The organism is Vibrio sp. MED222 (genome assembly GCF_000153005.1).
GTDB lineage: Bacteria > Pseudomonadota > Gammaproteobacteria > Enterobacterales > Vibrionaceae > Vibrio > Vibrio tasmaniensis_A.
In genome coordinates this window covers 600107-655918 of record NZ_CH902607.1, presented here as the reverse complement: position 1 = coordinate 655918, position 55812 = coordinate 600107, and the positions used below count along the sequence as shown (strand labels likewise).

The 55812-nt window shown below is 43.5% G+C and carries 67 protein-coding genes; 53 read left to right on the top strand and 14 right to left on the bottom strand.

Translation table 11 applies throughout. The annotated features are described in order from the left end of the window. Positions 1 to 272 precede the first annotated feature (272 nt). From MED222_RS11960 to MED222_RS11975, 5 genes are all read left to right on the top strand, one after another. A complete protein-coding gene (locus MED222_RS11960; protein WP_009846863.1) occupies positions 273 to 929 on the top strand; it encodes a glutathione S-transferase family protein in 657 nt (218 codons plus the stop codon). 218 nt (positions 930 to 1147) lie between these two features. Continuing rightward, positions 1148 to 2401, top strand: a complete 1254-nt coding sequence (sbcD, locus tag MED222_RS11965) for an exonuclease subunit SbcD (RefSeq protein WP_009846862.1) — start codon at positions 1148 to 1150, stop codon at positions 2399 to 2401. A 5-nt stretch (positions 2402 to 2406) separates the two neighbouring features. Then, positions 2407 to 6123 (top strand): AAA family ATPase, encoded by a 3717-nt coding sequence (locus MED222_RS11970; RefSeq protein ID WP_009846861.1) that lies wholly within the window; start codon positions 2407 to 2409, stop codon positions 6121 to 6123. A gap of 368 nt (positions 6124 to 6491) precedes the next feature. Beyond that, complete coding sequence (locus tag MED222_RS21930; RefSeq protein WP_009846860.1) at positions 6492 to 6635, top strand: DUF2256 domain-containing protein; 144 nt, start codon at positions 6492 to 6494, stop codon at positions 6633 to 6635. Between the two features lie 93 nt (positions 6636 to 6728). Then, entirely contained in the window at positions 6729 to 7613 is an 885-nt protein-coding gene (locus MED222_RS11975; protein ID WP_083784082.1) for a PA4780 family RIO1-like protein kinase, read from the top strand. Between the two features lie 147 nt (positions 7614 to 7760). On the opposite strand, the gene MED222_RS11980 is transcribed toward MED222_RS11975, so the two are convergent. The 4 genes from MED222_RS11980 to MED222_RS11995 all read right to left on the bottom strand — a co-directional run bounded on the left by MED222_RS11980 (position 7761) and on the right by MED222_RS11995 (position 12078). Beyond that, positions 7761 to 8501 (bottom strand): SDR family oxidoreductase, encoded by a 741-nt coding sequence (locus MED222_RS11980; RefSeq protein ID WP_009846858.1) that lies wholly within the window; start codon positions 8499 to 8501, stop codon positions 7761 to 7763. After that, entirely contained in the window at positions 8501 to 10060 is a 1560-nt protein-coding gene (locus MED222_RS11985) for a cryptochrome/photolyase family protein (protein ID WP_009846857.1), read from the bottom strand. The genes MED222_RS11980 and MED222_RS11985 overlap by 1 nt, the downstream gene beginning before the upstream one ends. Further along, on the bottom strand, positions 10057 to 11457 hold the full coding sequence (locus tag MED222_RS11990) for a DASH family cryptochrome (protein ID WP_009846856.1): 1401 nt from the start codon (positions 11455 to 11457) through the stop codon (positions 10057 to 10059). The genes MED222_RS11985 and MED222_RS11990 overlap by 4 nt, the downstream gene beginning before the upstream one ends. Positions 11458 to 11655: 198 nt before the next feature. After that, on the bottom strand, positions 11656 to 12078 hold the full coding sequence (locus MED222_RS11995) for a universal stress protein (RefSeq protein WP_009846855.1): 423 nt from the start codon (positions 12076 to 12078) through the stop codon (positions 11656 to 11658). A gap of 243 nt (positions 12079 to 12321) precedes the next feature. On the opposite strand from MED222_RS11995, the gene MED222_RS12000 reads away from it, so the two are divergent. The 4 genes from MED222_RS12000 to MED222_RS12010 all read left to right on the top strand — a co-directional run bounded on the left by MED222_RS12000 (position 12322) and on the right by MED222_RS12010 (position 14607). Then, on the top strand, positions 12322 to 13452 hold the full coding sequence (locus MED222_RS12000; protein WP_009846854.1) for a PcfJ domain-containing protein: 1131 nt from the start codon (positions 12322 to 12324) through the stop codon (positions 13450 to 13452). 24 nt (positions 13453 to 13476) lie between these two features. Then, entirely contained in the window at positions 13477 to 13611 is a 135-nt protein-coding gene (locus MED222_RS22725) for a hypothetical protein (RefSeq protein WP_009846853.1), read from the top strand. A gap of 66 nt (positions 13612 to 13677) precedes the next feature. After that, complete coding sequence (locus MED222_RS12005) at positions 13678 to 14112, top strand: GNAT family N-acetyltransferase (protein WP_009846852.1); 435 nt, start codon at positions 13678 to 13680, stop codon at positions 14110 to 14112. A 240-nt stretch (positions 14113 to 14352) separates the two neighbouring features. After that, a complete protein-coding gene (locus tag MED222_RS12010) occupies positions 14353 to 14607 on the top strand; it encodes a DUF3297 family protein (RefSeq protein ID WP_004733911.1) in 255 nt (84 codons plus the stop codon). A gap of 147 nt (positions 14608 to 14754) precedes the next feature. On the opposite strand, the gene MED222_RS12015 is transcribed toward MED222_RS12010, so the two are convergent. Together MED222_RS12015 and MED222_RS12020 are read right to left on the bottom strand one after the other, a co-directional pair. After that, positions 14755 to 15255 (bottom strand): hypothetical protein, encoded by a 501-nt coding sequence (locus tag MED222_RS12015; RefSeq protein ID WP_009846851.1) that lies wholly within the window; start codon positions 15253 to 15255, stop codon positions 14755 to 14757. 178 nt (positions 15256 to 15433) lie between these two features. After that, entirely contained in the window at positions 15434 to 16147 is a 714-nt protein-coding gene (locus MED222_RS12020) for a membrane lipoprotein lipid attachment site-containing protein (protein WP_009846850.1), read from the bottom strand. A 559-nt stretch (positions 16148 to 16706) separates the two neighbouring features. Here MED222_RS12020 and glpT point away from each other — a divergent pair. From glpT to MED222_RS12065, 9 genes are all read left to right on the top strand, one after another. Further along, complete coding sequence (glpT, locus tag MED222_RS12025) at positions 16707 to 18080, top strand: glycerol-3-phosphate transporter (RefSeq protein WP_032555211.1); 1374 nt, start codon at positions 16707 to 16709, stop codon at positions 18078 to 18080. A 78-nt stretch (positions 18081 to 18158) separates the two neighbouring features. Beyond that, positions 18159 to 19214 carry a glycerophosphodiester phosphodiesterase gene (gene glpQ / locus MED222_RS12030; protein WP_009846848.1) on the top strand — a complete coding sequence of 352 codons (1056 nt, stop codon included), beginning with the start codon at positions 18159 to 18161 and terminating at the stop codon, positions 19212 to 19214. A gap of 262 nt (positions 19215 to 19476) precedes the next feature. After that, positions 19477 to 19944, top strand: a complete 468-nt coding sequence (locus MED222_RS12035) for an ASCH domain-containing protein (RefSeq protein ID WP_009846847.1) — start codon at positions 19477 to 19479, stop codon at positions 19942 to 19944. Positions 19945 to 20037: 93 nt separating this feature from the next. Next, a complete protein-coding gene (locus MED222_RS12040; protein ID WP_009846846.1) occupies positions 20038 to 20982 on the top strand; it encodes a D-2-hydroxyacid dehydrogenase family protein in 945 nt (314 codons plus the stop codon). A 39-nt stretch (positions 20983 to 21021) separates the two neighbouring features. Then, positions 21022 to 21522, top strand: coding sequence for a GNAT family N-acetyltransferase (locus tag MED222_RS12045; protein WP_009846845.1), 501 nt, complete (start codon positions 21022 to 21024; stop codon positions 21520 to 21522). Positions 21523 to 21565: 43 nt separating this feature from the next. After that, entirely contained in the window at positions 21566 to 22072 is a 507-nt protein-coding gene (locus MED222_RS12050) for an HAD family hydrolase (RefSeq protein ID WP_009846844.1), read from the top strand. After that, a complete protein-coding gene (locus MED222_RS12055; protein ID WP_009846843.1) occupies positions 22065 to 22661 on the top strand; it encodes a class I SAM-dependent methyltransferase in 597 nt (198 codons plus the stop codon). The genes MED222_RS12050 and MED222_RS12055 overlap by 8 nt, the downstream gene beginning before the upstream one ends. A 113-nt stretch (positions 22662 to 22774) precedes the next feature. Further along, positions 22775 to 23155 carry an STAS/SEC14 domain-containing protein gene (locus MED222_RS12060; protein WP_009846842.1) on the top strand — a complete coding sequence of 127 codons (381 nt, stop codon included), beginning with the start codon at positions 22775 to 22777 and terminating at the stop codon, positions 23153 to 23155. 228 nt (positions 23156 to 23383) lie between these two features. Continuing rightward, complete coding sequence (locus tag MED222_RS12065; RefSeq protein ID WP_009846841.1) at positions 23384 to 23785, top strand: NUDIX hydrolase; 402 nt, start codon at positions 23384 to 23386, stop codon at positions 23783 to 23785. A 53-nt stretch (positions 23786 to 23838) separates the two neighbouring features. On the opposite strand, the gene MED222_RS12070 is transcribed toward MED222_RS12065, so the two are convergent. Next, positions 23839 to 24240: a YkgJ family cysteine cluster protein gene (locus MED222_RS12070; protein WP_009846840.1), complete on the bottom strand. Its 402-nt coding sequence runs from the start codon at positions 24238 to 24240 to the stop codon at positions 23839 to 23841. A 209-nt stretch (positions 24241 to 24449) separates the two neighbouring features. Between MED222_RS12070 and MED222_RS22490 the strand changes: the two genes are divergently transcribed. The 22 genes from MED222_RS22490 (at position 24450) to MED222_RS12180 (ending at position 37645) form a co-directional block, all read left to right on the top strand. Continuing rightward, positions 24450 to 24611, top strand: coding sequence for a hypothetical protein (locus MED222_RS22490; protein ID WP_009846839.1), 162 nt, complete (start codon positions 24450 to 24452; stop codon positions 24609 to 24611). After that, entirely contained in the window at positions 24611 to 25309 is a 699-nt protein-coding gene (locus tag MED222_RS12080; protein WP_009846838.1) for a pseudouridine synthase, read from the top strand. The genes MED222_RS22490 and MED222_RS12080 overlap by 1 nt, the downstream gene beginning before the upstream one ends. A 78-nt stretch (positions 25310 to 25387) precedes the next feature. Continuing rightward, a complete protein-coding gene (locus tag MED222_RS12085; protein ID WP_009846837.1) occupies positions 25388 to 25762 on the top strand; it encodes a VOC family protein in 375 nt (124 codons plus the stop codon). Positions 25763 to 26069: 307 nt separating this feature from the next. Then, complete coding sequence (locus tag MED222_RS12090) at positions 26070 to 26483, top strand: GFA family protein (RefSeq protein WP_009846835.1); 414 nt, start codon at positions 26070 to 26072, stop codon at positions 26481 to 26483. Positions 26484 to 26711: 228 nt separating this feature from the next. Further along, positions 26712 to 26963, top strand: a complete 252-nt coding sequence (locus tag MED222_RS12095; protein ID WP_009846834.1) for a hypothetical protein — start codon at positions 26712 to 26714, stop codon at positions 26961 to 26963. Positions 26964 to 27285: 322 nt separating this feature from the next. Next, a complete protein-coding gene (locus MED222_RS12100; protein ID WP_050395126.1) occupies positions 27286 to 28032 on the top strand; it encodes a hypothetical protein in 747 nt (248 codons plus the stop codon). 118 nt (positions 28033 to 28150) lie between these two features. Further along, a complete protein-coding gene (locus MED222_RS12105) occupies positions 28151 to 29011 on the top strand; it encodes an NAD-dependent epimerase/dehydratase family protein (protein WP_009846832.1) in 861 nt (286 codons plus the stop codon). Between the two features lie 263 nt (positions 29012 to 29274). Beyond that, positions 29275 to 29907 (top strand): RraA family protein, encoded by a 633-nt coding sequence (locus tag MED222_RS12110; RefSeq protein ID WP_009846831.1) that lies wholly within the window; start codon positions 29275 to 29277, stop codon positions 29905 to 29907. 62 nt (positions 29908 to 29969) lie between these two features. Next, positions 29970 to 30458, top strand: a complete 489-nt coding sequence (locus tag MED222_RS12115) for a GNAT family N-acetyltransferase (RefSeq protein WP_009846830.1) — start codon at positions 29970 to 29972, stop codon at positions 30456 to 30458. A gap of 18 nt (positions 30459 to 30476) precedes the next feature. Next, the gene (locus MED222_RS12120) at positions 30477 to 31322 is read left to right on the top strand and encodes an MBL fold metallo-hydrolase (protein ID WP_009846829.1); all 846 of its coding nucleotides are present in this window, start codon (positions 30477 to 30479) and stop codon (positions 31320 to 31322) included. 56 nt (positions 31323 to 31378) lie between these two features. After that, a complete protein-coding gene (locus tag MED222_RS12125; protein WP_009846828.1) occupies positions 31379 to 31795 on the top strand; it encodes a nucleotide triphosphate diphosphatase NUDT15 in 417 nt (138 codons plus the stop codon). A gap of 25 nt (positions 31796 to 31820) precedes the next feature. Beyond that, complete coding sequence (locus MED222_RS12130; RefSeq protein WP_009846827.1) at positions 31821 to 32258, top strand: NUDIX hydrolase; 438 nt, start codon at positions 31821 to 31823, stop codon at positions 32256 to 32258. An 87-nt stretch (positions 32259 to 32345) separates the two neighbouring features. After that, positions 32346 to 32753, top strand: coding sequence for a bleomycin resistance protein (locus tag MED222_RS12135; RefSeq protein ID WP_009846826.1), 408 nt, complete (start codon positions 32346 to 32348; stop codon positions 32751 to 32753). A 77-nt stretch (positions 32754 to 32830) separates the two neighbouring features. Continuing rightward, positions 32831 to 33265, top strand: a complete 435-nt coding sequence (locus MED222_RS12140; RefSeq protein ID WP_017078753.1) for a GNAT family N-acetyltransferase — start codon at positions 32831 to 32833, stop codon at positions 33263 to 33265. 89 nt (positions 33266 to 33354) lie between these two features. Next, on the top strand, positions 33355 to 33711 hold the full coding sequence (locus MED222_RS12145) for a hypothetical protein (RefSeq protein ID WP_009846824.1): 357 nt from the start codon (positions 33355 to 33357) through the stop codon (positions 33709 to 33711). A gap of 36 nt (positions 33712 to 33747) precedes the next feature. Then, on the top strand, positions 33748 to 34218 hold the full coding sequence (locus tag MED222_RS12150) for a GNAT family N-acetyltransferase (RefSeq protein ID WP_009846823.1): 471 nt from the start codon (positions 33748 to 33750) through the stop codon (positions 34216 to 34218). A gap of 50 nt (positions 34219 to 34268) precedes the next feature. Next, complete coding sequence (locus MED222_RS12155) at positions 34269 to 34883, top strand: LysE family translocator (RefSeq protein WP_009846822.1); 615 nt, start codon at positions 34269 to 34271, stop codon at positions 34881 to 34883. A 110-nt stretch (positions 34884 to 34993) separates the two neighbouring features. Next, positions 34994 to 35410, top strand: a complete 417-nt coding sequence (locus MED222_RS12160) for a VOC family protein (RefSeq protein ID WP_009846821.1) — start codon at positions 34994 to 34996, stop codon at positions 35408 to 35410. Between the two features lie 53 nt (positions 35411 to 35463). Continuing rightward, entirely contained in the window at positions 35464 to 36045 is a 582-nt protein-coding gene (locus tag MED222_RS12165; RefSeq protein ID WP_009846820.1) for an HD domain-containing protein, read from the top strand. 121 nt (positions 36046 to 36166) lie between these two features. Beyond that, positions 36167 to 36559 carry a hypothetical protein gene (locus MED222_RS12170; protein ID WP_009846819.1) on the top strand — a complete coding sequence of 131 codons (393 nt, stop codon included), beginning with the start codon at positions 36167 to 36169 and terminating at the stop codon, positions 36557 to 36559. 188 nt (positions 36560 to 36747) lie between these two features. Further along, the gene (locus MED222_RS12175) at positions 36748 to 37005 is read left to right on the top strand and encodes a hypothetical protein (protein ID WP_009846818.1); all 258 of its coding nucleotides are present in this window, start codon (positions 36748 to 36750) and stop codon (positions 37003 to 37005) included. 181 nt (positions 37006 to 37186) lie between these two features. Further along, on the top strand, positions 37187 to 37645 hold the full coding sequence (locus tag MED222_RS12180) for a DUF302 domain-containing protein (protein ID WP_009846817.1): 459 nt from the start codon (positions 37187 to 37189) through the stop codon (positions 37643 to 37645). A gap of 199 nt (positions 37646 to 37844) precedes the next feature. Here the strand turns inward: MED222_RS12180 and MED222_RS12185 are convergent, their stop codons facing one another. Beyond that, positions 37845 to 38177, bottom strand: a complete 333-nt coding sequence (locus MED222_RS12185) for a PBPRA1643 family SWIM/SEC-C metal-binding motif protein (RefSeq protein ID WP_009846816.1) — start codon at positions 38175 to 38177, stop codon at positions 37845 to 37847. Between the two features lie 253 nt (positions 38178 to 38430). On the opposite strand from MED222_RS12185, the gene MED222_RS12190 reads away from it, so the two are divergent. The 4 genes from MED222_RS12190 to catB all read left to right on the top strand — a co-directional run bounded on the left by MED222_RS12190 (position 38431) and on the right by catB (position 41113). Then, entirely contained in the window at positions 38431 to 39147 is a 717-nt protein-coding gene (locus tag MED222_RS12190) for an HAD family hydrolase (RefSeq protein ID WP_009846815.1), read from the top strand. Positions 39148 to 39189: 42 nt separating this feature from the next. Beyond that, positions 39190 to 39573 carry a nuclear transport factor 2 family protein gene (locus MED222_RS12195; RefSeq protein WP_009846814.1) on the top strand — a complete coding sequence of 128 codons (384 nt, stop codon included), beginning with the start codon at positions 39190 to 39192 and terminating at the stop codon, positions 39571 to 39573. A gap of 88 nt (positions 39574 to 39661) precedes the next feature. Next, on the top strand, positions 39662 to 40393 hold the full coding sequence (locus MED222_RS12200; RefSeq protein ID WP_009846813.1) for a glucose 1-dehydrogenase: 732 nt from the start codon (positions 39662 to 39664) through the stop codon (positions 40391 to 40393). Between the two features lie 93 nt (positions 40394 to 40486). After that, positions 40487 to 41113, top strand: coding sequence for a type B chloramphenicol O-acetyltransferase (gene catB, locus MED222_RS12205; RefSeq protein WP_009846812.1), 627 nt, complete (start codon positions 40487 to 40489; stop codon positions 41111 to 41113). Positions 41114 to 41193: 80 nt separating this feature from the next. On the opposite strand, the gene MED222_RS12210 is transcribed toward catB, so the two are convergent. After that, entirely contained in the window at positions 41194 to 41559 is a 366-nt protein-coding gene (locus MED222_RS12210; protein ID WP_009846811.1) for a c-type cytochrome, read from the bottom strand. A gap of 220 nt (positions 41560 to 41779) precedes the next feature. Between MED222_RS12210 and MED222_RS12215 the strand changes: the two genes are divergently transcribed. From MED222_RS12215 to MED222_RS12225, 3 genes are read left to right on the top strand one after another with little or no spacing between them, the layout of a single operon-like run. Further along, positions 41780 to 42031, top strand: coding sequence for a Rho-binding antiterminator (locus MED222_RS12215; protein ID WP_004733849.1), 252 nt, complete (start codon positions 41780 to 41782; stop codon positions 42029 to 42031). Between the two features lie 8 nt (positions 42032 to 42039). Continuing rightward, positions 42040 to 42273 (top strand): hypothetical protein, encoded by a 234-nt coding sequence (locus MED222_RS12220; protein WP_004733848.1) that lies wholly within the window; start codon positions 42040 to 42042, stop codon positions 42271 to 42273. A 48-nt stretch (positions 42274 to 42321) separates the two neighbouring features. Beyond that, positions 42322 to 42771: a GyrI-like domain-containing protein gene (locus MED222_RS12225; protein ID WP_009846810.1), complete on the top strand. Its 450-nt coding sequence runs from the start codon at positions 42322 to 42324 to the stop codon at positions 42769 to 42771. A 150-nt stretch (positions 42772 to 42921) separates the two neighbouring features. On the opposite strand, the gene gltS is transcribed toward MED222_RS12225, so the two are convergent. The 3 genes from gltS to MED222_RS12240 all read right to left on the bottom strand — a co-directional run bounded on the left by gltS (position 42922) and on the right by MED222_RS12240 (position 46391). Beyond that, positions 42922 to 44145 carry a sodium/glutamate symporter gene (gene gltS, locus MED222_RS12230; protein ID WP_009846809.1) on the bottom strand — a complete coding sequence of 408 codons (1224 nt, stop codon included), beginning with the start codon at positions 44143 to 44145 and terminating at the stop codon, positions 42922 to 42924. A gap of 76 nt (positions 44146 to 44221) precedes the next feature. Further along, a complete protein-coding gene (locus MED222_RS12235; protein WP_009846808.1) occupies positions 44222 to 45595 on the bottom strand; it encodes a patatin-like phospholipase family protein in 1374 nt (457 codons plus the stop codon). 205 nt (positions 45596 to 45800) lie between these two features. After that, complete coding sequence (locus tag MED222_RS12240) at positions 45801 to 46391, bottom strand: glutathione S-transferase (protein WP_009846807.1); 591 nt, start codon at positions 46389 to 46391, stop codon at positions 45801 to 45803. A gap of 173 nt (positions 46392 to 46564) precedes the next feature. Between MED222_RS12240 and MED222_RS12245 the strand changes: the two genes are divergently transcribed. Then, positions 46565 to 48820, top strand: coding sequence for a peptidase U32 family protein (locus MED222_RS12245; protein WP_009846806.1), 2256 nt, complete (start codon positions 46565 to 46567; stop codon positions 48818 to 48820). A gap of 171 nt (positions 48821 to 48991) precedes the next feature. Here the strand turns inward: MED222_RS12245 and MED222_RS12250 are convergent, their stop codons facing one another. Both MED222_RS12250 and MED222_RS12255 read right to left on the bottom strand, forming a co-directional pair. After that, positions 48992 to 49456 carry an acyl-CoA thioesterase gene (locus MED222_RS12250; protein ID WP_009846805.1) on the bottom strand — a complete coding sequence of 155 codons (465 nt, stop codon included), beginning with the start codon at positions 49454 to 49456 and terminating at the stop codon, positions 48992 to 48994. Between the two features lie 242 nt (positions 49457 to 49698). Then, entirely contained in the window at positions 49699 to 51534 is a 1836-nt protein-coding gene (locus MED222_RS12255; protein ID WP_009846804.1) for an ABC transporter ATP-binding protein/permease, read from the bottom strand. A 541-nt stretch (positions 51535 to 52075) separates the two neighbouring features. Here MED222_RS12255 and artP point away from each other — a divergent pair. From artP to MED222_RS12280, 5 genes are all read left to right on the top strand, one after another. Next, positions 52076 to 52804, top strand: a complete 729-nt coding sequence (gene artP, locus MED222_RS12260) for an arginine ABC transporter ATP-binding protein ArtP (protein ID WP_009846803.1) — start codon at positions 52076 to 52078, stop codon at positions 52802 to 52804. 103 nt (positions 52805 to 52907) lie between these two features. After that, positions 52908 to 53651 carry a lysine/arginine/ornithine ABC transporter substrate-binding protein gene (locus MED222_RS12265; protein WP_009846802.1) on the top strand — a complete coding sequence of 248 codons (744 nt, stop codon included), beginning with the start codon at positions 52908 to 52910 and terminating at the stop codon, positions 53649 to 53651. A 3-nt stretch (positions 53652 to 53654) separates the two neighbouring features. Further along, entirely contained in the window at positions 53655 to 54341 is a 687-nt protein-coding gene (gene artQ / locus MED222_RS12270; RefSeq protein WP_009846801.1) for an arginine ABC transporter permease ArtQ, read from the top strand. After that, positions 54338 to 55006, top strand: coding sequence for an arginine ABC transporter permease ArtM (artM, locus tag MED222_RS12275; protein WP_009846800.1), 669 nt, complete (start codon positions 54338 to 54340; stop codon positions 55004 to 55006). Before artQ ends, artM begins: the two co-directional genes overlap by 4 nt. 377 nt (positions 55007 to 55383) lie before the next feature. Beyond that, positions 55384 to 55812 (top strand): tyrosine-type recombinase/integrase (locus tag MED222_RS12280; RefSeq protein ID WP_009846799.1); only part of this gene is annotated, 429 nt, incomplete at its 3' end.

Genomic DNA, 55812 nt, shown 5'->3' with positions numbered 1-55812 from the left:
ACTTCTCCTCATCAGTTGAACGCTGGTGGGGAAAGTACGGCTTGTTAGCTTGCTAGCTCGTTAATTAGTAATTAGTACTGTATCCCTCTGTCTTGCCTCCCTAGCTATTAATTATTCTTTGCAAAGATTTCGCATTTCTCTGTTGGTTTTAAACGTCTTGATAACAACAAATTAAATTATTTCGTGAAATAACGAATTATTCTTCGTCTTTTGGATTTTGGGTTCGTCTTAGGGGTGTAACAAGAAATTATTAACCCGATTCGGAGGCAAAAATGATTAAATTGATTAGCTTTAAAAACTGCCCATTTGTTCAACGTGTAATGGGTTCACTAGTAATGAAAAACGTCCCGTTTGAAATTGAGTACATTGAGCTGAATAACAAACCACAGTGGTTTTTGGATATCTCACCGAACGGGCAGGTTCCTGTATTGATTACAGAAAATGACACGGTTCTTTTTGAGTCTGATGCGATTGTTGAATACCTAGACGATAAATATGCCCCTATTGAAGAGGTTTCACCCGAGCAGAAAGCACTCGACCGTGCTTGGTCTTATCAAGCGAGCAAACATTACATGCCACAGTGCGGCACCATGGCGAGTAAAGACAAAGAGACTTTTGAAACACGCTTAGCCAATTTACAAAAGGCGTTCCTAAAGGCAGAGAAAAAACTGGGTGATACTGAGTTCTTTAAAGGGGACTACATCTCTAACGTCGACATCGCTTGGTTACCACTGTTACACCGAGCATTTGTAATTAAAGGGCGTTCAGGCTTCGATATGCTAGAAAGCTTCCCGAAAGTACAGAGGTGGCAAGCGGCTCTGATTGAATCTGGGTTGACCGGTAAAACCGTTCCAGCGGACTTTATTGACAAGTTCAGCGGCTTTTATTTAACGAATAACTACCTGGCAAGCCTAGCAGAAGCTCGCTAAATAAAGATTAAGTAATTTATGGCGTATAGTTTAGGCCACAGACAATTAAAACCGCTCTAACGTTGAGCGGTTTTTTTATGTCAAAAATAATGATTGGTTACGCTATGGGCATAGTTGATCCAAAGCCTGAAATTAGTTGGTTTTCACAAGCTTATAAAAGGGAATTATCTCTACTATTTTGGTAGATTAAAGGTATTACCGACTTCCAGTGAGCAGCAATGAAGATTCTTCACACGTCCGATTGGCACCTTGGCCAAAACTTCTACAATAAAAGCCGTAAGAATGAACATGAACGGTTTTTACAATGGTTACTTGAGCAAGTTACAGAGCACGACATCGACGCGATCATTGTTGCTGGCGACATTTTCGATACCAGTACACCGCCGAGTTACGCTCGTGAGATGTATAACAAGTTTGTGGTCGATTCGAACAAGCTCGGTTGCCAATTGGTGTTATTAGGTGGAAATCACGATTCAGTCTCTGTGCTTAAAGAGACACAACAGCTGCTCAAATACATGGGCGCAGACGTGATTCCTAATACCAATGAAGATCATGCGACTCAGGTTGTTGAACTAAAAGGCAAGAATGGCGATGTAGAAGCGCTGGTTTGTGCCATTCCTTTTATTCGCCCTCGCGATGTGTTGACCAGCCAGGCGGGTGTCACAGGCGTTGAGCGTCAGAAGCAACTCGGCGATGCAATCAAACAGCACTACCAAAGTGTTTATGATGCCGCTGTAGAAAAACGTGCGACGTTTGAAAACAGCGAGCACATGCCGATTATCGCTACTGGTCATTTAACGGCGATGGGTGTTCAACAATCGGATTCGGTACGCGACATCTATGTCGGCAACCTTGATGGTTTTGCCGCTGATGGCTTCCCAGACGCAGACTATATTGCACTTGGTCATATCCACCGTCCACAAGTGGTGGCAAAGCGTGAATACATTCGTTACTGCGGCTCACCTATACCATTAAGCTTTGATGAACTTAAATCTCAAAAGCAGGTATGTGTGGTTGAGTTTGTTGAGGGCGAGCGCACCATTTCTCAATTGCCAGTTCCAACGTTCCAACCCCTAGCTGAAATCAAAGGCGACTTGAGCGAGATCGAATCTCAGCTTAATCAATATGTAGGCTTAGATAGCGAACAAAGCGTGTGGTTATCGATAGAAGTGCAAGCGCAAGATTACTTGTCGGATCTTCAAGAACGTATGCGCACACTAACCGAAGGATTGAACGTTGAAGTGCTGCAACTGCGCCGAGCAAGAGAACGCCGTAACCAAGCTTTGGAGCAAGAGTCGGCAGAAACCTTATCTGAATTGAGCCCGATGGACGTGTTTACGAAGCGTATTGCCTTAGAAGAATTTGAAACCGATTCTGAAAAAGCACGTTTAGAGCGAATGACGGTGAAGTTTAAACAAGTGATGGTTGAAGTGTCTGAAAGCGCTCAAACACCAAACAAAGTAGAAGAGTAACCAGTATGAAGATTTTAAGCCTAGAATTTGAAAACCTGAACTCTTTGAAAGGACGTTGGAAGCTCGATTTTACCCAATCACCGTTTGCAGAAAATGGTCTGTTCGCGATTACTGGCCCGACAGGGGCAGGTAAAACCACCATTCTTGATGCGATTTGTTTGGCACTGTTCCACCGCACGCCACGTTTGAAAAGTATCGCTAAAGGCAACAATGAATTAATGACACGTGGTACAGGTGAGTGTTTCGCTGAGCTTGAATTTGAAGTGCAGGGCAAAACGTATCGCTCTAACTTCCACCAAAAGCGAGCGCGTGGAAAGCACGATGGCGCATTACAAACGCCAACGTGTGAATTTGCGGATGCGGACACCGATAAAGTCTTAGAGACTATGTTGACCAAGAAGACCAAGTTGGTGGAGCAGGTAACCGGTCTCGATTTCTCACGCTTCACTAAATCGATCATGTTGTCTCAGGGTGAGTTTGCGGCGTTCTTAAATGCCAATGCTAACGACCGTGCAGAGCTACTTGAAGAGCTGACGGGAACAGAAGTCTATAGCCTGATTTCAGAGCGTATCTACGATCATTTTAAGTCGAGTGAAGAGTCGCTTAATCACCTTAAAGCGAAAGCAGAAGGTGTGAGCTTACTGTCTGAAGAGCAAATCCAAGCGCTGACCGCAGAGCGTGAAACGCTAGAAGCCGAGCAGAAGCGTTTAGCCGAGCAATTAAAAGAGTGGCAAGCGCATCTAAGCTGGTGGAAAGACGTGACCAAAGCTGAGCAAACTATTGCGACCAGTGAGCATGATCTTAAAACAGCTCAAGATGAACTAGACCGTAATCAACCATCACTAGAGCGTTTGGCATACAGTGAACCGGCTGAAAAGCTGCGCCCAATGCACAAAGATTTAAAGCGTTGCGAACAAGAGGTGAACACTACTCAAGCTCACTTAGATAACAGCACCAAGTTACTTGCCGTTCGTGATGCAGAAAAGCAAGACGCGCAAACTAAACTGACTCAAAGCAGTGCGATAGTCGAACAGGTAAAAACCGAGCAACAAGATCAAGAGAAGATCATCGATCTCGTACGTCCGCTAGACAACCAAATTACCGTACTCAAAGATAAGCAAACTGCGGCCGTTAATGCAGCAAATACGCTAAACGAGCAACATACGCAGCAGCGCAATCAACAGATTGGTTTAATCGAAAAAATAGATGCACTGAGGCAACAAGAACAACTCAGCACTGCGTACCTAAATACGCATCAAGCTGACCAATATCTGGAAAAATACCTAGGTCAGTGGCAAGCAAAGGTAGAGCAAGTTCGTACTCTAGAGCGTCAGCATGCAGAACAACTAAACTCAGCGAAGCAAGCTTTGTGTGCGGTTGATGCACAGCAAACGATCATCAAATCTGCGCAAGACGCTAAAGCAATGCAAGATAAGGCCTTAGCTGAATTGGTTGTGCTAGAGAGTAGTGCAAAGCAACAGTGGGAAGCCTTGCAAAGCAACACTAGCGAGCAAGTGTTGAATTCGCAAAAAGATCTGTTGGAGTTTTGGAATCGCAATACGCACTCATTACTCGAGATCAATCGTGGTTTCCTAAATGCCCAACAACAGCTGCACGCAAAAACACAGGCACATCAAACCAACACCCAGTTGGTCGACAAGCTTTCGAAAGAGCGTGAAGTGTTGCTTCTGCGATACCAAGAAAAAAAGACCTCACTTGAACGTTTAATTCGCTTAATTGATCAAGGAGGTGATCTTGCGAAATACCGAGCGTCATTGAAGCCAGGTATGGATTGTCCATTGTGTGGTTCAACAGACCATGCGATCGAACAATCACAAAGTTCGAAGGATTTGAATGCCCAGAAAGAGCTTGAGGAACAACAATTAGCAGCGATTCAGAAAGAAGGCCAAGAGCATCGTCAGCAATTAGATTCTCTTGCCCCTATGGTTGCAGCGCTTAACGATGACATTCAACGTGCGCAAGCGGATATTCAACAAGCTCAACTGAATTGGCAAGGCGTTGTCGGCAAGCTTCAACAGAGCTTATCGGATTTCGTTGGCACGGCTCCTGAATTGGCACTGCTAACGATTAACGATCTCGGCAATGAAGCTTCTGTCGCGACCTTTGCTCAGCAGTGTGAACTTCAACTAAGTCAGAGCTCGCAGCAACTCAAAGCGTTGGCTGATGCGAAAGCACACTATGCTGAAGCTGAGAAACAACGCCTGTCTGTGAGTGTTATGGCTGACAAAGCGCAGTCTAATCTCGAGTTGGCCGAGCAACGCTTAGCGGATCTGAATAAGCAAAATCACAGCACGAGCGAACAAGTGGCTCAGATTGCTCTAGCAAAAGAACAGCAATGGAACGCTCTGAAAGAGAGCATTGTTCAAACGGCTATCGAAGCGCCTGAACTTGAACATATTGATGATTGGTTTACTGCTAAATCACAAGCATCAAGCACATGGCAGCAAACCAAACAGCAACAGGCCGATATTGAGAAGCAACTGATCACTCAAAATGCCGAATTGAAAACCTTAGATGACAAGCTAACCAGTGTTGAGAAAGAGCTCGCGACACTGAAGCAAGAGAGTGAGTCTCTAGTGTTAGAGCTGACTCGTGTAACGGCTGAAAGAACAGAATTGTTTGGTGATAAAGACATTCAAGCCACCAGCAATGCGATGAAGCAAAAAGTCACTGAAGCGGTAAATGCATTTGATGCTGCGCAGTTAGTGCTTAACCGTTGCGAGCTGGAACATCGAACCGAGCAAACCAAACACACTGGTTTCTCGGACGAGTTAGTCAGTAAGCAATCGAGCTACATACAAGCGTCGAATGCTTGGTCAGAAGCGTTGAAAACTAGCCCATTCGAAGGTGAGGCTGATTTTAAAGTAGCGTTGTTGGATGAAGAGGTTAGAACTCAACTTCAAAGACTGAAGAAGTCTTTAGACGAAGCGATTGTCAGTGCGCAAGCAAGGTTGAACACCGCCAAAACGACGAAAGTGGAGCTACAAAACCACGAAAATGCGAAAGCATGGCAAGAGCAAAACCAGCAGCAAGTTGAAGAAGCGACAACTGAATGTCAAAACGCACAGCAAAGCCATGCGACAAAGATCGGTGCAATTTCTGCCAATCTTGAAACGGATAGCCAGAACCGCAGTAATCAGCAAGATCTGTTCAAGCAGATCGACGAGCAGCAGGTCGAGTTTGATGATATTTCACGTCTGAATTCACTTATTGGTTCTAAGAACGGCGACAAGTTCCGTAAGTTTGCTCAAGGTCTAACACTGGAAAACTTGGTGTACTTGGCGAACAAGCAGCTACAGCGTTTGCATGGTCGTTACGAGCTAAAACGTAAAGCCGATGATGGCTTAGAACTGCAAGTGCTTGATACATGGCAGGGCGATGTGATGCGTGATACTAAGACCTTGTCAGGTGGTGAAAGCTTCTTGGTTAGCTTGGCGTTGGCATTAGCGCTTTCTGATCTTGTGAGTTACAAAACCAGTATTGATTCTTTGTTCTTGGATGAAGGTTTCGGCACGCTGGATAGCGACACATTGGACATTGCCCTAAACGCGCTCGATAACCTGAATGCGTCAGGCAAGATGATTGGCGTCATCAGTCACGTTGAAGCATTGAAAGAGCGAGTGCCTGTTCAGCTTAAAGTGACAAAACACTCTGGCTTAGGTGTGAGTGAGATGGAGAAACAGTACAAGGTTGTCGCTTAGGTTCTTGCTGTATTCCATCAGTGCAGAAATAGAAGCAGAGCTAGATGAAGCAGATCCCCGACTCAGTCGTTCCTCCTTCTCGAGGATGACGGAGTTTTGGGGCTGTTATCAATCACTCCGCCGTCACGTTCTGCAGTAAAGAATGATTAGAGTAACTGCCGCTATTCCCTAAAGTGAGTTACGAAAGTAGTAGGGACTCTAGATTTGTTCTTTTTGTCTTCGTCATTCCCTAGAGTGAGTGACGAACGAACGTAATAGGGAATCTGGGGTTGGTCGTATTACCCTCGCCATTCCCTGAAGCGAGAATCGAGCGTAATAAGGATTCTCTGGCAAACGCGGGAAGTGGACTCATCAAAAAGGAAACGGCCATGCACAAGAAGCCCCATTTACCAACTAAGACATGTCCTATTTGCAAAAAGCCTTTCTCATGGCGTAAAAAGTGGCATCGTTGTTGGGATGACGTGATCTACTGTTCTGAACGTTGCCGTCGTCATAAGACAACTTTGTCGTAATTTCTGTTCGTTTTTAGAACACGTTAATAGTTTCGTCATTCATTTCTTAAGTTAATATTTCTATCTGTAAGACAACTAATGTATAAAGGCGGCATGAAGATACCTAAAAGAATACAGCCCTTAGTTGACGATGGTTTAGTCGACGAGGTGACAAGCCAATTAATGAGTGGCAAAGAAGCATCAGTGTACATAGTACGCTGCGGCGATACGATCCGTTGTGCCAAGGTATATAAGGAAATAAGCCAGCGCAGCTTTAAAAAAGCAACGGCGTATCGTGAAGGCCGAAAAGTCCGAAATAGCCGCCGTGCCAGAGCAATGGAAAAAGGCTCAGGCTTTGGTCGAGAACAGCAAGAGAAAGTGTGGCAAAGCGCTGAAGTGGATGCCTTGTATAAACTGGCAGAAGCGGGCGTACGTGTGCCTGTGCCTTATGGCTGTTTTGATGGCGTGCTGCTTATGGAGCTAGTCACTGATAATGACGGTTATGTGGCGCCAAGATTGAACGATGTTGTAATGCCACCAGAACAAGCGATTGAAGATCATGCGGTGATGATGACTTACGTGGTTAAAATGCTTTGCGTTGGTTTGATCCATGGTGACTTGTCTGAGTTTAACGTATTGGTTGATGAATACGGCCCTGTGATTATCGATCTACCACAAGCTGTCGACGCTTCGGCTAATAACAACGCTGAGTGGATGTTGGCTCGTGACATCAATAATATCCGTGACTACTACGCTCAGTTTGCTCCTGAATTGGCGAAAACCGAGTATGCCAAGGAAATGTGGGCGCTTTACGAGAAAGGCGACTTAAAGCCAGACAGCAAACTGACGGGCGAGTTTACGGAAACTGACGATTTGGCTGATATCGAAGCTATTATGCAAGAGATAGACGCTGCGCGAATTGAAGAACAACACCGACGCGAGCGTGTTAAAGAAGAAAAAGAAGGTGTAGACGACAGCAAGTTCAATTGGGCTGAGTAGTCGTGATCATCGTTTTTGATCTTTCGTTAAATGTCAGTCATAACGCCTTAAAAAACTAAGACGTTCTTTCAAAAAATAACCCAATAGAGCCTCAACTCTGTTGGGTTTTCTTTTTTAGCACTCATGGAAGACGGCCACTGGTATTAATTACCAACTTAACTGCTCACCATCGTAAGCGTAGAAGTGCCCACTGTTATCCGGTGTAGCAGTGCGAATGATGTCCACCAATTGATGGGCGACATAGCTCGACTCAAACAACTTACCTTCAGGGACATTGGTCTGAAAAGGTTTCGATAAAGCCGTGTCTGTTGTGCCCGGGTGTAGCGCTAATACTGTGCCTTTCTTCAATGTGCGTTGCCATTCAATCGACATGGTTTTGATGAACATGTTGAGTGCGGCTTTGGATGAGCGATAGCTATACCATCCACCCAATCGGTTGTCTGAAATGCTGCCGACTTTGGCTGATACCACAGCAAATTTTGGATTGTCACTGGATTTGAGGATCGGCGTGAAGTGCTTGGCCAGTAATAAGCTAGGTAGTGTGTTTACCGAGATGTTTTTCAGAAAGAATTCTGGGTCGATAGAAGATAGGTTCTTTTCCGGCCCCAGATCTGGTGTATGAAGCATACCCACGCAATTTATTAACCAATCCAATCGCTCGAATTGAGTGCTTAGTCGTTCAATATCAGCTTCGCTGGTGGCATCGACTTGGTGCCAATTTAGACGGCTATCTTCTAATTCCGGTCGTTGTGAATGATAAGTCGCGTCGACATGGACATCGAGAAAATCAAAGCGAGACAGCTCAGACAATAGGTGCTTAACCACGGCGAACCCAATACCGCCGCTGCCACCAATGACCAATATGTGTAATCTGAGTTGTTCCACCATTATAAGTTCTCCAAGTTAGTCAGTCGTTGTTCTGCGGTATCGAGTATCGCTTGTTGGTCTTGCTCATCCATATTGTCCCAAGAGCGATAAAGCATGCCCATTCGAGGGTTGCGATTTAAGGCCTCGCGATGTTTGTTCATGAAGCGCCAGTACAAGCTGTTGAATGGACAAGAACTCTCGCCACTGCGCTCTTTAATTTGGTAATGACAGCCTTTGCAGCAATCACTCATGCGATTAATGTAAGAACCGCTGGCAGAGTATGGTTTGGTTCCGACGATCCCGCCATCAGCAAAAAGTGCCATACCTCGCGTATTCGGCATTTCGACCCATTCAATCGCATCGACGTATATACCAAGGTACCAACTATCAACTTGATCCGGAGCAATGCCCGTAATTAAACAGAAGTTACCGGTGATCATAAGCCTTTGAATGTGGTGCGCATAAGCAAACTCGAGGGATTGATCAATCGCGTGCTTCATACAGTTCATCTTGGTTTGCCCATCCCAAAAATAATGAGGCAACTGACGGTCTGCTGCGTAGTGGTTTTTGTTGGCGTAAGCAGGCATGTTCGCCCAATAAACGCCGCGTATGTATTCTCTCCAACCTAGAATTTGACGTACGAACCCTTCGATTTGTGCAATATCGATAGTGGGTGCGTTTAGCTTTGAAGAAGCCTGATAAGCCGACAGCGCTGCATCGATCACTTCTTGGGGGCTTAGCAGTTTACTGTTCAGCGAAAAGGAGAGGCGGCTATGATACAAGCTCCATTTTGAATCGTGTTCTGTCGTCATCGCATCTTGAAACTGCCCGAAAAGCGGTAAACAGACTTGGCAGAAGTGCGCGAGTAAAGACAAGCTTTGTGCGCGGTTAACTGGCCATAATAATTGGTCGCCAACTTCACCAATGGTTTGAACTTGATGACGCTCGATGCGTTCTAAAATCGCGGAAATGTCGTTGGCAAACATCAGAGGTTGAGGCAGGCTTTCAATGTCTTGTTTCTTGAGTTTCTTTCGATTGCTCGCATCGTAATTCCATTTGCCGCCAACTGGCTTTCCGTCTTCTAGCAAAATGTCGAAGTGCTTTCTCATTCGGCGATAGAAGTGTTCCATCATGATGTGTTTGTCTTTCGGAAACTGTTGTTCGATCTCTTCGAATGGAAAGAGGAAGTGTTCGGAATCACAACAACCTTTGGTCGCATTAGTGAGCTTTAGCTTGTTCATCTGCTCTAAAAGGCGATATTCATCTGGCCTTTGATATTCGAATTTCTCAGCGCCGAATTCGTGTACGTAGTGTTGCAATAGCGCATCGAGATTTTCAAATTGCGTGGTGTAATCAAGAGTGAGGTGGAGTACCTGATGACCTTGTTGTTTGAGTTCGTCGGCAAAATAGCCCATCGCAGAGAAAAAAGCGGCCACCTTTTGGATGTGCGATGCAACGTAGTCAGTCTCTTGCTTAAGTTCAGCGATGATGTAAATGACCTCGTCATCAACCTGTTGATACCAAGAGTGCTGGATATTGAGTTGGTCGCCTAAGACAAGGCGCACGGTTTTGAAATTCATAACACATCCTGATTGTTGGTTAAGACAAGTTCTTTGCTTCTGACATTCCACTTGTTGATGAACGCATGGTCTGGGTCGTACATATCCGTTTGCTTACCCAAATCAAAATGACGTGATTTGGGTTGTGCTTGGTTGGCATTCTTTTGCTTGTTGGTTTGAGTGCTTACCTGAGGTCTCAGCGCTCCGGCTATATACGCCCAATTGCCCCAGTTTGATGCCACGTCATAGTCGATAAGTTGGCTCTCAAAATAGGCTGCGCCGTGTCGCCAATCGATCCCTAGTTCGTAGATCAAACAGCTGGCTGCCAGTTGTCTTCCTCTGTTCGACATATAGCCAGTTGTATTGAGCTGACGCATACACGCATCGACAATCGGATAGTTGGTATTGCCACTTTTCCATTTGGCTAAATTCAGGTTCAACGTCGCTGAGGAGTTTGAAGAGTCGAGTTTATGGTTTGAGGTTTCACCGAACAACGACGAACCCAATGACAAACACTTCCAATAGAAATATTCGCGCCACAACAACTCAAAGTAGATCCAATAGGTTGAATCGTTACTGCCATGATCGGCTTCGAACTGTTTTAAATGGCAATAAATCGTTTTAGGCGAAACGCAGCCGAGCGCTAACCACGGTGAGAACTTGGTTGAGTTTTCGATGCCGTCAAATGCGTTTCGAGTCTGCTTGTAATTAAAAGCGTAGTCATGTGAAAAGTAGTTTTCTAAATGCGCTAGTCCTGCGTCTTCTCCACCCCAATAATCGCTTATTACTGCGCTTTCATCATTTGGTGAACTGAATAATGAGATTGTCGATGTCGATGTCGATGTCGATGTTAATGCTAGTCTCACTGCTGGTGGTAGAGCTGAAATAACCGTCTCATTGCGATTAACATCCAAGTGTTCGACTAGCTTTCTAAATTTGGTAAACGAGCTCGGGACTTTTGATAATTCAAACGACAGCTCATGTTGATCAAACAAGGTGGAGTGATGTGGCAAGCATGTTATTAAGTTAGGGTGACGACTTTGTAGTGAATGAATCAATTGTCGCTCGTCGTAACCGCAGTGTGCATTGGCGAAAAAGTGGGTGACGTGTTGTGTAGCAATGATTTGGCTGAGTGTTTGCTCGGCTGCGTCTGGTTCTAAATGATTACTGTGAATTACGACAAGTTGCTGACCAAACTTAACTAAATTCGATTCTAGGTTAGTTATCGATTGTGAAACAAAAGTCTGGCGATGTGCGCCATAACTTTGCTCTTGCGCTAAATCAGCAGAGAAACGAACCAAAGTGGGTTCGACAATCACGCAAATGAGTTTACCGACGCTCTGCACAGCGTAATGGAGCAATTGATTGTCGTTGATTCTTAAGTCGTTCGTAAAAAGATAGAGACCAATCTTTTTCATTGCTTGCACTCGTGATTTGTTAGTTATTAGACGGTTACGAGTGGATGAACAAACAAGATCACAAATGATTACGTCAAATGGGTATTGGTTGAATTTGGGGAAAGAAGAGGGTTGAGGAGGGGACAGAAGCCAACCAATAATACCGATAGAGGTTGGCTAATGAAGCCTGGCTTTATAAGCCGCGAGTCTCTAGGAGCTCTAGTCCATAGGAACGACGAGTATGTCGACGGGAGAAGAGTCTATCAATTGCTTCGAGTGCGAGATGATCTTATGCCAAAAATCATGATGATGACCACAGAGCATTAGATCAATGTTGTGTGTTTTCACAGCATCTTTGAGTTTGTCATTCAAATCACCCGTACCTACAAAAATATGCTGAACCGGCTGTTTAGCGTAAGCCTCAAACTCTCTTAAGTGTTTTATCGCATCATCATTGACAGGTAAGTCACTATTATTTTGTTGAATATCAACGAGTTCTGGGTAGATTTCTCCGTGAGTACCGTCGATATAAACAAACGAAAGTTCCGTTTCTAGTTTGTTCGCGAAGAAGGTTGCTCTATCAATGAGTATTTTCGAGTCATCAGACATTTCAAGTGCGACCAGAATATGTCGGTATTCCATAATTAAAGCCTCTTGTTATTAGTGATGTTACAAGCATAGTTTCTCTCTAAGTAAATGATATCGAAGAGGTCTCATATTGCGTAAAATCATCATTCAAAGATCTTCTAAGTACTCTCGTATTTATATCGCTTTGATTGATAAGAAATTTACAAAAGGTTGTTATAGTGAAGTGAGTTCGATCTTTACGCTTTTTGCTATTAGATAAGCTCGCTAGTCCAACTCGTCAATAACCAAGAGGCATTAATGACAGCATTACTCACCATCCCAACTCGAACATTAGGCTTTGACTACAATATTGAGATCCGCGATTGGTCTCAAAAACTTGTCGGTTTTCACGTATTTGAAGATGGTAGACGACCGCTCGATGGTGGTATTGGCTTGAGCTTAAACCTCGTTGAGCAGTTTGATGTGAATGGTCGTTGGTTAGATTCATTGCCAGCTCGTTATCGTGAGATCACCGATGATTTTCCAGAGTATCAATACCAGATGCTTTGGCTCGCGGCGAATACTTATGAAGCAGCTCAACTGCTTGAATTGAGGCCGGTTATCTTGGCGTTAATCTGCATGAAACACAGTGTCGATAACAAGAAAGCATTGGAACTGAGTCGCCTAGGGCAGAAGAGAATCTTAGCCAAATTGGGCTTAGATGGCAGTAAAGCCACACTCAAATTTATCGATAAGCTAGAGCTTCATTACAACGTCGGTGATGAGCTTGACCACATTGTCCGAATTCTCGAACCCCTGCAAAGACGTGTTCTTAAATTCAAGCATTACTCCAAAGTTGGTTACACAGCGCTTCGTTTGGATCAGGTTCATCCGTTTCTAACCGGCAGTCGATTGGGCATTGCGATGGTGGAAGAGGGCAGGCTTAATGCGCCTTCAAAAATGGCCATGTTCCAAGATGCGATATTGTTAGGACTAGATTTGGAGATTGATTATCCATTACGCGCCATTACCAGCCAAAATTCCTTTGCGATGTTCGAACAACTTCACGATAGATGGACAGAGCAACGTCAACTGCGTCGTTTAGAAGGTAACCGCCCAATGGATAAAGACATTCCTTATCCGGTTCCTTTGCTAGGTAACGACAATATTCATCCGCTTACTGATTACTACGACCTTGAAAAAGAAGGCATGGAGCAAAAACACTGCATTGGTGTTTATCACAATCGAATCATGAGCGACCGCTATGTGGTATTCCGCATGGTCAAACCTCAGCGTTTAACCATAGGTTTACGTCGTGTCCCGAGCAAAGCGTTTCCGTTTGAGATTGACCAAATTTGCGGAAAACGAAATGCACCGCCATCGGAGTCCGCTCGCCAAGTTATTCATGACTGGTTAGAAGCGAGTAAACAAAAGTATCCTAAGCAATAGCCATGAAGTAGAAAGAGTAGCAGGATGTTTCAACAAGGCGATTTATGTCCGCATTGTGGTTTGATTATTGTCATGCCAACAGATTTGCAAGCCGAATGCTTAGGGTGTGGCGAAGAAATCAATCAAGACCCTGCAGACGATTACGACGAAGAAGAGTAACTTTACCTACACTGATATAAACCAAGGCTAGGATGGCCAAATTACTCCCTTTCAAAGGACGGAAACATGCAGAAAGTAATCTTTAGAAATTGCGATGAAAGTTCGCCATATTGGAGTGAATTAGAGCGCTTGCTTCAAAGTGAATGGTCGGATTTTAAGTTTAAAGATACCTATAAAGACTGCGTACAACTCCCTCCAGTAATAGTAGTGCTTCGCGATAATGTGGTCATTGGTGGCTTGGCGTATTCCCATTTTCAGGAACCTCATCAAGTGCGGGATGTTGTTTGGGTTAATGCTGTTTATGTTGATGCTCAATGGCGTGGCCAAGGTATTACAAGTGAATTGATTAATCGTGGTGTTGAACAGGTTTCTTCTACAGTACAAACTCAACTGTACGTGTACACCAATGTAATGGAACTCTACCAAGGGTTAGGTTGGTCAGTTGTCGATATCGACTCAGAAGCAAACCATAAAGTGATGAGTATAGAGCTTATTCGATAAGCTCAGAGCAAAGCCGACTATTAGGTTATCTACCTATCGAGTATTGAACCTATCTCTTTATCAACAACGTATAATCCTGTTAAATTTTCGTTTGAAATGATACCTATATCGCCTTTAAATTAAACAACTAGACGCTGATTAAAACGATCACTACGATTTATTGCAGCAGTGGTTGAGCACAAAGCCTATATTGACTAGAATGGCGCACTTTTTTTATTTACGTACATACAGGTAATGAACATGAGCGATACTAATTCAAAACCAGCTTTACCAGATCATCTAGCAGGTAACCCACGCAGCCCACACCACGTGGCTGAGTGTTTCGAATACCCAATCGGCATTCGTCTAAATGGTAAAGAGCGTACTGATGTTGAAGAATACTGCATCAGCGAAGGTTGGGTTAAGATCCCTTCTCCAAAAGCGCTAGACCGCCGTGGTCAGCCAATGCTTATTACTCTAAAAGGCTCTGTAGAAGCTTTTTACATCGAAGAATAATCGCTTTGTGTGACGCGCTAATGCTTCGTGTAGTTAGCAAATGTTTTGTCTAATTAGCCAACATAAAGTCACTAAGAGTTATTACTTGAAAGGGTCTAGAGAAATCTAGGCCCTTTTTGTTTGCTAAATCTATTGGGCTTATTACCTTTACCAGGCGATACCAGCACCAATTGAGAATTCCAAGTCTTCACCTTCTGCTTTATCGAACCCTGCTGTCACTACAAAGCCACTGTCCATAATATAGGTGGCATCTAAGCCTCCGACTTGTTTGGTTGAGCTGTTAGAGAACTCGCGGCTATCCAAAGTTACGTCTGTATGTGTTCGCTTAATCCCGTAACCGGGAGTGATGTACAAGTTTTCGGTGATTCCAATAGGGGCGTGAAACTGATATTCGTTGTCACGTTGTTTGTATTCGTACGATTCTTCGTCTTCGTTATAAGCCGAACGAGTAAACTCAATACCATAACCTATGCTACCCGGGCCGCGATATTTTATGTAAGAAGCAGACCAATCTCTCCATCCACGCTCAGCCGAGAGACCAAATGTAACCGCAGTTTCCTCTTGGTTTTGTTCATAGGCTTGTGCGTTAGACATAGTGAATAGCAAGACAGCAGCTAATGTCAGAAGGGGAAGCTTTTTGATGGTCATTGGATCTCTCGCTTATGTATACAAAATATCGGCGAATTCAAAGTATTGAACGCCAGTAGATTAGTAACCTAGTCCGGATCTTCCTTGAGCTTTTTGTTAATGTTTTCTTCGTAGATGTTTTGAACGGCATCCTCTTAGATTTGAGGATGCCTATTTGATATGGGAATGGGGGTAATTGTTATTTTAAAGTACGCAGCTTATTGACCTGTATCTTTGCACGAACTTTGGTAACTTCTGCCTGAGAAGGCAAGTTGTCTTTAACCTTATTTTTAATATCCGCAACTGGGATAAAGTTCCACTGACCATCGTGATACTTAACCACAAATGTTTCACGGTTCATCTCTTCACGGAACACCCAAACACCATCGTCGAGTCGCTTAAAGTCACCAACTACATTGCCGTTAGTGTCTTTTACTGTCCAAAAGGTATGTTCAGTATCAAGATAAGACTTCTGCTCACCTGAGATCATCTTGTCACCAGAGCTAACCGTGACATAGTTGTCACGAATGATGATTTCACCAACACGCTTATCATCCACGTAGATGCTGTAGAGAGTATGCTCGTCGCTAACCTGCTCTCGAACGGCTGAGACATGGGCATCGCTGTCATCTCGGTTAAAGAAAGGAATGTCTCCCAATTCAGGGATATGAACAAAACCTAAATCAGCTTGATCAATTCTGTCGGCAATACTTTTTGGGTTGCCGTACGTTGGGTCTGCGTTGTCATAACCATTATCACCGTCAAAAGATGGGTCGCCGTTACCAAAACCTGGGTCAATGTTTTCGAAACCATAATCACCATCAAATTGAGGTTGTGCTGGTTCAGAACCACCGCTAGATGAACAACCTGCTAAAACTGCAGTAAGAACGAGTGCGATAAGTGATTTGTTCATGATATTTCCTATCGTTTATTGAATTCGTAAGATGCTCACTGACTAACTTCACTACTAGGTGACGGGTACACGCCTTGTGTATAGACATTGCTGCATCGCTTGAGACATACAATAAACAATCGGGTCAGGTCGATAAATAAACGAAAAGAAATACAATACATCACGATCTGCTATGTGTTATTTGTGCTATGCATTGCGCAAGCTTATATCCTGACTCATTCACTATGCATGCTCTATGTGTGCCAATCTATTGATCTGATAACTACCACACTGAAGTTCCGGACATTCTGTTAAGTGAAATTGATAATAAATTGCTCACTCGAAAGTGTGATTTATATACAAATGCCTTCCTCGAATAAGAAATCAACAAACAAAAATATGAAGCGTAGTCTAATTAAATGAAACTAAAGTGCTGTATTTAAGGTTATTTTTTGTTAATGGCTATCTCTATCACAGAAAATAATCCTGAAGCACATACAATTCCCAGGCTTTCGAATGAGCGCTAAACTTTTTTCGTTCGAGCATTTTATTTCTATCGCCCAATACACATGAGGTTCCTATGTTTGGAATATTCAAACCTATGGCGCATATCGATCGCTTATCTACCGATAAGATCGATAGCACCTACACACGATTACGATGGCAGCTTTTTCTCGGCATCTTTGTTGGCTATGCGGGTTATTACTTAGTTCGCAAAAACTTCAGTTTGGCGATGCCATACCTGATTGAGCAAGGGTACAGTCGAGGAGAGCTAGGGGTTGCTTTGGCCGCAGTATCCATCGCTTACGGTTTATCTAAGTTTTTAATGGGAAGCGTTTCTGATCGCTCTAATCCTCGTTATTTTCTCAGTGGCGGCTTGTTAATGTCGGCATTGGTCATGTTCTGCTTCGGCTTCATGCCATGGGCGACAGGCAGCATCACTGCGATGTTTATCCTGCTGTTCTTGAATGGTTGGTTTCAGGGCATGGGCTGGCCAGCCTGTGGGCGAACCATGGTTCACTGGTGGTCACGCAAAGAGCGTGGCGAGATCGTATCGGTCTGGAACGTTGCTCACAACGTGGGCGGCGGCTTGATTGGCCCGATGTTCTTATTGGGACTGTGGGCTTTTAACGACGATTGGCGAACCGCTTTTTATGTTCCTGCATTTTTTGCCACTCTCGTTGCTATTTTTGTTTGGTTCACGGTAAGAGATACACCTCAATCTTGTGGCTTACCACCGATTGAAGAACACAAAGACGATTACCCAGACGACTACGATACGTCTCACGAGAAAGAAATGACGGCGAAAGAGATCTTCTTTAAGTACGTTTTCTCTAACAAGTTACTGTGGTCAATCGCGATTGCTAATGCGTTTGTTTATCTTATCCGCTATGGCGTACTCGATTGGGCTCCAGTTTACTTAAAAGAAGCAAAAGACTTCTCGGTAGATAAATCCTCTTGGGCTTACTTCCTGTATGAGTGGGCAGGTATTCCTGGCACGTTATTGTGTGGTTGGATTTCAGACAAGTTGTTCAAAGGTCGACGCGCTCCAGCAGGGATCCTGTTTATGGTTCTCGTAACTGTCGCAGTGTTGGTGTACTGGTTGAACCCAGCGGGTAACCCAACGGTTGATATGTTGGCACTGATTGCGATTGGCTTCCTTATTTATGGTCCAGTAATGCTAATTGGCTTGTATGCACTTGAACTTGCACCAAAGAAAGCGGCGGGAACAGCAGCTGGCTTAACCGGTTTGTTTGGTTACCTAGGCGGGGCAGTTGCTGCCAATGCCGTGCTTGGTTTCATGGTTGACCATTACGGCTGGGATGGCGGCTTCATGATTTTGGTCGGAGCTTGTGTTGCTTCAATAATTTGTCTGCTTTACGCCTTCCTCGGTGAGCGTGCGCACCATAAACAAAAAGATCTCGAACGAGAGAAAGAAGCGCTAACTCAGTAGTTTATTAGCTGAACCACACCATACTAATAACAACAGAGGCAGGTATATCCTGCTTCTGTTTTATCAAAGGAAACAATAATGAAAACAACGTCACTGTCTCTGACTTTACTAGCACTTAGCTTATCCGCAAATGCGTTCGCCGACCCTTTAGTGATTGCGCATCGCGGTGCTTCTGGTTATTTACCCGAGCATACATTACCGGCTAAAGCACTTGCTTATGCAATGAAACCAGACTATATCGAACAAGATGTCGTGATGACAAAAGACGACCAATTGGTGGTTTTACATGATCACTATCTAGATCGCGTCACCGATGTCGCGGATCGTTTTCCAACACGCGCTCGTGCAGATGGCCGTTACTATGCGATTGATTTTACGCTTGCCGAGATCAAATCATTAAAAGTGACTGAAGGCTTTAACCTAGATGACCAAGGTAATCGAGTGGCTGGGTTCCCAGCACGCTTCCCAATGTGGCAGTCTGATTTTCGTGTTGCCACATTTGCAGAAGAAATTGAATTGATCCAAGGTCTAAACAAGACGCTCGGTTATGACGTGGGTATCTATCCAGAGATTAAAGCACCTTGGTTCCATCGTCACGAAGGCAAAGATATCTCTAAAGCTGTGCTTGCCACCTTGCAACAATATGGGTATCTATCGAAAGACGACAAGGTGTATTTGCAGTGTTTCGACGCCAATGAATTGCAACGCATTAATGATGAGTTAATGCCAGCTATGGAAATGGATCTCAAGCTCGTTCAGTTGATGGCTTACACAGACTGGAACGAAACCATGACGTACCAAGGTGAAAAAGCAACGCCGTACAGTTATGACTGGATGTTTGAGAAGGGCGGAATGGCAAAAGTCGCTAGCTATGCTGATGGCATTGGCCCTTGGAAACCTATGCTGGTGGACGATGCATCGACCAAAGATAACATCATTATTAAACCATTGATGAAGTCAGCAAAAGACGCGGGGTTAGACGTTCACCCGTACACGTTCCGTGCTGACCCTGGGAGAATCCCAGCTTATGCCGATAATTTTGATGGCATGTTGGATGTTTTTTACAATCAAGTAAAAGTCGATGGTGTGTTTACCGACTTCCCGGATAAAGCGGTCGACTTCTTAAAACGTTAATTTCCTGCTCAGTTACGAGGTTCTAGTAACGAGATACGAAGAGCTAAAAGCACAGCCTAAAGGCGCTTTTAGCTCTTTTTTACTTTTTGGCTCTTCTTGTACTGGCCTCGAAATCCTACCCATATTCTTCTTTCTCAGCCCACATTTTGATATTCACTCGGTTTACAGCAATAACCTGACTTGATAGGTTACTCCCAATGCAGCCAGATGCTTAATCTATAAGTATTTATCGGCTCAACCTAATATTGAATTTAGAAAGATCATGGAAGAAAGAAGCAAAGCTTATCTTGATAACTACCTCAACACATTGCCAGCAGACATTGCCTCGCAATACACCTCCTTTAGTGCTGATTATTACTGCGCCGACGAGTACAACGCCAACCTCTGCGCGCAGTTGATTTTAAAAGGTGAAAAACAAGCGTCCTGCGGCCTTGAACACTGGTATACCCATGAAGGCGAGACGAGACCCATCGTTGGTCACTTGCAAGTCGTCACCGATTGGGATGGTAAGCCCGTCTGTATTGTTGAGATCACGTCGGTGTCGTCGTGCAAATACAACGAAGTGAGTGCGGAGTTTGCTGCTGCAGAAGGCGAGGGTGACAAAACACTAGAATGGTGGAGAAAAGCGCACTGGAACTTCTTCTCTCGTGAATGTGAAGAGCTCAAGATCTCACCAAGTGAAGACATGTTACTTATGTTGGAGCGTTTCAAAGTGGTTTATCAACAGTGAAGCCCCAGTGAGTGCCGTGTTGAATCTCGAGACATGGCACTTTGATCTTCATTTGACCAATACAAGATAACTAACAATCACAAGGAGAGTGATGTGAAAATAGCAATATTGGATGACTATCAGAACGTCGTTAAAGACCTCGATTGCTTCAACAAACTCGAACAACACGATGTGACTGTATTTACCGAGACTTACTCAGAGCAAGAGCTCGTCGCTAAGTTGGTCCCGTTTGAAGCCATTGTGCTCATTCGTGAAAGAACCGAGATCACCGAATCTTTGTTATCGCAGCTCCCAAACATCAAGCTGATTAGCCAGACGGGCAAAGTGAGTAACCATATCGACCCGCAAATGTGTGAACGATTTGGTGTTACCGTGTTAGAAGGCCGAGGCTCGCCAGTCGCCCCCTCTGAATTATGCTGGGCGTTGATTATGGCTGCATCGCGCCACATTCCTACTTACGCGTCAAACCTTAAGCAAAACCAGTGGCAAGATTCTGGCTCACTAGGGTTAGGTCGAACTTTAAAGGGCTTGAAGCTTGGTATTTGGGGCTATGGCAAAATCGGCAAATGCATCGCACAATATGCGCAAGTATTTGGGATGTCTGTCGTAGTGTGGGGTAGCCAAGCTTCACGCGATCAAGCGCAAGCAGATGGTTTTGAAGCAGCAACAACCAAACAAGACTTCTTCCGAGAAGTTGATGTGCTTTCTTTGCATTTGCGTTTGAATGATGTGACCAGAGGATGTGTTACGGCACACGACCTCAGCTTGATGAAGCCGAACTCACTGCTTGTGAACATCAGCCGCGCGGAGTTAGTCGAACCGATGGCTCTGTATCATGAACTACGCGAGGTACCGACCAAAACAGCCGCTATTGATGTGTTCGATTGTGAGCCAGTAACTACAGACTCCGAACCGCTACTGTCCTTAACAAACGTCACAGCGACTCCACATTTGGGCTATGTTGAACAAAATAGCTACGAACTCTACTTCGATATCGCTTTCGACAACATTCTGTCCTATCAAAGAGATGGCATGTAGCGATAGAATCTGTCCAAAGCAATAAAAAGGTAGAGAAGCATGAGCTTAACAATCAGAGAAGTAACAGTAGAAGATGCACAAGGCATTATTGATGTCTTGAATCCAATCATTATCGAAGCGCGTTATACGATCTTGGATCAGACTTTTACTGTTGATGAAGAAAAGGCATTCATTGAGTCGTTCCCTGAGCGTGGTGTGTTTAGCGTTGCAGTTAACGAAGCTACGAGTCAGTTACTTGGCTTCCAGAATGTCGAACCATTTGCTACTTATACTAAAGCCTTTGACCATGTTGGTATCATTGGAACCTATGTTGATGCCAATAGCCGTGGGCAGGGCGTCGCCAAGCAGTTGTTTGATTACACATTCAAATCAGCGAAAGCCAAAGGTTATGAAAAGCTGTTCGCCTATGTAAGAGCAGACAACGAGCGCGCGTTAGCGGTATACTTTAAGCAAGGTTTTGAAATCGTCGGAACGGCTAAGAAACACGGTAAGATTGGTGACCAATACTTTGACGAGATCCTGATCGAGAAGTTTTTATAGGCTCGCTTAAACATTAGATAATTCATCGTATGCAGGAGGCAAGATGACAAAGCTAATCGAATTAACAGAAATAGTCTTATTCGACTGGGGCAATACGCTGATGGTCGATTTCCCAGACGCACAAGGGAAGATGTGCGACTGGGAAACCGTACAAGAAGTGAGTGGTGCTCATGCATTACTGGCTGAACTCTCCAAAAATCATCAAGTCTACGTTGCCACCAATGCTGGTGATTCCAGTAAAGACGACATCATTCGTGCCTTTGAGCGCGTTGGCCTGTCTCAATCTATCTTGGGTTACTTTTGTAAGGCGAGCATTGGCTTTTCTAAGTTCGAGTCGGGGTTCTATCCTGCCATTATTTCTAAGCTCGGTGTTGTACCACAAGACATCACCATGGTTGGCGACACTCTAGAGAAAGACATTTACCCAGCACTTGAAGCGGGTTTGAAAGCGGTGTGGTTGAACACGGAAGGAGTTGAACTTAAGTCACAGCATCCACGTATCGTGCAAGTTCAAAGCCTAAGTGGACTGTTGGAGAAGCGCCATGGGTGAACATTCAGAGATCTGGCGTCAGTATTACCAAAAAGCACTAAGCAAACCTCATTTAAAGAGAACTGAATTCGCAATCAAACTGAATGAGTCAGGCTTAAATGTTGCGATTGATTGTGGTTGTGGAACAGGCAGTGACATCGCCTTTTTGGAGCAGCAAGCTTATCAAGTCTATGGTTTTGATATTAATCCTGATTCCATTGCTATATGTCGAGACAGATTTGGTCGCAAGCCTTTGGTCGATATATCTGAATGTGGATTTGAAAATTATGATTACCCGAAATCTGGCGTAGTGATTGCCAATTCGAGTCTGTTTTTTTCCGACCCCACCCGTTTTGATGAAATTTGGCAAAGGATTGAAAACAGCCTTGAAGTAGGCGGCGTGTTTGCTGGTGATTTCATGGGCGTGGATGACAGTTGGGCACATGGCTATCGAACCCCAACAACCCCATTAACGAAAGCCAAAGTCTTAAGTTTATTTAAGAGTTTTGAGGTAGTACGATTCAATGAACGGGACGAACAAGCACTCACCTCATTAGGTAGGATGAAACATTGGCACACTTACTCGGTCGTTGCGATTAAGCGTCGTTAAATGGTCAGTAACTAAAACTCGTTTGGATGCCTGTCCGTTTTGACGCAAGCCTCTCATCTCTTTGCTGTTTAATCTTCTAAGCTAATTTTAGTTTCCACTATGAGGGCTAGGTTATGAGTATCGAACGTCACGGAATATCGGTTGGAATTGAACGTGTTAGCGGTGCAACCATCGTTGTGTTTAAAGCGAAAGGCAAACTCACACACGATGACTATCAAGCAATGATGCCAATTTTAAATACCACGCTAGAAGAACTCGATTCATCTAAACTCAAGATGCTGGTCGACATCTCTACCTTAACGGGTTGGGAGTTGCGTGCTGCTTGGGATGATTTCAAACTGGGATTAGAGCTCAATTCGAAGATAGACAAAATCGCGATTTATGGTGACAAAAGCTGGCAAGAGTTTGCTTCAAAAGTCGGAAGCTGGTTTGTGTCTGGCGAGATCAAGTCATTCGAAGACCACGACTCTGCACTTACGTGGCTAGTCGATTGATTCCATGCACGGACAGCTCGAGAGCAATCCGTAAACAACGCTAATGACAGTTGATGAGCATTGTCTCGAACGCTGTCATTTTTCGTTTTGGTTATGATATTTCCTAATCGATTCAATAGAGTATATTCATTCCAGCGTGTAACATAGGTAGGCTTTGTTTGGTCGAGACTAGTAGCGCGGCCAGATTCAGTAATAACGAGAACTAAAACAGAAATAAGGTCTAACGACATGCATAAGGTAATTGATAAGCTGGCTTGGATATTCATCAAAGACGGCAAGCTGTTGATGGTGAGATCCAAAGGCAAAGAACTGTTCTACCTGCCGGGTGGTAAGCGTGAAGCTGGCGAAAGTGATGAGCAAGCACTGGTTCGCGAAATCAGAGAAGAGATCTCAGTTGATTTGGTGCGTGATTCCATCATATACGTCGAGACGTTTACAGGCCAAGCTGATGGCAAAGCGGAAGGCGTATCAGTGCAATTGACTTGTTATCTTGCTGATTATACTGGCGAACTGTCTCCAGATGCCGAAATCGAAGAACTTAAGTTTGTTGATGGCAACGACAGAGCGGTATGTTCGTTGGCAGCACTGGTTGCGCTTGATTGGTTAGAAGCGAACCAGTATTTGGCTTAAGGTTTTAGCTGCTATTAGCGAATGCTGAAGATTGATCTTCAAAAGATCATCGCTTACGAATAGCTTGAAGGGCGGCTGTCTTTCATCAACAGGTCGAGTTTCCTTTGAGCTTTCTTCGTGTCTTGTAAATCCACCACCTCAATCATTTCACACTCATCTCGTACCATCTCATTAATCAGGCTTGGATAGTGTCGGCAATCTTCTGGTCGGTCTAAGTAAATGCTGCATGTGTACTTGGCTTGAGGCTTGGTATCTTTCGTCGGAACCAGCTCCAGAAAAGGGCAGCGAGTTAAACGTTCACCAGATTCAGGGTCGAACCAGATCTCGCTTCCTCGAACATATTCAAAGATGTCTGGGTTGAACAACTCCCACAAATCGATCTCTTCTTGAGTCGCGGCAAGGTCGCCATCTCCGTATTTGATACAGCATTTTCCGCATTGATTACAATCTTTCATTATCGACTTCATAAGTTGGTGAGCTTTTATCATTTTACCACTGATAGGCGTGGCACGTTGACTTTGTTGTTCATGGTTAAGCCGTTACGGGGCGAGAACATGGAATGACGGCGCTTAAAATCAATTTATCTATGCACCACCACTCCAATCAAAGCTGTAAACAGTGATACAATTTGCGCATCTCACGTTATTCAAGCAAAGGCATCAAAATGAGAACCGTATACACCACCGAAGGCAACATTAACGCAAAGAAACAAAAAGAGGCTTACCCAAAGCTCGCTTTATGTGACAAGTGCGTTCGAGACTATGTGGTGATTGCTCAAGGTGAACGAACTTACAAGCCTTGTGCTAAATGTGGTGCCGACGATTAATGCGCCTTGATAAATACCTATGTAAAAGCACTGACCTAACCAAGCCTGAAGCGATTGAACGCATCCATAATGGCGAGGTGAACGTAAACAGTGAAACAGTTACTGATGAGTCAGCTCAGGTTCATGAAAGCAACACCATCTTGTTAAATGGCACGCCGCTTAAGTTGCGTGAATTTCGTTACCTCCTAATGCACAAGCCTGCGGGTACTATCTGCTCTAATATCGATGAAGTTTATCCTTCATTGTTTAACTACATCGAGATAGACAAAGCATCAGAACTGCACATAGCAGGGCGCTTAGATGCCGACACTACAGGCTTAGTCTTGATTACCGATGATGGGCGCTGGTCATTCAATATTACGCTGCCAACCAAGTCATGTAAGAAGGTGTACCGCGTGACATTGTCACGAGGTATCAAAGACGATGTCGCTGATAAGTTCAAAGCGGGCATTCAATTGCAGGGCGAACAAAAACCGACGCGTCCGGCAGAGCTCGAGGTGATTACCAGTAAACAAGTGCTGTTGACCATTACAGAAGGCAAGTTTCATCAAGTAAAACGAATGTTTGCTGCGGTCGGGAATCGAGTTGTTGGCCTACACCGTGAACAGATTGGTGACGTTCGTTTGGATGTTGAAGCAGGCCAGTGGCGTTATCTAACTAAAGCCGAAGTTGACTCATTTCAGCAAGACTCTGAATAAGAGCTCTGAATAAACGCCGTAACCACTTAAAGCGTTAAGCGTGTCAGCACCAGAACATCAATACTATAAGGATATAGGATGGAAAACCTAAAAGTCTCAGAAATTAAGTCTTTCGTACCCGCGAAAGACTTCGATTTATCCAAGCGTTTTTACCAGTCAATCGGCTTCGAGCTGATGTCTGAATTTCACGATATCGCCTATCTACGACACGGCGGTTGTGCGTTCCTTCTGCAAAACTTTTATGAACCTGCGCACTGTCACAATTACATGATGCACTTGCTGGTTGAAGACGTAAAAAGTTGGTATCAACACATCCAAAACTCTAATGTAGTGTCGGAATTTGAAGTTACGGTTTCCGAGGTTGTTGAGCAACCTTGGGGAATGCTTGAGTTTTGTATCACTGACCCAAGTGGTGTGCTGTGGCGTGTGGCTGAAAACATCAGGCCGCGTTAATTCATCCAACTTGCATTGATAGTATGTCTAGGTTCACGGTGCTTTTCTGTCCTATTTGCTAGAGTGACAATTTAATGAGCATGGAGGTTTTGTAATGGGAACTGTAATCGGTTTGGTGATTCTAGCTGCTATAGATTTGTATCTTGTTCGTAAAACAGGGCTTCATATTCATAAATGGATCTCTAAAAAGTATGCCGCGTATCTGTCGGATAAGGGAAACAAAAAATAGCCTTTTCTTATTAAGTCATCGGTATAAAAAACGTTATCTGCTATTCATTTTACACACATTGCAAAGATTGGAGGATTCATGAAAGGTAAAGGAAAGTGCCTATGTGGCTCGGTTGAGTTGGAAGTAGAGTACGCCAGTAATGAATTGGGGGCTTGTCATTGTAGTATGTGTAGAAATTGGTCTGGCGGTCCGATGTTAGTCATTGATTGCGCTGACTCAGTTAAAATATCAGGTGAATCAAATGTAGTGAGATATAAGTCATCCGAGTGGGCTGAGAGAGGGTTCTGCGGTAAATGTGGTACTCACTTGTTTTACTTTTTGGTGCCGAATAATCAGTATCACCTTCCTGTCGGTTTATTGATGTCTGGGGATGACTACAAGTTAACTCATCAGATATTCATCGATGAAAAGCCCGAATACTACGAATTTAAAAATGAAACACAAAATATGACTGGTGCAGAAGTATTTGCCCACTTTGAAAGTGGAGAGTAGCACTTAGTTTTTGTTGGCTTAAGACTAATTCCTAACACTCGGTATTTTCAGTTGCGTCGAGTTTTGTGTTTGCAGTGTAATGGTTTCGGTTAGGTGTTGCTCACGCTTAACGTCCCAGCATCAACCCCCAATTTGAAGTGACTCGAAACTCGATTGTGTGAACTGCTAATAGTTGAATGGTTACTCTAAAGTACACTGAGTTTTCTAACGGCTCTTAGGGGGGCAGAAATGACAGATATGGCAATATCAAGCTACCTTGGCTGGTTGTTACTTCTTATAGGTTGTTATCCTTTCTGCCTTGTTGGTGTCAGTATGTTTTTCTATGATGCAGAGCGTAAACAAGCATTAAGGTGGTTGAACGGCGTTAGTTTTCTATTGGCTGTATTCCTTCTTTATATGCATATGCAAACAGAAGTTATCTATGGTCGGGAACTGCTCGAAGCCTGGTATCGTGATAACCCAGGAGATAGCCCTCAATAGAAAGCACATAACAAGCGCTTATTATCTATATCAGCATGATGCTAAACGATTGGCATTTCCAGTTCGAATCAACTTTAGTGTTTTCGGTACAATGGTTGAGGTTAGGTGGTTGCTATGTCAGCCACTTAAAGCGGCGATAACTCGTCTATCCAATTATGCTTATCTGAGTGAACCATGTTCTCTTATAAGTATAGCTCACCATTTTTGGCATCAACTACGTACGGTTTTTGACTGGTAAAAAGAGTTACTTAATGTTGGTAATTACTTAGGTTACTATTTAGCAAAGTATTGATTTGGTATACAAAATTTTTGGACGAAGGTTATGAGAAAAATGATATTAAACATTGTCTTACTATCGGTGTTTGTTGCGTCTTTATTTCTAACAATTTCATCAGCAATAGACATTTCAAAAGAAGTGACAGTAAAGCTCCATGAGTTTGATTGGAGTGGTGTCTCCGGTGTAATGGACATGGTCATGGTTATTTTAACTTTCGTCTTACTGGTTGGACTGAAACAAGGTTCGAAATCTATAGAGGAATCGACCCGAAGTCGTAACGCCGAATTGTTGAATTGGGCGATGGAAGAGATGTCAGCATTAAAACCTGCGATTAGGTTGGTGACAGACGCTCACAAAAGAGAGCCTTATAGTCAGGTAACTAGTGACGTTAGTGTGGATTATGTATCGACATGGAGCAAAGAAGAATTACAAGCAGCTCAAGCTGTAAGTGTCGCGTTGCAGAGAATGGGGTACTTTGCTACTCATGATTTGGTATCAAAAAAGCATTTTCTGAATCTTTGGGGGCCTTTATATCTATCATGTTGGTACTCACTCGAAGGTTGGGTTAAACATAAGCGACTTCAACTTGATGAACCTTTTGATATCGCTGATGGTGCATACTCGAGGCTGTACTTTGAAAAATACGCCATGTACTGTGAAGAAAAGTTACCGCCTTTGTTATTGAATAATACAAGAAAGCAGTTTGGCTTAGAGCCAATGGTTCAACCCAAAGCCCACATTAAGTTGGGCATAAAATTGAAAGCAAGGCTCACAGAAAAGGTTGATATCTAACTACTCACCACACAATATTTTTCGGAATCAAAGGGGCTTGTTAGCTTGATCAACACATAAATGCTAAGAGTGTATTGGCTGATCGTATATTGAAGAATGTTTCTTCAAAGGGAGATGCATGTCATTGGTTATGTGTAATGGAGAGAATAAGGGAATAACGAAAGTATTAATTGCGGGGGCTAGTGGATACATTGGTCGTCACGTTACATCGCTATTCACAAAAAGTGGCTTTGAAGTTTTTACATACGGTAGAGACAAAGTCGTCACACCTCCTATAGTTGGGTTAATAGAAGATAGAGCTGACTTTGAAGGCTTCTTTGACGTGGTTGTGAATTGTGCGCGTCCACATTGGTCACAATTCTCCGCACATGAAATAGCCGATGTGGAGCAGAAATTGCTCTCTGAGTTAGACCTACTTGCCGCTAAAGGCGCAACAAAGATACATACATCAGGTGTTTGGCTTTTTGGCAACGCATCTAGCGCTGATTTGAGACAGTTTAGACTGAAACCCTTAGACGCCGTTAGATTAGACGTAGAAACGATACATAGCGCTATTAGAAACAGGTGGCACGTCGTCTACTGTCCTAGTTTGGTTTATGGCGGTGAGGATTGTCAGCTAAAACGAATTGTAGAATCTTTCGCTAGCCAAACGATTCAAGTAGGTGTGCCGTCTATAGGCTATAACCAATATGTTCATGTCTACGACATTGCGAAGTTCTATCTACTTTTGGCGCAAGGCCGAACCTTAGAAAAGCAGCATTTTATTGCTGAGACGCAAGGCTATAGTCCTGCAGAGTTCGCTCGACTCTTACTAGCTGCAAAAGCTGTAACAAAAGTAAGAAAGATCCGTTGGGAAGAGTTTGAGTCAGAAAATGGCTCTATGGCCGTTGGTATTGAACAACTGAATCTAAAATTACCAATTAGTTCTTCGTTTGAGGCTACTGAGTCAATTAGTGAATATATTGAAAATTACATATAGTTGAGTGCTTATTTCTAATTACCAACCCTAGTTACTTTTAGTTGAGTTTAGTCTCTCCGGCGTCTGTACTTAAGTTAATCGGTAGCGTCACAATAATTTCCTTTCGTAACAGATATGAAGCTACCGAGTCGCAGGAATAGATCTTTTTGTAGAGCTGAGTCCGAGGTCAACGTTATCTTTGAGTTAGCTCTATATCATTGAATGACAAGCGTGCGTCACACCTTTGTTTGGCGTGAGGATTAGTTCAAACATGGAGTGAAAATATGAAGTCAGACTTTTCAAAACTTGCGACAACCGATTACGGAAACATACTGAGTAACGACCACTTTATTAATTTTAGTATTGGTCCTCTTTGGCAGGGAATGCCACGAATTTGTGGAGAAGCGTTTACTGTCCAGTTAACGTCTGGTGATAATTTAATGCTTCATTCAGCCATATACGAAGCACCTGAAGGTTCCATCATTGTAGTGGATGGAGTTGATAGCGAATATGCAGTAGCTGGTGGTAATGTATGCGCAGTCGCGAAGAGTCGAGGTATCAAAGGCTTTATTATTGATGGTGTCATTCGAGATTTGACTGAAATTTCAGATATGAAGTTTCCAGTTTTTGCGAAAGGTGTTCATCCAGTACCGGGAAAGAAAGAGATCTATTCTGAATTGGGCGCTCCGATCACTTGCGGGGGAGCAAAGGTCTCTACGGGAGATATCATTGTTGCTGATGCAGAGGGTATTGTCGTTATTCCTAAATCAAAGAAAGACGAAGTGTTTTTAATGGCTTCAAAGAAAGCAAGTGACGAAGCTTCATTAACACTCGCTGAGTGGGAAACGAGTCATAGGGCTAAAATAGCGCAAGCAATAACGTCTGCGAAACAAAACTTAAGTAGTGCTACAAGTTGATTTGTAACGCGTGGCATTTTCATCAATTAACAGGCGTTAGGCGACAACGAATAAATTCATCCATGGAGAAGAGAGTGATCGTACGGACTGCGACGAAAGAAGACTCAAGTGTCTTGTTAGAGTTTATTGAACAAAAAGCTGACTTTGACCGGAGTATGAAAGGGTTTAGTGGCGAAATCTCGACAACTATAGAGAAAATCGAACGCACATTATTTGGTGATTACGCATTTGCCCATTCATTAATATTGGAACGGAATTGTGAGCATTTTGGCTTCGCACTGTATCACTATCGATATTCATCCTTCAGTGGAGAGTCATCAATCTGGCTTGACGACCTATTGGTTACAGGAAATCAAAGATCAAAAGGGTATGGCCGTGAACTTATGTTGGCTTTAAAGTCACAAGCGGAGTCATCATATGCCTCTCACATCTCATGGACGGCAAGTCCACATAATAAGAAAGCGCATGATTTCTACAAAAGGTTGGGTGCAGAGGTTGAGCGAATGGATGGTCAAAGACCTTATTTCCGTTGGACAATGTCCGACTCGTGATCACATAAAAAGAGAACTATGAAAATAACGACGCTGGTTGATAACTCTCGACTGGATAATAGGAAAGATTTAGCCGTTGAGCGCGGACTATCACTGCATATTGAAACTGAATCGCTAAAGATCTTGTTCGATATGGGAAGTGGCGATACGTTTTGTCAAAACGCACCATTACTGGGTATTGATATCAAAGATGTAGACCTCGCTGTCATATCACACAGGCATCATGATCATTGTAGTGGCACCGCTGATTTTGTTGCTCATAACTCTAAAGGCAAAGTGTTTCTGAAAAATTGTGAACAGAAAAACTACCATTTTCGGGCTTTCGGTTTTAAAAGTGATGTCGGGATCAATCCGGACTTACTAGAAAACAGCAACGAGCGGTTAGTCTTCGTTAATCGTACGACTGAGATCGCTCCAAATGTCTTTGCTATCACAGATATTAGCGTGAAACACGAACAACCTAAGGGTAATAAATACCTTTATACACAGTCTAAGAATCGACGGGAGCGCGACTCATTTGATCATGAATTACTGTTAGTGGTTAAAGAGCCAGATGGTTTAGTTATATTCACGGGATGTGCGCATAGTGGCGTTCTTAATATGGTTGATACAGCGGTTACTCTGTTCCCAGGAGAGAGAATAAAAGCGGTTGTCGGGGGCTTCCATTTAGTGGGCTTACCATTGTTCAATAGTATTGGTGGCACAAAGCAAGACATTAGAGATCTTGGATTGACGTTGTCTCAATACCCCATTGATAAACTGTATACAGGGCACTGCACAGGCAAGAAAGCTTATGGCCTGTTGAAAGAAGTATTAGGTAAGCGTCTTGAGGCAATGCCGACAGGTCGATGTATTCATGTGTAACGTTGGTCAAACCTTAGATGTACGTTTGTCTTTTGGTAAGAATTAAGGAGTTTTAAGTGAGTCAGGAAGTAAGAGTAGGTGTCGCTGCGGTTATTCTACGTGAAGGACGAGTACTACTTGGAGAACGAATTGGTTCTCATGGGGCTCATACGTGGGCAACGCCTGGCGGACACCTTGAGTGGGGTGAAAGTATCGAAGAGTGTGCCAAACGCGAAACACTCGAAGAGACTGGCTTAGTTGTTAGTGCATTTGAGAAGCTGACTTTTACCAATGATATTTTTGAGAAAGAGAACAAGCACTACATAACGCTGTTTGTTGTTGCTTCTGACGCTAGCGGCGAACCAGAGATAACAGAACCTGATAAATGTAAGCAATGGAAATGGTTTAAGCTAGATGAGTTACCTGAGCCATTGTTTCTTCCTCTGACGAATCTGTTGAGCGATCCGGTCGTCCTTGGGAAGCTGGCGCAGTAAACGCGAATGATTGGAGGGCAAATCAATGAGAGCACCTTTTCAAGTTTTAGTCTTTCCCTACAAAACAGTCGACACCAAACCTCGGTTTTTAATCGTACGCAGAAGTGACAATAGTGTATGGCAGGCAATATCCGGTGGTGGCGAAAATGATGAATCAATTCTTGAAGCAGCAAAACGAGAGCTTTCTGAAGAAACTCAGTTAGCCGGTGATAACTGGCAGCAGCTTGATTCAATGTGCATGCTTCCAAAAGTCTTTTATGCAGGGAATCACAATTGGACTGAGCATCCATTCGTCATTCCTGAGCATTCCTTCTCAGTTAAAGTCACAGAAGATCCTGAACTATCAAGTGAACACACAGATTACCGTTGGTGCGACTACCAAGAAGCTATTGAACTTCTAACATATGACTCAAACAGAAACGCGCTTTGGGAGATTAACGAAAGGCTTTATAAAGCTAGCTAAAGTACACAGATTAATTAACTCTATATTAGAGTGGAAATCCTGATTAGATTCTTACTAATCTCTCGCTATTTAGTGAATAGGTAAATCATGACATTACGAGTAGTTCCTGAGCTTTATTGTTTCGATATTAATGTGAGCCAATCCTTCTTTGTCGATGTGTTGGGATTTGAAGTGAAATACGAGCGCCCAGATGAAGAGTTTGTTTATCTAACGCTTGATGGTGTTGATGTGATGCTTGAAGGGATTGCGGGCAAAAGTCGAAAATGGCTTTCAGGTGACCTGGAATTTCCTTTAGGGCGTGGCGTTAACTTTCAATGGGATGTTATCGATATCGAACCACTTTATCAGAGAGTTAACGAAAGCGCCGCTGATTCTATTTACTTAGCGTTAGAGTCGAAGTCTTATCAATGTGGGGGTTCGATCGCGACTCAGAAGCAGTTCATCGTTCAAACTCCTGACGGTTATCTCTTTAGGTTCTGCCAAGATATTCGTTAACACATAAGTATTATTAGCTACTCATTTATTACGAGAAACACGGCTAACTAAGTACCCTTATAAATAAGGAGAGTAGAGTGGTCAACATTCGGGAAATGGCAATTTCAGACTACGACTCAGTGATCGCGTTGTGGTGCCAGACAGAAGGCATGAGTATTCGCGATGCCGATTCGAAAGAAAGCATTGCGAGCTATTTAGATCGTAACCCTGGTCTGAGTTTTGTGGCTGAAAGTAACAACGAGATCATTGGCGCTGTGTTAGTAGGAACGGATGGACGTCGTGGGTATTTACAACATTTAGCTGTCTCGGCCAACTTTAGAGGACAAAAGTTAGGTTGTAAGCTTGTCGCAGAGGCGGTCAACGCACTTGCAGGGTTAGGCATCCCGAAGACCCACTTGTTTGTCTATAACGACAACATCAACGCTCAACAGTTTTACGAAAAATTGGGCTGGTTTCCTCGAGATGAAGTTCGAATGTACTCGTTTAATAGCTCGGATAATAGTAACGTTTAGCCTTAAAGGTTAGTGTTGGCTGAGCGTTAATTTGTAACAGGTTCGCGCGCATCTTCCCAATATCAAAACAATCCTTGGAGTATTTAGAAATGTTGTTTTTTAGTCTGTCTAAACCATTGATTCAAGGCTCCGAGTTATGTTCTGAGCTGCTCAATTTCTTAACCGAGCATAAGAGTGATTTCGAAGAAAAGTTAATCCCAGACCTGTCATACATCGATGATATGGCACACGTGGTGGACGGTATTAAAATCAAAGACGTTCTACACATCAATGCGAATCAATACCGCCTTCAATATTCGTTTGATTGGGAGCTGTTTCTAGGTTGTTCAGATAGGAACGAAACTGGTGTCGAGAATGGAAGCGTTCTATTCACACTTGAGGATGATAACGTTCTTAATATCAACTTCCCAAACTACGGTTCTCGAGACACTAGCGATGAGCTCTAGTCGGTTTTTCGTGCGTGTTATACAGAAGGAACAACAATGATAACTATTGAAAGGCTTCAAGAATCACATGTGGCGTTAGTTCAGGCCATCCAACTCGCCGATGAACAGGTTAAGTTCGCTGGTACAGCTGCAGAGTTTTTATTAGACGGCAGTGAAACGACGCACTTGCACGTGATTAAGTCTGATAACGAAGTTGTTGGTTTCTTTAAGCTGGATATCGCTTACGCAGAGCACTACGAATTCTGCCCTGAAGGAAGTATTGGCTTAAGAGCTTTTGTGCTTGATAAAAACCAGCAAGGTAAAGGTTTAGGAACGGGCACGGTCAAAGCTTTGTTTCCATATTTAAAAGCGAATTACTCAGCGTATGAGTTGATTTACTTAACCGTGAATTGCAAAAATCCCGCAGCATTCAACTGTTATAACAAAGGCGGCTTCGAAGATACCAATGAACAGTATTTAGGTGGCGCAGCAGGCCCGCAATTTATCATGCGCGGTCAAATCGCTTAGTTACATGAAACAGGTTAATTGTCGAACGACAAACGATCTAGGGAGGGATTATGTCAATTACATCAGGAATAGCTCTATTTGTTGCGATGTTACTATCTGCAGCCATACCGGGCCCCAGCGTTCTCGCAGTTCTGTCGAGGTCTCTAAGCTTTGGTTGGAAACAAGGCTTGTTAGTGGTGCTTGGCGTACTAATCGCGGATTACATTTTTATATTCTTAGCTTTGTCTGGTTTATCGGCTTTAGCTAGCGCAATGGGTGAATTTGCTACGGTAATTAAATATGTAGGCGTTGCCTATTTGTTTTGGTTGGCTTACACAACATGGACGTCAGATGTTAGTGAATCATCGAGTACATCTTCGGAGCAAGGAATGAAAGCTTCAAGCGTGATTATCGGGTTATTGATGACAGTTTCAAACCCAAAGGCGATTTTGTTTTACATGGGTTTCTTTCCCGCATTCATAGACCTAAAAACATTTACCACAACAGATGTGATGATGATTTTGGTGATTTCAACTGTAGCTGTAGGTGGAGTATTGAGTCTCTATGCTTGCACTGCCTCTAAAGCTCGTTTTGTATTTCAAGGGCGCTCAGCAAAGATGCTATTGAACAGGTTATCAGGTGGCTTTTTGGCGACTTGCGGTGCTTTGTTAGCAACTAAAACATGAGTACTCTTAGGACTGTTTTAACCATAACACCAAACTAAGTGTTAACACCTAGTGTCTTTGCCTGCTTCATGGCATCATTCCACGCAGCTAAAACCCCAACAAGGTATGTTATGAAACAGAATATTGTCCACATTGCACTCGTGGTAAAAGACTACGATGAAGCGCTTGATTTTTATGTAAACAAGCTTAAGTTTGATCTCATCGAAGACACGTATTTACCAGAAGAAGATAAACGCTGGGTTGTTGTTGCTCCACCAAATTCAACCGGTGTGAGCCTGTTACTTGCTAGAGCTTCCAAGCCAGAGCAACACGATTTCATCGGTAACCAAGCTGGTGGACGCGTATTCCTATTCTTAAACACCGATGACTTCTGGCGTGATTACGAACGCATGACGTCTTTGGGCATTAACTTTGTCCGAGAGCCTAAAGAGCAAGGTTACGGTACCGTTGCTGTGTTTGAAGATCTTTACGGTAACTTGTGGGATCTGCTTCAGTTAAACCCTGAACACCCTATGGCTAACAGGTAAATAAGCTAAGGCTCATTCGTGTGTTGCTCAAGCTCAATTAAAGGAAGCTCATCGTGGAAGAAATCAAAGGCATTCTGCAATTCATGGTCGAGATTGAACAATTAAAGGATGTTCATCGACAGACAAAACCGGTTGGATTGGATCGATATGAAAACTCCGCTGAGCACAGTTGGCAGGTCTGTTTGAGCGCTCTTATGTTGAAAGACTATGCCAATGAACAAATCGATATTACGCGAGTGATGAAGATGTTACTGATACATGACCTTGGGGAAATCGATGCAGGAGACACCATCATTTATGCCAGTGAAACCGAAGAAAACAAACTCAAAGAGAGAAACTGTGTTGAGCGCTTGCTGAAATCATTGCCAAGCCATTTAAGAACCGAGTATTTGGATTTATGGCTTGAGTTCGAAGCGGGTGAGTCACCGGAAGCCAGATTTGGTAAGGCGATCGATAGAGTGCCACCTTTGCTTCATAACATCCATGGTGATGGTCACAGCTGGAAGAAGCACAACATATCCAAAGACAAAGTACTGACCTTTAATGGCGAGCGTATTTCTAAAGGCAGTCGTGCTCTATGGAAAGAACTAGAAGTGCAGCTTGAAGGTGCTGCGGACAAAGGGCTATTAAAGTAAAAGTTAGCTATCTTGCCAAGTAATGGCAAACAAGTTTTACCTAACAAAGTTTAAATTAAACCCGGGAATTCATAGTGTTACTTCAGAGTAGCAAGCCCATTGTTGAAGGAATAAGAACCACATGAAAACCACTGCTTTAGCTGTATTGTTACTTGGCGTTTCCGGTTGTGTATTTGCAACCGATAACAATATTGAAGCTATCGATTACCAAGTGTCGATCACTGTCGAGGATTCTGAATCAAAACTCAACTTCCCAACCTTTAAGTTCGACTCTTTCGGACAGGAAGTCTCATCTCAAACTGAAGAATGCGTTTATTCGGGTGTTCTTTCTAAGCATGAAGCTAACGCTATTCTACTGGAAGCCAAAATGTCATGCGATTATGAAAATGGAGAGTCTAGCGGACAGATGCCTGTTTTTATTCTTGATAAAGAGGGTGGGGAAGCAAGTATCGAGCTCGGAGAAGATGAAGCAAACCTGTGGAAATACACGGTTCTAATTAAAGCGCTTAACTAAATTTCAAACGATACACGGTTACTCTTTTTGTTCTGCGCAATGCCAATAAAAGTAGATACATGGCACATGGTATTATCTCGTGTCTCATTTCTTTCTAATAAAACTCTAAAGGACAACAATGAGTTCGAGAACCGAGTGATAAGTTGTTAGTATTCGTCAACTTTATAAATGCTAGATGGCTTATATAAATGCTTGATAATAAATATATTAAACACCCTTATCACTGTGAGCAGTGCAACGCACTTACCCCGCACCTTGCTGTTAACGCTTCCGATGCTCAATCTAAAGCGGAAGCGGAATCTGAAAAGAAACAATGGAAACTAGGCGTGTTGATGGAGTACCTGATGACGTTATTGTTTAAAGGTGACCATAATGTTCCCGGTTTTTATGTCGACAGTGATTACGAATACCAGTGTGAAAAGTGTGGGACTAAGTCGTGGCACTGATCATGTGTTTAGCTTTTGAAACAATTCCTATCTCAACTGCTGATAATAAGACGCATTAGAAAAGTGATCCTCTCTGCAAATTGAGAATGGAAACGTGTCTATACTGACATGGGTTACGTCGCTGATTTTAGAAGTGGCGCTACGAATGTAAGTTTGATTAGGTTAAATCTCAGAGGTGACGATGAAAAAATTACTACCACTATGCGCCATTTTACTCTCGGCATCATTTTCAGCTACGGCTTCTGATGGTTTGATTAAATATCAAAGTAATTACTCAGTGAAAGAGACCGCTGACCGCTTTGAAGAAATCGCCAAAAGCAAAGGATTGACCTTGTTTGCGAGAATCGACCATCAGAAAAACGCGAGTAAGGTCGATCTTGAATTGAGACCAACCGAAGTCATCATCTTTGGTAACCCGAAAGTAGGGACACCATTAATGCAATGTGCTCAAGAAGTCGCGATAGATTTACCGCAGAAGGTGTTAGTCACGGAAGATTCCAATAAGAAAGTATGGTTGTCTTACAACGATCCTAATTACTTGGTAGAGCGTCACGCGATCAATGGCTGTGACAAAGTGATTCAAAAAATATCGGGTGTACTAAGTAAGTTGTCAGAAGCGACAGTGGCTAAAGCGAAATAACCCAATAGTTCACCAGCATGTTGGTTGATTTATCATGGTTGAGCAAAAGCTATTTTTCTCTAAAAGCTAATGTTCTCTAAAAGCTAATATATTTCCAAATGCGCAACTCTGGACATAAAAAAAACGGGCAGATCGTAGTGATCTGCCCGTTTTAATCAATCATCTCAATCACACTATGAGTAGCATGAATCAGAAGTGCTTATGCACAACATTTCTTGTATTTCTTACCGCTACCGCAAGAACATGGATCGTTACGGTTAGGTGTTTTTTCGAACGTCATTGTTTTTGGCTTGTTTAGCAACGTGTCGAACTCAAGTGTGTTTTCTTCTTTCTCTGCATCCACAGATACAGTCACGAAGATTGAATGTTCAGCAGCGATTGCTTCAACTTCAGTTTTGCGAGCGTCAGTTTGAACTGTTACATTGACTGGTGACTCTTCAGTACCCACTTTAACATCGCGGTTTACATTGTAGCCAGCAAGAACGTGGTTCTGTCTTGTTTCGATACGGCCTTTGAAAAATAGTTTCGACATTGGGTACTCACAAAATTTGGGATGACGCTATTCCTATGCTAGGTAGCGTTATAGAGCGGGGGATTATACGCATATATTCCAATTGATAAAGCAGTGATGTGAGTAAAGATTGTTGGTTTTTGTTTGCTAGCAATTATTTGTTTTATTGCTTTGTTCTAATTAGACTAATTTTGAAACTCAAGACAATAAGATTTCCCTTAACAGGGCCTCAAGTGATAAATTGAAATCGTCAATTTAAACAACGAGATACCCCATGAAGTTAGATGCCATCCTGTGGGATTACGATGGAACCTTAGTCAACTCCGTTCCAAAGAATATCGCAATCACCAAAGACATTATCTCTTTAGTTGCGCCACACTTGTCAGGCGACAACTTACCTAAATATCTGCTGAGCGAAGCGCTTTATCGTGAAGCTAACCACGGTGCTAAAAACTGGCAAGCCTTATATGTCGACTATTACGGTTTATCACACGATGAAATGTTGATCGCTGGTGGAATGTGGGCAGAGCATCAAGAGAAAAACCAAACAGCCGTTGCCTTGTTTGAAGGAATGGAAATCGTGGTTAATCAGTTTGCGCATCTTCCACATGGGATCTGCTCTCAAAACTCTCAATTGAATATTCGTGGTGTACTCGACAGTTATGGCATCGGCGATTTGTTTAAATCGGTCGTGGGTTATGACGATGTCTCGAACGGCAACCAAAAACCCCATCCATTTGGTGGTGTGAAATGTGTCGAGAACATATTTGGCGCCGATCCGACTAATGAGCTTTGTTTGATGTACATCGGTGACCATGAAGCGGACACACAGTTTGCTCGCAATATTGAAGCCGCGCTGGGTAACAATGCAAAAGTGATTGCCGTAGCCGCAGGTTATAGCCGATCGGAGCCTGAAAATTGGCAAACCAAGCCGGACTACATTGCTAACAGTGTCGATGATCTTTCAATGATCATTGGCAAATACGTTTAATCAGTAACGCTTAGTCGCAAGTAGCTAATTTAAGGAATAATAATGAAACCGAAAGACGTGGTATTAGGTTTTTGGGATGCAATGCGCACCAACGATTTTGCAAAGGCAAGTGAATGGCTAGCCACAGATTTTGAAGGTTATTGGCCTCAGTCGTCTGAATTGACGGTAGGGCGCGACAACTTCACGGCAATCAATGTTGAATACCCCGCCAATGGTGTTTGGGAGTTCACGCTCAATTCAATTGTCTGTGAAGGTGATACGGTAGTAACGGACGTTTCGGTTACAGACAGTGTATTGAAAGACCGGGTGATCACCTTTCACACGGTCGTTGATGGTCTAATTCAAAAGCAAACTGAGTTTTGGCCAGACCCATTCGAAGCGCCGGCTTGGCGATCGCAGTGGGTTCAGGTTGTATCGAACAATTAGTTTGTGTCGATACGATCAGTTTGTAACGAAAAACCAGGTCGTATCGAATAATCAGGTTATAACAAACAAGTGGCATTAGGAGGTTTCATTGAACAAGGTAGTGATTGTAACAGGCGGGAGCCGAGGCATTGGCGCGGCGACATCTAAATTGTTGGCCAGTAAAGGTTATGCCGTATGTGTTAACTTCATACACAATGAGTCGCGAGCTGAAGATCTAGTGAACGAGATTCGTGAACAAGGCGGAACTGCCATAAGCGTGCGTGCGGACGTGTCTGTTGAATCGGATGTGAAATCTTTGTTCGAGATTGCTCGTAACAAGCTAGGTCCAGTCACTCATTTGGTCAATAATGCCGGGATTTTGTTTACTCAGTCACCATTAGTTGACATCGAATTGGATCGCTTTGAAAAGGTGATGAAATCCAACGTATCAAGCTGCTTTCTGTGCAGTAAAGCCTTTATTAAACAAGCTGATGGCGCGGGTTCGATTGTGAATGTATCGTCTGCCGCTTCTCGCACAGGTGCGCCGTTTGAGTATGTGGATTACGCAGCATCCAAAGGTGCGATGGATTCACTGACCAAAGGCTTATCGCTTGAATTGGCTTCACGCAATATCCGAGTGAATGGCGTAAGGCCAGGCTGTATTTATACTGAGATGCACGCAGACGGCGGAGAGCCAGATCGCGTAGACAGACTAGCTTCGCAGCTACCATTACAACGAGGTGGCACACCAGAAGAGGTGGCTAACTCTATCGCATGGTTATTATCAGACGAAGCTTCGTATGTCACCGGCTCGTTTATTGATATTGCGGGCGGTCGATAGGGCGCGTTGCCCTTTACATTCAGATAAACCAGTTTAAACCATAAACACGCAACACCAGTACGTAACTAAAAGAACGAAACTAAGAGTACAAACATGAAAAACTATTTCGAAAGCCCGTTTGTTGGAAAGTCACTCAAAGAACAGGTGACTAACCCAAACATCATCGTGGGCAAGCACAGCTATTACTCGGGTTACTACCATAACCACAGTTTTGATGATTGTGCGCGTTATCTGCTGCCTGATAGAACCGACATCGACAAGTTGATCATCGGCAGTTATTGCTCGATTGGTTCAGGTGCCGTATTTATGATGGCGGGCAACCAAGGCCACCAAAATCAATGGGTGAGTACCTTCCCGTTCTTCTACCAACACGACGAGAAGTTTGAAGATGCGATAGACGGCTTTGAACGCTCTGGTGATACCGTGATTGGTAATGATGTGTGGATCGGTACAGAAGCGATGATCATGAGTGGTGTTAAGGTTGGTGACGGGGCGATTATCGCGAGTAGAGCGGTTGTGACCAAAGATGTCGCGCCATACTCGATTGTCGGTTCAAACCCTGCACGTCATATCCGTTATCGATTCGATGACACTGAGATTGCTCAATTGTTAGAAATGAAATGGTGGGAGTGGAGCGAAGAACAGATCAAAGGCGCGATGTCGTTGATGTGCTCTTCAGATATCAACGGGCTTTATCATTATTGGAAAGCGATCAAGTAGTCGCAGTCCCCGATATAGCCACGCGTGACAATGTAGCCCCCTCATGGTGTTTATACAAGAATGCTCAAACAAGTGAAAATTTACTGAATTGAATCTATATATGACAAGACATCTAACGCGTCTTGCTTTGTGATAACACCTTGCCATGCTGGCATACCTTGTTCTACGTTACCTTCTAAAATGTCATCCGCCAAAGAACTTGGACTGGTAAAAAAGCCGCCTAGTTTATTAGCGATATTGGCGGGCTTGTGTGGCAATGAAGCGGCAGTGGGGCCATCACCGTGTCCTTTGTCGCCATGACACACCCGACAAAGCTGCGTGTATTTGGCTTTACCATTGGCAAAGTGCCTCGCATCGATTTCAGAGGCGGCACTTGCATTAAACGTCATCATTGAAGTGACTAATCCTAAAAAAGCTAACACGTGTAAATGGTTCATGGTTTTCATTGTTTTGTTCTCGATTATTATTTAACAATGAAAGAATAAGCAGGCGTGAGTAGAAGAAACGTGAATGGGTTAAGCTGGATTAAGCTAAGTTAAGAAGTAGGTTTAGAAGCAAGTTTAGTTTCGGACGAACATCAATGTGACTTGGGTAAATGATTGATTATATGCATATTGCATAGTATGGCGTGTCGCATTAGCGTGGTGGATGAATTGGAGGGGTATTATGATTAGTTGCAACGATTACGATTATATTGAGATTGTGTGTATGCACCGATACCCAATCAAATTAACGCTGAAGTCTGGCGAGCAGATTGAATGTGTCGGATTAGATACTCAACGCAATGATAGCCGTGAAGAGTGCATTAAGGTCAGTATTCAAGGTGTAGAACAACTTGTCGTACTCACTGATCTTTCCACACTAGAAGTCTGTGTCGACAATCCTCATTTTCAGCAGATTTCATTCAAAACGTCATAGGCTTTCAAATGAATAACACCATAGAACAATGCTATTGCACCGCATGCAGAGAAGACACACAACATGTTGTTGTGTTGGTCAGAAAGACGAGTGCGTTTGCAGACAAACCTAACCAAAAGCGAAGCGAGTTTTGGGCAGGCATGATAAAAGGTTGGTTCCTTGGCCCGTTTATCGCGTCAATGGATGAGTTTTCTCGTCATCTTGTCTGTGAAAAGTGTGGCCACAAAGAGATACAAGATTAGTTAAGATTTTACATAGTTAAAACGTCGATTGGCTTAGGAATAAAACGAATGAAAGTAGAAACGATTGAAGCCGTAAAGGCGTACGGGTTTTCAGTAAGAACCACTAATACCGATGAGATTGATCCAACAAAAGCAAAGATAGGTCAATTATGGCAAGGTTTTTTCGATCAAGCTTTTCCTAAGCTGACACCAGATTCAAAAGTGTATGGTGTCTACACCAATTACCAATCGGATTTTACTGGTGAGTTTGATGTTATTGCATGTACCAATGCACTTACCGATAACAATTTAGATGACCTAGTCGAAACCGAAATTGAAGCAGGTAAATATCTGACGTTTTCTGCTGAAGGTGAACTTCCTCAAGCGGTCATCGATTTATGGGGTGAAGTGTGGGCGTACTTCAACGCAGCAGATTGCCCACATGTTCGAACTTACACGACAGACTTTGAATTTTACAAAGGCGAAACTGAAGTCGAGATTTCGATAGCGATTCAATAAGCTTTGGGTAGTCGTTAGTGATAGTCAAATTGAGTCATTAGTAAAAGAGTCGCTCTGTATGAGCGGCTCTTTTTATTGGGGTATACCGCCTAAATAAATTGCGGTACACCGCTTTAACAAATTGTGGTGTACCGTCTTAACAAAGGTCAGCTACATCATTCTCATGAAGTAAGGAATAATCAGTGCGTTCGCTAAATCAATGAAGAACGCGCATACCAATGGCACGATGATGAAGGCTTGTGCTGAATGCCCATATTTCTGACTTACTGCCGACATGTTTGCCATGGCTGTAGGTGTTGAACCTAACGAAATTCCTCCAAACCCAGCACATACAACGGCTGCATCATAGGTCTTACCCATTGATGGGAACACGATGAAGATATTGATTATCACGGCTAGTAGCAGCTGCATTGCCAATATCGCGAAGATAGGACCCGCCAAATCAATGAGCGTCCAAAGTTGCATGCTCATTAGTGACATCGCCAAAAATGTACCCAAGGATATTTCAGCAATTAAGTCGATAGCAGGCGAGCGTGTTGGCCATTTAGTGCCTGATATTCTTGGGTAGGACTCTGGCATTACGTTGGTGATCACGATACCTGCAAATAAACACGATACGAACAGTGGAAGCTGTAACCCGGTTTGACTGATCAATTCATTAAGCAACGCGCCGACAATGACACAAATATGAATCGCTAACACGGCGTCTAAAAATTGAAATGATGTAAGAGCTTGGTGTTGTTTTTTTGCATTTGAATCGATTGAGTTTGATTGCCCGTCAGCAGGTTTGAGGTTGTGACGCTTAATGAGAAACTTTGCAATAGGGCCACCCATCAGGCTGGCTAAAATCAACCCAAATGTTGCACTGGCGATGCCAATTTCCATTGCGCTTTCTAGGCCGAACTCTTCTGCAACCTTGGGTGCCCAAGCAATCGCGGTACCATGCCCGCCAATCAGTGAAATACTTCCGCTGAGTAGGCCAAAGACAGGCTCTAGGCCAAACATTGATGCGACAGAAATACCGACGATGTTCTGCATGATCATGAAGAAGATAGTGATTGATAGCAAAATTACCAAGGGCTTTCCGCCTTTGAACAGGTCTTTCAAACTTGAGTTAATCCCAATCGTGGTAAAGAAGTAGACCAATAATACATCGCGGGCAAATAGATCAAATTGCACTTCGATTGAGGTCGTCGCGTATAAAACCGCGAACAGAAGCGATGCCAAAATCCCACCAGAGACAGGTTCAGGAATACTGAACTCTTTCAAAAAACCGATGACTTGATTCAGCCTTCGTCCGACAAATAGAACCACGATCCCCATAGTCACTGCAAAGAATGACCCGAGATGTAAGATGTTGTTTTCAAATTCCATAGTGATCCTTGTAAAGGTGAAGTTATGACGTAACTTTAGTTGCCAAATTGCGCTTTAATAAGCAACTAGATTAGCATTATTTGTTGCGTTCAAATGATAAGAAGTTTCGGAATTCCGGATCGGCAACAAGTTGTTTGTTACCTTCTTCAATCAATAGATCGACGTTTTCTTTGTCTATCATAAAGTCCGTCGGAATTTGATTGAGCAAATATCGCTTTGCGCTGTTGTCTGATTTATTCAAGCTGATCTCAATGAAGTAGGGTGAAACCTTACGACCTTGATGAGAGGCCAGTTCTTGCCAAGATTGCAACTCGTCAACGATCAAATCTTTTGTTGTATCGTTGTAGCGATGCAACTGGATATCGGTGATGACATCCACCGTTTGTTTCATGGAAGGCGATTCAATCGACTCTCCAATGCCAGATTCTGGCGTCGTCGATGCATCAACCGAAATGATGACAATAGGGCGCGCGTGTTGGTTGTCGTACAAGTTTTTCAACTCTTCGTTGTCGTTGTAACGCAAGTATTCAGACATCTCATATACCGATAGCAAACCGAGGTTGTCAGTAATTCCGCCATCCACAAGGTGGAGATAACTCACATCATCCTTATTGCTATATGACTTTAACGACTTGATCAGATTTCGGTTGCGGTAACTTGTGGCCTCAAACGAGGGTTGTAAATGCTCTGATTTATCACAGTCATTTTTGTTTTCTAGTACCACAGGTGTGAAAACGAAAGGCACAGCAGAAGAAGCCGTCACCGAACTGGACACTGAATAGCTGTTCAGGTCTGAACATATGAGGTCAAAATACTCTTGTGTGAATGAAAAACGCGAACCCGTTGAAATGTCGGTCGCGTTAATAACAATGTAGGGTGCATCTTCTCGGTGCATGTCGGCAAATGTACTTTCACCGAAGATGTTGGCTTTGTAATAGTCGGTGGCTTTGTCTGTTCTGGTGGCGTACGAGAACCAATAAGTCGGAGATAAAAGGATGGAGAACAGATCTTTTGAGACTTCGTGATAAAGGAACGTTTCTTCGTAATCTTCGAATATCTGGTCACCATACAAACCATAATACGCGGCGGTAAAGCTGCCACCGGATACCGAACTGATCATATCAACTTCTTCTAACAGATTGACCGTTTCACCATTTACTTGGATGTTGGTGTCGCGCAATGCTTGCAACACACCATATGAGAGCGCAGCCGCTCGTGTGCCGCCACCAGAAAAAGAGAGGATCAACGTAACTTTGCTATTGGGTTTATTGAAGCTTTTCGCCGTGTAGGTTTGATTCTGCTGCGCAGCAGATGGGCTTGTGTTGGTTGCTTTGTTTTTCGCGCTACAGCCTGAAAGGGCTAGCGAGAAGGCCACTAACAGTGAAACTTTCGCGAACCCTTTAAAATCGGGGCTAGGTGTGTTGAATGTGTTTACTTTGTTTTTTTGCATAGCGCATTTCAAACTAACGTTGTGATTGAGTGAAAGGCGATTTTCGTTGATATCTAATATGCCATCAATAGCAACGCTTGTGATTCAGTGTCACGATTTTCATAACAATAGAGAGCTGTCTATGCTTATTTAGAACTGTTTACAGTCATCTTCGGTAATCTTCAGCAATATGGAGTTATCTCTAGCAATTCATGGAGACTTAATTCTACCCAAAAAAACAATCTTGCTTGGTTTCATTCCACAAAGGGTATTGCTTCATGACTTGGGTGTAGAGCTTACTTTCAAGGTGCGCTCTTAACCAACGTCCTACGTTTTTATATTCAGATTGCACAAACCACTTCTTCTCGACTCTTACGAACTGGCTAACAAACGGCATCACGGCAAAATCGGCTAAGCTTGGGGTTTCTCCAAAAAAGTAGGGCTGATTGGTGAGTAATGCCTCTAACTTGCTGATGAATCCTTCACAGGCTTGTCTGCGTTGTTCACTATCGATGTTTCGGTAACGCACTGAAGCGCGGTATTTCTCTAAGTGACCAATGAATTCTTCATCGTTGGTTTTGATGAGTTGTTGGACTTGCTCGCTAAGTATTGGATTGCTTAAGCGCAGAAGATCTTGAGGATCGTTTTGTTGAAGCGCCCAGTTCATCACATCTAAGCTCTGCTCGATGATTTGGCCATCAGGCAATACCAATACTGGAACAGTGCCTTTTGGCGAACTGGCCAATAGTTCGCTAGGCTTATCTTTGGTAACAATTTCTCGAAGTAACACTTTCTGCTGTGATAGTGCGATGCCCATTCTTCCTCGCATAGCGTAAGGGCAGCGTCTTAAAGAATAAAGGATAGGTAAATCGAATTCGTTTGGCATTATTGAGGTCATTTAGTTTGGAAAGTGTTGATAGGTGGTAAAGAGATCGTGTTGTAGGTAGAATACGCGCCTTAAAAATTATAAGTAAGTGAGCGACTTCAAAAATGAGCAGAAAGATTGAGTTATTAGCCCCAGGTGGCGATGTCGAGGCGATTAAAGCCGCTATCGTGGCCGGTGCCAATGCGGTTTATTGTGGTTTAGACACCTTCAACGCTCGTAACAGAGCCTCTAACCTTTCGTTAGATGAGTTGAATGGTGTGATTCGCCTTGCTCATGAATATGGTTGTGAAGTGTTTCTGACTCTTAACGTTGTGCTGCTGGAGCATGAAATTAAGACTATCACTAAATTGCTGAACCAACTGGTGAACACCAAACTAGACGGCATCATCGTTCAAGATCTTGGTTTGTTTGATTTGGTGAAAAAGCATTTCCCATCGTTAGATGTTCACGCATCGACTCAGTTAACGACGCACAACGAAGGCCAGATTAAGTTCTTGTCTAAGATTGGCGCGACGCGCGTAAACTTGTCTCGTGAATTGAACCTACCAGAAATCAAAATGCTGACGGAAGTGGCACACGATCACGATGTTCTAACTGAAGTCTTTGTACATGGCGCTTTGTGTATCGCATTCTCTGGTCAATGTTACTCAAGCTCAGTAAGTGTGGGTAACTCAGGTAACCGTGGGCGTTGTAGCCAAGCGTGTCGTGATGAATACGAAATCACCAACGCAGGCAACAAGTTCCCACTGAACTTGAAAGATAACTCCGCTTACTACGACCTACCTGAACTGGTTGACGCGAAAGTTGACTCGTTGAAAGTAGAAGGCCGTATTAAAGGCGCACACTACGTATACACTGTGGTAGACACATGGCGTAAACAGATTGATAGCTTTGTAGAAAGTGGTTTGTTGATCGAAGACGATTCAAACCTGCACAAAGTATTCAACCGTGATTTCACCAACTCTTTCCTTAAGGGCAACCTAACGAAAGACATGTTCATTGATAATCCTCGTGACAACAGCATGAACTACGCCGTTGATAAAGCGACGAAAGAGAACAATGAAATCTCAGTGGTACAAATTCAAGAAGTGACCAGCGATCTTTATGAAGCGAAAAATGCCCTAGGCAGTGAAATGCGCGACAAGATCGAGTTCCTTGATATTCGTAAAACACCGGTGTCATTGTCGTTTAGCGCTAAGGTGGGTCAACCATTTACGGTGACAGTGAACACACCAAAAGAAAACTTTACGCTTCAATCTCAATCGTTATTGGCAACAGCTAAAGAGACTGCGATTACTCAGGCGTTACTTGAAAAGCGTTTCAAATCAGTGAAGAGTGCTGTTCATACGCTTGAAAACTGTAACTACGACAACCTAGATGAAGGTCTGATTCTTCCTTTGAAAGAAGTGTCGGTCTTAAAAGACGAAATCGATTTCATCTTAAACGGTTCTGTGAAAGTGATTAAGCACGTTGAAGTGCCAGCACTGCCTCAGCAACCGAAGGTGAACGAGAAGCCAACTATGTCGATGCTTATCGCGGATGTGGAAGATTTGCACCTGTGTGACGTAACTGACGCGGATGTTTACTTCAAACTGCCTGAAAGCTTCAAGAAGCGTTGTAACAAGTACATCGATATCTTGGCAGCAAACCCACGTTTGATTCCTTGGTTCCCTGCAGTATTGATCGGCAAAGATTACGACGAAGCAGTTCGTATCCTTGAAGAGATCAAGCCAGCTCGCATCGTGACCAACAACACGGGTATTGCCTACAAAGCTTACGAGATGGGAATTGAGTGGGTAGCAGGCCCGTTCATGAACACCACAAACTCTCACGCATTGGTTACGCTGAAAGAAGAGCTAAACTGTGCTGGTGCTTTCATTTCGAACGAGATCAACAAAGGTCAGATTCGTCATATTCGCCGCCCAGAGGACTTCAAACTGTTCTACAGCATCTACCACCCAATCTTAATGATGACCAGCCGTCAGTGTTTCTTCCAAAGAACGGTAGGTTGTAACAAGCCAAGCATCGAAGCGGGTTGTATGTTGAAGTGTGAGAAAGCGACCACGATTACCAACGTGAAAGGCATCTCTTTCGCGGTTGATAAACAGAAGGGCGGCTACCCAAGTATTTACAACCACGAGCAGTTCTTAAACCATGACGCTGTAACGGATTTCTCTGGTCTGTTCGACGAGTTCTTCATCGACCTAACCAACATCGGTGCGGGTTCGAAAGAAGTACAGGACAAAGTAGAGCTTATCAAACACTTCCAAGGTTTGATTGACGGCGTTGATGGTTCACAACAGAACCTAGAGCAGATGGTTGAAGTTCGAACTAACGCTCAATACGTGCAAGGTTTATAGGGTTCAAGGTCTACAGCTTCTAACTCAAAGAGCGTTCAAGGCTTATAACACTAAAGGCTTATAAGGTTTAACCGCTTATAAGCTCTCTGAACCAATAAACAAAAGGCCACTCAATCGAGTGGCCTTTTTAATGTCTGAAACTTTCTGAGTCTTTTTCAATTAGCGAATACGTTATTCCGTCACAGCTTCCTGTTTGAAGCATGGGCTCTTTAACGTGTTCATCTTCTCGATTTCATTGGTTAAACGCAGTGAAAGCAGCGCTTTTTGGTTTGAAGCAAAATCGAACATAACGATGGTCGCAGTGCCGATTGTCGTCAGCTTCTGTTGAGCCTTACTGACGATCGCGTATTCCATGGTGAATCGGTCATCTTGAATATCAGTGACACGAGAGCCAATCATCAAAGTATCTGGATACGTGACTGGTCGGAAATACTTACAGTAAGTGTCACCAAGAACAGGGCCAACTTTGGTAATCGCCATCTCTTCCATCAGCTCAACGTGCTTGAAAAAATCTAAGCGAGCGGTTTCGAAATAGCGAAAATATACGGCGTTGTTAACGTGATTGAGTGCGTCCATTTCTCCCCAAGCGACAGGGATTTCTGTTACTACCGGGTAGTCAGATAATAGTGCTTCCATGCGAACTCTCTTATTGTTATCTGTGTAGTTAATGTTATCTGGGTAATTAATGTTATCGGCTTATCCTTCATCGGGATAAGTTGTTATTGGAATAAAAACCCTACCGCTAAATTAACAAAACTGCAACACGTGTAATTTAAGTTTTTGAAGCTTGAAACCACACAATGTCAGCGACTTAACTTTCCGTTACTTATTGATTAGTGTCTCACTAAACAAACGACTTACGCATATCCACCCAATGATTACGCATTAAGGTGTTTGAATTGCAGTTCAACTAAGCGTTGGTACAATTCGCAGCTATTGATGAGAGACTGGTGGTCGCCGATGTCTACTAGCTGTCCTTTATCGAGCACTGCAATCTGGTCGGCGTGTTTAATTGTTGATAAACGATGGGCGATAATGATCGTCGTTCTACCACGCATTAACTCTTCTAACGCTTGTTGTACGTGATGCTCACTTTCGCTGTCTAGCGCACTGGTTGCTTCGTCCAATAAGAGAATATTCGGATCTTTTAGGATGGCACGTGCGATGGCAATGCGTTGTCTCTGCCCGCCAGAAAGCCTAACACCGCGTTCACCAAGAAAGCTGTGATAGCCCTCAGGTAGGTTTTGGATGAACTCATGTGCGTGTGCTTTTTTAGCGGCCTCGATAACTTGTTCGTCCGTTGCTTTCGGGTTTCCGTAGCGAATGTTATGGAACACATCGTTACTGAACAGAGCAGGTTGCTGCGGCACCAATGCCATCTGCTTTCTTAGCTCGTTAGGATCAAACTGATTCAGTTCAACACCGCCTAAGGTGACTTTACCCACTTGTGGGTCGTAGAAACGTTGCAGCAGTTCGAATAGGGTGGTTTTACCTGCGCCAGACGGGCCAACCAATGCCAACACTTTACCTTCATGGGCCGTTAGCGTGAGGTTGCTTGTTGCGGGCTGGTCGGGTCTTGATGGGTAACAGAAGGTCACATCATCAAAAGCGACTTCTGGTGTCACGTTATCGAGTGATGTTGGTTTTTCTACAGGCGCAACAATATGGCTTTCAACTTGCAGAATTTCAATTAATCGTTCTGTCGCACCTGCCGCACGTTGCAGTTCACCCATCACTTCAGAAATCGTACCTAGTGATGAAGCGACCATGATCGCATAGAAGACAAACGCCGCTAAGTCACCCGCCGACATCATGCCGTTGATGACATCGCTGCCACCAACCCAAAGCATGCCTGCAATCGCACTGAACACGATAACAATCACACCAGAGATAAGAATCGCGCGCTGTTTTACACGTTGGCGACCAATTTCATATGCTTTTTCCACTTCAATCGCAAATGACGCTTTCTCTTGTGCTTCTCGGCTATAACTTTGCACCGTTTTAATATGCTCAATCGCTTCGCCAGCATAAGAACCCACATCAGACATCGAATCTTGGCTTTGGCGAGATAGGGCTCTCACTCGTCGACCGTATACCAAAATCGGAATCAGGATAAACGGCACAGAGGCCAACACGATCAGCGTTAGCTTAATGTTGGTCGCGAACAGCATGATGATTGCGCCAATACACATTAATGCACTTCGCATCGCCATAGAAAACGACGAACCAATAATGCTTTGGAGCAGGGTTGTATCGGTTGTGATGCGCGACATGATGTCGCCACTGCCATTGGTTTCGAAGTAACTCGGATGAAGCGTCACAACGTGATTGAAAACTGATAGGCGAATATCTGCACTCACACGCTCCCCAACAGAAGAGACCAAATAGAAGCGGAAGAAGGTACCAATCGAGATCAACACGACTACAACCATGATGAATTGAATCGCACTGCCTAAATCTGATAACGATTGTTGGCTGAAGCCTTGGTCGATAAGAAGGCGAATACCGTGTCCGACCGAAAGGGTTAAGCTCGCCGTGAAGATCAAAGCGATCAGCGCTGCAATCACACGGCCTTTATAGGGCTGAATAAATTTGCTGAGCTCAAATAAAATACTGAGGCTTTTCTTCTCAGGTTTGGGTTGTGGCGCTTTTTGAGTAGATCGTTGAGCCGTTCGCTGAGTAGAGTCACGCGTAGAAGAGACGTCGTTTTGCATATGACTGCCTTAATGTGTTGTCGCTTTAAGAGTAGATGGCTTGTTGTTTGTACGTACATGTCACGAATTAAGTGCTAGTCGTTCGTAAATGTTTGTTGCTTACAAGAGAAACCATTAAAGCACGCATCGCTGACTGATGCTTCCTAGGATACTCAATTTTCGGACTTTGATGCCTAGCAAGTGAGGGAATCTTACTGTTCAAAAGGAACATTAAGCATTTAGTGGCGCTTGAAATAAAGATCAAACGAGCTATTTGGTTCTAATTTTTATGCATGTGAGCGTAAGCCAATAGCGAATGGAAGCTACAGGTTCTTAGATCTTGTACTGATTTTTTAATTGGAAGAGAAACGTTTGCTTTTTCCTCGATATCAATCTTATCAGTAACTTGTGATTTTGGGTTATAAGACCAGTTATAGCGACTGCTTTTTGCGCAACTCTCGTTACAAAAATTCAACAAAATAGTTTTTTATACATTTTTCTTGCATAAAACATCGAATTGAATAGAATAACCAACAAATGACAATTAATGCAGTATTGTGGCATGAGTATTCAAGTAAAGAGCATCAACAAATCATACGGTAATACCCAAGTTCTTCATGACATCAGCTTTGACTGTGAAAGTGGCGAAACCTTGGTATTGCTTGGCCCAAGCGGCGCGGGCAAGAGTTCATTACTGCGTGTATTGAACCTGTTAGAAATCGCGGACAACGGCGAATTAGACATTGCGAACGAGCAATTCGATTTTTCAAGCCAGATCCAAGAAAAGCAGGGGCTTAAACTTCGTCGTAAAGTTGGCATGGTGTTCCAACAATACAACTTGTGGCCACATATGACGGTGATGGAAAACTTAATTGAAGCTCCCACCAAAGTAGCGGGTTTAGATAAACAAGAAGCGATAAAGCAAGCTCAAGAAGTGCTAAAGACACTTCAACTTGCCGACAAAGCAGACGCTTGGCCACTTCAACTGTCTGGTGGTCAACAACAGCGTGTTGCGATTGCACGTGCGCTGATGATGAAACCGGATGTGTTGTTGTTTGATGAACCAACAGCGGCGCTTGATCCTGAGATCACCAACCAAGTTGTGAGCATTATTAAAGAGTTGAGTGGAACGGGCATTACTCAAGTGGTTGTGACACATGAAGTTGATTTCGCGAAGAAGATTGCTAGCCACGTTCTGTATCTAGAAAAAGGGTACATCGTTGAACACGGCACCAGCGATTCATTCGTTAACCCGCAGACACCCGAGTTTGCCGAGTATCTTACGCATTAAACCTAAGTTGACTCACTAGATTTAGCTAAACACAACATCGATTAAAACAATCAAATTATAAAAATGGCCACAGGTCAAAATCACACAGATTCGGAGTAACAAAATGAAAAAGATTCTACTAGCTTCACTTATCGGCCTTTCTTCTGCAGGCATGGCTGTTAATGCATCGGCACAAGATGAAATCAAATTCGCCATGGAAGCGACTTACGCACCATTCGAATACATGGACGAGAACAACCAAATCCAAGGTTTTGACGTAGACCTAGCAAACGCACTTTGTGAAGAGATGAAAGCAACTTGTACTTTTCACAACCAAGCGTTCGATAGCTTGATCCCAGCGCTTAAATTCAAACGTTACGATGCCGCTATTTCGGCAATGGACATCACTGAAGCGCGTCTTAAACAAGTAAACTTCTCTAACGCTTACTACGACAACTCGGCAGCATTCATCTCTATTGAAGGTAAAGTAGCAGACCAAGCAGCACTAGAAGGTAAGCGTGTTGGCGTTCAAAACGGTTCAACTCACCAGAGCTTCCTACTTGAGCAAATGGCTGGCGTAACAGCGGTACCTTACTCAAGCTACCAAGATGCATTCATCGACATGAAAAACGGTCGTATCGATTCAGTATTTGGTGACACAGCGGTAGTAGCTGAATGGTTCAAAAAGCAAGACAACCTAACGTATGTAGGCGACCAAGTAACAAACCAAGAGTACTTCGGTAACGGCTTTGGTATCGCAGTAAACAAGAGTAACCAAGAACTTGTAGACCAGCTTAACGTTGCACTTGCAGCAGTGAAAGCGAACGGCGAATACGACAAGATCTTTAACAAGTACTTCGGTAAGTAATTTATGGAATTAACGGGTTACTCTTTAGGGCTCGTCGAAGCAAGCTGGATGACAGTTCAGCTTGCGTTCGTAAGCCTATTGGTTGGATTGGTTCTAGCAGTGTTGTTTGCAAGTGGTGAGATGTCTCGTCGTATTGCAATCAAATGGCCAACGACTGCATTTGTGACGATTGTTCGTGGTTTACCAGAAATTCTGGTCGTACTGTTTATCTACTTTGGTTCGACACAAGTTCTGTTCATGATCACTGGCGACTTCATAGAAGTGAGCCCGTTCTTATCTGGTGTTGTTGCACTGTCACTTATTTTCGCTTCTTACGCTTCGCAAACTATTCGTGGTGCGTTGAAAGCAGTAAGCAAAGGGCAGAGAGAAGCAGCAAGTGCGCTTGGTATTTCACAATCTCGTGCTTTCTTCAGAGTCGTATTGCCACAAGCAGTGAGACACGCGCTACCAGGGTTAACCAACCAATGGTTAGTGTTATTGAAAGACACAGCACTGGTTTCATTGATTGGCGTAACCGATCTATTGAAACAAGCGCAATTAACATCAGCAGCTACGCACGAAGCATTCACTTGGTACGCGACAGCAGCAGCTATCTATTTGGTCATCACTTTAATCACACAAAGATTGGTAAAAGTGATTGATGGTAAGTTCTCTATTCAAGGTTTGGGTAACAAAGGTGCAATGGCATGAATCAACAATACCTCTCCCAAATGCTTGAAGGCTTAGTGACCAGTCTTCAACTCACAGGTGCTTCATTGCTTGTTGGTTGTATCTTGTCATTGCTGATGACGGTAACGCTAATCCTAAGAATACCGGTGATTCACTGGTTAACACGTGGCATCATTACGCTATTTACCGGCACACCATTGTTGGTTCAGATCTTTTTGGTGTATTACGGCCCGGGTCAATTCGATTGGATTCGTGAAAGCTTCCTATGGACATGGCTTAGCCAACCTTGGTTCTGCGCAATGTTAGCACTCGCATTGAACACCGCGGCATACAGCACGCTACTGTTCAGAGGTGCATTCAACGCGATTCCAGCAGGGCAGTGGGAAGCATGTCGCGCATTAGGCATGGACAAAATCGCAACGCTTAAAGTGTTACTGCCATACGCACTACGTCGCGCCGTTCCAGCTTACTCGAACGAAGTGATTCTAGTCTTCAAAGGTACATCACTGGCAAGCACCATCACCATCATGGATTTGATGGGTTACGCTCAGCGTATCAACGGCCAAACCTACGACACACTCACAGTGTTCGGCATTGCTGGCGCATTCTACCTAGCAGTGAATGGTGTATTAACGCTGATCTTCCGTCAGGTAGAGAAGAAAGCCCTCGCATTCGAAGCGGCATAAGCTAGCAGTTCACAAGCTTAACTAACGTATAAAGCCTGACATTAATGTTCGCATAAATGGCAGGCTTTTTTGTGTTTGGGTATGTGCAGAGTACTGTAATTACATACAGTACGGGCGAGTTTTCGCTAAAATCATACTATATAGAAATATTCTGCATTTTGTCATTCAATGAGTTTATCTATGTTTTAAGTCACTGAAATACTGTGATTAATCGTGGTAGAGTCCCGTACATATGAAACTAGATAGAAAAATTCTATATTTAAATGCAGAATTTTTCTGTCTAAGAGCTGTTGAACTAAGCCGCTTCGCGGAGGGCTTTCCTCTCACTTACCTGATAGACCAAACTTATGATGTATCCATAGATTAAGGAATACATCATGACCTTATTAAGACAACAACTTATCGATGAAATGGCGGTTCGCCGTTTTTCTCCGAAAACCCATGCAAGCTATTTACGTTGGGTTAAAGAGCTATCTACTACTTACGATCTGTCTCCCGATTTACTCACTGATCAACAGATTAGTGCGTATTTACGTACGCTCACCACAGAGCGGAGCTTAAGTAGTAGTACTTGTGCTCAAGCTTTGAATGCCATCTTGTTCTTTTATCGTGCCGTTTTGAATAGAGAATTTGAAGAGCGACTGGTTCCCCCGATTAAACGCGCCAGTAAAATACCGGAGCTGCTTAATCGCGAGGAAGTAAGAAGTATCATTAGTCATTGTCGAAGTCTTAAATATCAGACCGCACTTGAAATGTGTTATGGATGTGGCCTACGTGTCAGTGAGGTCGTAGGCTTGTACGTGAAA

Excerpts from the sequence above, each read along its gene's own strand:
- MED222_RS11980 (WP_009846858.1), bottom strand. The coding sequence starts at position 8,501 with ATGGTGGAACAACTCAGATTACACATATTGGTCATTGGTGGCAGCGGC.
- MED222_RS12195 (WP_009846814.1), top strand. The coding sequence starts at position 39,190 with ATGAAACCGAAAGACGTGGTATTAGGTTTTTGGGATGCAATGCGCACC.
- MED222_RS22490 (WP_009846839.1), top strand. The coding sequence starts at position 24,450 with ATGAGAACCGTATACACCACCGAAGGCAACATTAACGCAAAGAAACAA.
- MED222_RS12050 (WP_009846844.1), top strand. The coding sequence starts at position 21,566 with ATGACAAAGCTAATCGAATTAACAGAAATAGTCTTATTCGACTGGGGC.
- MED222_RS12185 (WP_009846816.1), bottom strand. The coding sequence starts at position 38,177 with ATGTCGAAACTATTTTTCAAAGGCCGTATCGAAACAAGACAGAACCAC.
- MED222_RS12145 (WP_009846824.1), top strand. The coding sequence starts at position 33,355 with ATGTTGTTTTTTAGTCTGTCTAAACCATTGATTCAAGGCTCCGAGTTA.
- MED222_RS12170 (WP_009846819.1), top strand. The coding sequence starts at position 36,167 with ATGAAAACCACTGCTTTAGCTGTATTGTTACTTGGCGTTTCCGGTTGT.
- MED222_RS12120 (WP_009846829.1), top strand. The coding sequence starts at position 30,477 with ATGAAAATAACGACGCTGGTTGATAACTCTCGACTGGATAATAGGAAA.
- MED222_RS11985 (WP_009846857.1), bottom strand. The coding sequence starts at position 10,060 with ATGAATTTCAAAACCGTGCGCCTTGTCTTAGGCGACCAACTCAATATC.
- MED222_RS12245 (WP_009846806.1), top strand. The coding sequence starts at position 46,565 with ATGAGCAGAAAGATTGAGTTATTAGCCCCAGGTGGCGATGTCGAGGCG.
- MED222_RS21930 (WP_009846860.1), top strand. The coding sequence starts at position 6,492 with ATGCACAAGAAGCCCCATTTACCAACTAAGACATGTCCTATTTGCAAA.
- MED222_RS12190 (WP_009846815.1), top strand. The coding sequence starts at position 38,431 with ATGAAGTTAGATGCCATCCTGTGGGATTACGATGGAACCTTAGTCAAC.
- MED222_RS12060 (WP_009846842.1), top strand. The coding sequence starts at position 22,775 with ATGAGTATCGAACGTCACGGAATATCGGTTGGAATTGAACGTGTTAGC.
- MED222_RS12220 (WP_004733848.1), top strand. The coding sequence starts at position 42,040 with ATGAATAACACCATAGAACAATGCTATTGCACCGCATGCAGAGAAGAC.
- MED222_RS11960 (WP_009846863.1), top strand. The coding sequence starts at position 273 with ATGATTAAATTGATTAGCTTTAAAAACTGCCCATTTGTTCAACGTGTA.
- MED222_RS12100 (WP_050395126.1), top strand. The coding sequence starts at position 27,286 with ATGAGAAAAATGATATTAAACATTGTCTTACTATCGGTGTTTGTTGCG.
- MED222_RS12130 (WP_009846827.1), top strand. The coding sequence starts at position 31,821 with ATGAGAGCACCTTTTCAAGTTTTAGTCTTTCCCTACAAAACAGTCGAC.
- MED222_RS12255 (WP_009846804.1), bottom strand. The coding sequence starts at position 51,534 with ATGCAAAACGACGTCTCTTCTACGCGTGACTCTACTCAGCGAACGGCT.
- MED222_RS12235 (WP_009846808.1), bottom strand. The coding sequence starts at position 45,595 with ATGCAAAAAAACAAAGTAAACACATTCAACACACCTAGCCCCGATTTT.
- artP (WP_009846803.1), top strand. The coding sequence starts at position 52,076 with ATGAGTATTCAAGTAAAGAGCATCAACAAATCATACGGTAATACCCAA.
- MED222_RS12065 (WP_009846841.1), top strand. The coding sequence starts at position 23,384 with ATGCATAAGGTAATTGATAAGCTGGCTTGGATATTCATCAAAGACGGC.
- MED222_RS12010 (WP_004733911.1), top strand. The coding sequence starts at position 14,353 with ATGAGCGATACTAATTCAAAACCAGCTTTACCAGATCATCTAGCAGGT.
- MED222_RS12265 (WP_009846802.1), top strand. The coding sequence starts at position 52,908 with ATGAAAAAGATTCTACTAGCTTCACTTATCGGCCTTTCTTCTGCAGGC.
- MED222_RS12000 (WP_009846854.1), top strand. The coding sequence starts at position 12,322 with ATGACAGCATTACTCACCATCCCAACTCGAACATTAGGCTTTGACTAC.
- artQ (WP_009846801.1), top strand. The coding sequence starts at position 53,655 with ATGGAATTAACGGGTTACTCTTTAGGGCTCGTCGAAGCAAGCTGGATG.
- MED222_RS12180 (WP_009846817.1), top strand. The coding sequence starts at position 37,187 with ATGAAAAAATTACTACCACTATGCGCCATTTTACTCTCGGCATCATTT.
- MED222_RS12225 (WP_009846810.1), top strand. The coding sequence starts at position 42,322 with ATGAAAGTAGAAACGATTGAAGCCGTAAAGGCGTACGGGTTTTCAGTA.
- MED222_RS11970 (WP_009846861.1), top strand. The coding sequence starts at position 2,407 with ATGAAGATTTTAAGCCTAGAATTTGAAAACCTGAACTCTTTGAAAGGA.
- MED222_RS12080 (WP_009846838.1), top strand. The coding sequence starts at position 24,611 with ATGCGCCTTGATAAATACCTATGTAAAAGCACTGACCTAACCAAGCCT.
- artM (WP_009846800.1), top strand. The coding sequence starts at position 54,338 with ATGAATCAACAATACCTCTCCCAAATGCTTGAAGGCTTAGTGACCAGT.
- MED222_RS12015 (WP_009846851.1), bottom strand. The coding sequence starts at position 15,255 with ATGACCATCAAAAAGCTTCCCCTTCTGACATTAGCTGCTGTCTTGCTA.
- glpT (WP_032555211.1), top strand. The coding sequence starts at position 16,707 with ATGTTTGGAATATTCAAACCTATGGCGCATATCGATCGCTTATCTACC.
- MED222_RS12085 (WP_009846837.1), top strand. The coding sequence starts at position 25,388 with ATGGAAAACCTAAAAGTCTCAGAAATTAAGTCTTTCGTACCCGCGAAA.
- catB (WP_009846812.1), top strand. The coding sequence starts at position 40,487 with ATGAAAAACTATTTCGAAAGCCCGTTTGTTGGAAAGTCACTCAAAGAA.
- MED222_RS12110 (WP_009846831.1), top strand. The coding sequence starts at position 29,275 with ATGAAGTCAGACTTTTCAAAACTTGCGACAACCGATTACGGAAACATA.
- gltS (WP_009846809.1), bottom strand. The coding sequence starts at position 44,145 with ATGGAATTTGAAAACAACATCTTACATCTCGGGTCATTCTTTGCAGTG.
- MED222_RS12035 (WP_009846847.1), top strand. The coding sequence starts at position 19,477 with ATGGAAGAAAGAAGCAAAGCTTATCTTGATAACTACCTCAACACATTG.
- MED222_RS12175 (WP_009846818.1), top strand. The coding sequence starts at position 36,748 with ATGCTTGATAATAAATATATTAAACACCCTTATCACTGTGAGCAGTGC.
- MED222_RS12105 (WP_009846832.1), top strand. The coding sequence starts at position 28,151 with ATGTCATTGGTTATGTGTAATGGAGAGAATAAGGGAATAACGAAAGTA.
- MED222_RS12115 (WP_009846830.1), top strand. The coding sequence starts at position 29,970 with ATGGAGAAGAGAGTGATCGTACGGACTGCGACGAAAGAAGACTCAAGT.
- MED222_RS12020 (WP_009846850.1), bottom strand. The coding sequence starts at position 16,147 with ATGAACAAATCACTTATCGCACTCGTTCTTACTGCAGTTTTAGCAGGT.
- glpQ (WP_009846848.1), top strand. The coding sequence starts at position 18,159 with ATGAAAACAACGTCACTGTCTCTGACTTTACTAGCACTTAGCTTATCC.
- MED222_RS12055 (WP_009846843.1), top strand. The coding sequence starts at position 22,065 with ATGGGTGAACATTCAGAGATCTGGCGTCAGTATTACCAAAAAGCACTA.
- sbcD (WP_009846862.1), top strand. The coding sequence starts at position 1,148 with ATGAAGATTCTTCACACGTCCGATTGGCACCTTGGCCAAAACTTCTAC.
- MED222_RS11995 (WP_009846855.1), bottom strand. The coding sequence starts at position 12,078 with ATGGAATACCGACATATTCTGGTCGCACTTGAAATGTCTGATGACTCG.
- MED222_RS11975 (WP_083784082.1), top strand. The coding sequence starts at position 6,729 with ATGAAGATACCTAAAAGAATACAGCCCTTAGTTGACGATGGTTTAGTC.
- MED222_RS12215 (WP_004733849.1), top strand. The coding sequence starts at position 41,780 with ATGATTAGTTGCAACGATTACGATTATATTGAGATTGTGTGTATGCAC.
- MED222_RS12240 (WP_009846807.1), bottom strand. The coding sequence starts at position 46,391 with ATGGGCATCGCACTATCACAGCAGAAAGTGTTACTTCGAGAAATTGTT.
- MED222_RS12045 (WP_009846845.1), top strand. The coding sequence starts at position 21,022 with ATGAGCTTAACAATCAGAGAAGTAACAGTAGAAGATGCACAAGGCATT.
- MED222_RS12095 (WP_009846834.1), top strand. The coding sequence starts at position 26,712 with ATGACAGATATGGCAATATCAAGCTACCTTGGCTGGTTGTTACTTCTT.
- MED222_RS12090 (WP_009846835.1), top strand. The coding sequence starts at position 26,070 with ATGAAAGGTAAAGGAAAGTGCCTATGTGGCTCGGTTGAGTTGGAAGTA.
- MED222_RS12155 (WP_009846822.1), top strand. The coding sequence starts at position 34,269 with ATGTCAATTACATCAGGAATAGCTCTATTTGTTGCGATGTTACTATCT.
- MED222_RS11990 (WP_009846856.1), bottom strand. The coding sequence starts at position 11,457 with ATGAAAAAGATTGGTCTCTATCTTTTTACGAACGACTTAAGAATCAAC.
- MED222_RS12210 (WP_009846811.1), bottom strand. The coding sequence starts at position 41,559 with ATGAAAACCATGAACCATTTACACGTGTTAGCTTTTTTAGGATTAGTC.
- MED222_RS12070 (WP_009846840.1), bottom strand. The coding sequence starts at position 24,240 with ATGAAAGATTGTAATCAATGCGGAAAATGCTGTATCAAATACGGAGAT.
- MED222_RS12150 (WP_009846823.1), top strand. The coding sequence starts at position 33,748 with ATGATAACTATTGAAAGGCTTCAAGAATCACATGTGGCGTTAGTTCAG.
- MED222_RS12005 (WP_009846852.1), top strand. The coding sequence starts at position 13,678 with ATGCAGAAAGTAATCTTTAGAAATTGCGATGAAAGTTCGCCATATTGG.
- MED222_RS12160 (WP_009846821.1), top strand. The coding sequence starts at position 34,994 with ATGAAACAGAATATTGTCCACATTGCACTCGTGGTAAAAGACTACGAT.
- MED222_RS12250 (WP_009846805.1), bottom strand. The coding sequence starts at position 49,456 with ATGGAAGCACTATTATCTGACTACCCGGTAGTAACAGAAATCCCTGTC.
- MED222_RS22725 (WP_009846853.1), top strand. The coding sequence starts at position 13,477 with ATGTTTCAACAAGGCGATTTATGTCCGCATTGTGGTTTGATTATTGTC.
- MED222_RS12135 (WP_009846826.1), top strand. The coding sequence starts at position 32,346 with ATGACATTACGAGTAGTTCCTGAGCTTTATTGTTTCGATATTAATGTG.